The sequence below is a fragment of the Paenarthrobacter sp. E2MeOHC11 genome, assembly GCF_058744955.1.
Genome location: NZ_CP196673.1, coordinates 288,358 through 346,028, shown reverse-complemented (window position 1 = coordinate 346,028; position 57,671 = coordinate 288,358). Strand labels below are relative to the sequence as shown.

General features: G+C 62.5%; 44 protein-coding genes and 3 rRNA genes (1 of these 47 running past the window's edge). 36 read left to right on the top strand and 11 right to left on the bottom strand.

The features are described 5' to 3' along the window. From infC to ACSSVG_RS01540, 5 genes are all read left to right on the top strand, one after another. Nucleotides 1-122, top strand: the 3' end of a protein-coding gene (gene infC, locus ACSSVG_RS01560) for a translation initiation factor IF-3 (protein WP_253467643.1). It extends 955 nt beyond the left edge of the window; only the last 122 of its 1,077 coding nucleotides appear in the window; its start codon lies beyond the left edge, outside the window; its stop codon occupies nucleotides 120-122. A gap of 117 nt (nucleotides 123-239) precedes the next feature. Continuing rightward, nucleotides 240-434, top strand: coding sequence for a 50S ribosomal protein L35 (gene rpmI / locus ACSSVG_RS01555; RefSeq protein ID WP_011774324.1), 195 nt, complete (start codon nucleotides 240-242; stop codon nucleotides 432-434). 119 nt (nucleotides 435-553) lie between these two features. After that, the gene (rplT, locus tag ACSSVG_RS01550) at nucleotides 554-1,228 is read left to right on the top strand and encodes a 50S ribosomal protein L20, sunset domain variant (RefSeq protein WP_026547339.1); all 675 of its coding nucleotides are present in this window, start codon (nucleotides 554-556) and stop codon (nucleotides 1,226-1,228) included. A 26-nt stretch (nucleotides 1,229-1,254) separates the two neighbouring features. Beyond that, on the top strand, nucleotides 1,255-2,166 hold the full coding sequence (locus ACSSVG_RS01545; RefSeq protein ID WP_231339180.1) for a TrmH family RNA methyltransferase: 912 nt from the start codon (nucleotides 1,255-1,257) through the stop codon (nucleotides 2,164-2,166). Nucleotides 2,167-2,266: 100 nt separating this feature from the next. Continuing rightward, complete coding sequence (locus ACSSVG_RS01540; protein WP_253467646.1) at nucleotides 2,267-3,193, top strand: cation diffusion facilitator family transporter; 927 nt, start codon at nucleotides 2,267-2,269, stop codon at nucleotides 3,191-3,193. Between the two features lie 93 nt (nucleotides 3,194-3,286). Here the strand turns inward: ACSSVG_RS01540 and ACSSVG_RS01535 are convergent, their stop codons facing one another. Further along, complete coding sequence (locus ACSSVG_RS01535; RefSeq protein WP_492416935.1) at nucleotides 3,287-4,495, bottom strand: MFS transporter; 1,209 nt, start codon at nucleotides 4,493-4,495, stop codon at nucleotides 3,287-3,289. 136 nt (nucleotides 4,496-4,631) lie between these two features. Between ACSSVG_RS01535 and ACSSVG_RS01530 the strand changes: the two genes are divergently transcribed. After that, on the top strand, nucleotides 4,632-5,066 hold the full coding sequence (locus ACSSVG_RS01530) for a (deoxy)nucleoside triphosphate pyrophosphohydrolase (protein WP_492416933.1): 435 nt from the start codon (nucleotides 4,632-4,634) through the stop codon (nucleotides 5,064-5,066). Nucleotides 5,067-5,171: 105 nt separating this feature from the next. On the opposite strand, the gene ACSSVG_RS01525 is transcribed toward ACSSVG_RS01530, so the two are convergent. Then, entirely contained in the window at nucleotides 5,172-6,263 is a 1,092-nt protein-coding gene (locus tag ACSSVG_RS01525) for an Rv2578c family radical SAM protein (protein ID WP_492416931.1), read from the bottom strand. 92 nt (nucleotides 6,264-6,355) lie between these two features. Between ACSSVG_RS01525 and pcp the strand changes: the two genes are divergently transcribed. Then, nucleotides 6,356-6,997: a pyroglutamyl-peptidase I gene (gene pcp / locus ACSSVG_RS01520; protein WP_492416929.1), complete on the top strand. Its 642-nt coding sequence runs from the start codon at nucleotides 6,356-6,358 to the stop codon at nucleotides 6,995-6,997. On the opposite strand, the gene ACSSVG_RS01515 is transcribed toward pcp, so the two are convergent. Continuing rightward, nucleotides 6,994-7,623 (bottom strand): SIMPL domain-containing protein, encoded by a 630-nt coding sequence (locus tag ACSSVG_RS01515; RefSeq protein WP_492416927.1) that lies wholly within the window; start codon nucleotides 7,621-7,623, stop codon nucleotides 6,994-6,996. The two genes, pcp and ACSSVG_RS01515, sit on opposite strands and share 4 nt — an antisense overlap. Then, entirely contained in the window at nucleotides 7,620-8,069 is a 450-nt protein-coding gene (locus ACSSVG_RS01510) for a hypothetical protein (RefSeq protein ID WP_231339186.1), read from the bottom strand. The genes ACSSVG_RS01515 and ACSSVG_RS01510 overlap by 4 nt, the downstream gene beginning before the upstream one ends. Before the next feature lie 103 nt (nucleotides 8,070-8,172). On the opposite strand from ACSSVG_RS01510, the gene ACSSVG_RS01505 reads away from it, so the two are divergent. The 4 genes from ACSSVG_RS01505 to ACSSVG_RS01490 all read left to right on the top strand — a co-directional run bounded on the left by ACSSVG_RS01505 (nucleotide 8,173) and on the right by ACSSVG_RS01490 (nucleotide 13,934). Continuing rightward, entirely contained in the window at nucleotides 8,173-9,102 is a 930-nt protein-coding gene (locus tag ACSSVG_RS01505) for an LppM family (lipo)protein (protein WP_492416925.1), read from the top strand. Between the two features lie 174 nt (nucleotides 9,103-9,276). Beyond that, entirely contained in the window at nucleotides 9,277-10,338 is a 1,062-nt protein-coding gene (gene pheS / locus ACSSVG_RS01500) for a phenylalanine--tRNA ligase subunit alpha (protein ID WP_159707253.1), read from the top strand. A 2-nt stretch (nucleotides 10,339-10,340) separates the two neighbouring features. Then, nucleotides 10,341-12,884: a phenylalanine--tRNA ligase subunit beta gene (pheT, locus tag ACSSVG_RS01495; protein ID WP_492416923.1), complete on the top strand. Its 2,544-nt coding sequence runs from the start codon at nucleotides 10,341-10,343 to the stop codon at nucleotides 12,882-12,884. A 183-nt stretch (nucleotides 12,885-13,067) separates the two neighbouring features. Next, nucleotides 13,068-13,934, top strand: a complete 867-nt coding sequence (locus tag ACSSVG_RS01490; protein ID WP_231339190.1) for a trypsin-like serine peptidase — start codon at nucleotides 13,068-13,070, stop codon at nucleotides 13,932-13,934. A 412-nt stretch (nucleotides 13,935-14,346) separates the two neighbouring features. Here ACSSVG_RS01490 and ACSSVG_RS01485 read toward each other — a convergent pair whose 3' ends face one another. Next, entirely contained in the window at nucleotides 14,347-15,078 is a 732-nt protein-coding gene (locus ACSSVG_RS01485) for a hypothetical protein (protein WP_253467659.1), read from the bottom strand. An 87-nt stretch (nucleotides 15,079-15,165) separates the two neighbouring features. Continuing rightward, entirely contained in the window at nucleotides 15,166-15,906 is a 741-nt protein-coding gene (locus ACSSVG_RS01480) for a matrixin family metalloprotease (RefSeq protein ID WP_231339192.1), read from the bottom strand. 660 nt (nucleotides 15,907-16,566) lie between these two features. Between ACSSVG_RS01480 and ACSSVG_RS01475 the strand changes: the two genes are divergently transcribed. Next, nucleotides 16,567-17,208 carry a 4'-phosphopantetheinyl transferase family protein gene (locus ACSSVG_RS01475; protein ID WP_492416921.1) on the top strand — a complete coding sequence of 214 codons (642 nt, stop codon included), beginning with the start codon at nucleotides 16,567-16,569 and terminating at the stop codon, nucleotides 17,206-17,208. On the opposite strand, the gene ACSSVG_RS01470 is transcribed toward ACSSVG_RS01475, so the two are convergent. The 4 genes from ACSSVG_RS01470 to ACSSVG_RS01455 form a co-directional block, all read right to left on the bottom strand. Continuing rightward, complete coding sequence (locus tag ACSSVG_RS01470; RefSeq protein ID WP_492416919.1) at nucleotides 17,205-18,548, bottom strand: M1 family metallopeptidase; 1,344 nt, start codon at nucleotides 18,546-18,548, stop codon at nucleotides 17,205-17,207. The genes ACSSVG_RS01475 and ACSSVG_RS01470 overlap by 4 nt on opposite strands. A 12-nt stretch (nucleotides 18,549-18,560) precedes the next feature. Continuing rightward, complete coding sequence (locus ACSSVG_RS01465) at nucleotides 18,561-22,517, bottom strand: Pls/PosA family non-ribosomal peptide synthetase (RefSeq protein ID WP_492416917.1); 3,957 nt, start codon at nucleotides 22,515-22,517, stop codon at nucleotides 18,561-18,563. Nucleotides 22,518-22,635: 118 nt separating this feature from the next. Beyond that, nucleotides 22,636-23,601, bottom strand: a complete 966-nt coding sequence (locus ACSSVG_RS01460; RefSeq protein ID WP_492416915.1) for a quinone oxidoreductase family protein — start codon at nucleotides 23,599-23,601, stop codon at nucleotides 22,636-22,638. A gap of 86 nt (nucleotides 23,602-23,687) precedes the next feature. Beyond that, nucleotides 23,688-24,776 carry a fatty acid desaturase family protein gene (locus tag ACSSVG_RS01455; RefSeq protein ID WP_231339198.1) on the bottom strand — a complete coding sequence of 363 codons (1,089 nt, stop codon included), beginning with the start codon at nucleotides 24,774-24,776 and terminating at the stop codon, nucleotides 23,688-23,690. Between the two features lie 167 nt (nucleotides 24,777-24,943). On the opposite strand from ACSSVG_RS01455, the gene argC reads away from it, so the two are divergent. The 9 genes from argC to ACSSVG_RS01410 all read left to right on the top strand — a co-directional run bounded on the left by argC (nucleotide 24,944) and on the right by ACSSVG_RS01410 (nucleotide 34,533). After that, nucleotides 24,944-25,975 (top strand): N-acetyl-gamma-glutamyl-phosphate reductase, encoded by a 1,032-nt coding sequence (gene argC, locus ACSSVG_RS01450; RefSeq protein ID WP_231339201.1) that lies wholly within the window; start codon nucleotides 24,944-24,946, stop codon nucleotides 25,973-25,975. After that, complete coding sequence (gene argJ, locus ACSSVG_RS01445) at nucleotides 25,972-27,138, top strand: bifunctional glutamate N-acetyltransferase/amino-acid acetyltransferase ArgJ (protein ID WP_231339207.1); 1,167 nt, start codon at nucleotides 25,972-25,974, stop codon at nucleotides 27,136-27,138. Before argC ends, argJ begins: the two co-directional genes overlap by 4 nt. Before the next feature lie 10 nt (nucleotides 27,139-27,148). Continuing rightward, a complete protein-coding gene (gene argB / locus ACSSVG_RS01440) occupies nucleotides 27,149-28,093 on the top strand; it encodes an acetylglutamate kinase (RefSeq protein WP_231339208.1) in 945 nt (314 codons plus the stop codon). After that, the gene (locus tag ACSSVG_RS01435) at nucleotides 28,090-29,481 is read left to right on the top strand and encodes an acetylornithine transaminase (RefSeq protein WP_492416912.1); all 1,392 of its coding nucleotides are present in this window, start codon (nucleotides 28,090-28,092) and stop codon (nucleotides 29,479-29,481) included. The genes argB and ACSSVG_RS01435 overlap by 4 nt, the downstream gene beginning before the upstream one ends. Then, a complete protein-coding gene (gene argF / locus ACSSVG_RS01430) occupies nucleotides 29,478-30,482 on the top strand; it encodes an ornithine carbamoyltransferase (protein WP_492416910.1) in 1,005 nt (334 codons plus the stop codon). The genes ACSSVG_RS01435 and argF overlap by 4 nt, the downstream gene beginning before the upstream one ends. Further along, nucleotides 30,482-31,021 (top strand): arginine repressor, encoded by a 540-nt coding sequence (locus ACSSVG_RS01425; RefSeq protein WP_159707225.1) that lies wholly within the window; start codon nucleotides 30,482-30,484, stop codon nucleotides 31,019-31,021. The genes argF and ACSSVG_RS01425 overlap by 1 nt, the downstream gene beginning before the upstream one ends. Before the next feature lie 67 nt (nucleotides 31,022-31,088). Beyond that, complete coding sequence (locus tag ACSSVG_RS01420; RefSeq protein ID WP_159734867.1) at nucleotides 31,089-32,294, top strand: argininosuccinate synthase; 1,206 nt, start codon at nucleotides 31,089-31,091, stop codon at nucleotides 32,292-32,294. Next, nucleotides 32,294-33,709 (top strand): argininosuccinate lyase, encoded by a 1,416-nt coding sequence (gene argH, locus ACSSVG_RS01415; RefSeq protein WP_492416908.1) that lies wholly within the window; start codon nucleotides 32,294-32,296, stop codon nucleotides 33,707-33,709. Before ACSSVG_RS01420 ends, argH begins: the two co-directional genes overlap by 1 nt. 86 nt (nucleotides 33,710-33,795) lie before the next feature. Beyond that, nucleotides 33,796-34,533, top strand: a complete 738-nt coding sequence (locus ACSSVG_RS01410; RefSeq protein WP_231339222.1) for a maleylpyruvate isomerase family mycothiol-dependent enzyme — start codon at nucleotides 33,796-33,798, stop codon at nucleotides 34,531-34,533. 171 nt (nucleotides 34,534-34,704) lie between these two features. Here the strand turns inward: ACSSVG_RS01410 and ACSSVG_RS01405 are convergent, their stop codons facing one another. After that, the gene (locus tag ACSSVG_RS01405) at nucleotides 34,705-36,195 is read right to left on the bottom strand and encodes a DNA-3-methyladenine glycosylase 2 family protein (RefSeq protein ID WP_231339224.1); all 1,491 of its coding nucleotides are present in this window, start codon (nucleotides 36,193-36,195) and stop codon (nucleotides 34,705-34,707) included. Between the two features lie 95 nt (nucleotides 36,196-36,290). On the opposite strand from ACSSVG_RS01405, the gene ACSSVG_RS01400 reads away from it, so the two are divergent. The 15 genes from ACSSVG_RS01400 to xerD all read left to right on the top strand — a co-directional run bounded on the left by ACSSVG_RS01400 (nucleotide 36,291) and on the right by xerD (nucleotide 57,652). Further along, nucleotides 36,291-36,953 (top strand): DNA-3-methyladenine glycosylase, encoded by a 663-nt coding sequence (locus ACSSVG_RS01400; RefSeq protein WP_492419108.1) that lies wholly within the window; start codon nucleotides 36,291-36,293, stop codon nucleotides 36,951-36,953. Nucleotides 36,954-37,085: 132 nt separating this feature from the next. Beyond that, nucleotides 37,086-39,314 (top strand): HelD family protein, encoded by a 2,229-nt coding sequence (locus ACSSVG_RS01395; RefSeq protein WP_492416905.1) that lies wholly within the window; start codon nucleotides 37,086-37,088, stop codon nucleotides 39,312-39,314. A gap of 37 nt (nucleotides 39,315-39,351) precedes the next feature. Next, nucleotides 39,352-40,662 carry a tyrosine--tRNA ligase gene (gene tyrS / locus ACSSVG_RS01390; protein ID WP_492416903.1) on the top strand — a complete coding sequence of 437 codons (1,311 nt, stop codon included), beginning with the start codon at nucleotides 39,352-39,354 and terminating at the stop codon, nucleotides 40,660-40,662. 683 nt (nucleotides 40,663-41,345) lie between these two features. Beyond that, nucleotides 41,346-42,865, top strand: a 16S ribosomal RNA gene (locus ACSSVG_RS01385). 550 nt (nucleotides 42,866-43,415) lie between these two features. After that, a 23S ribosomal RNA gene (locus ACSSVG_RS01380) occupies nucleotides 43,416-46,560 on the top strand. Between the two features lie 143 nt (nucleotides 46,561-46,703). Further along, a 5S ribosomal RNA gene (gene rrf / locus ACSSVG_RS01375) occupies nucleotides 46,704-46,820 on the top strand. The 16S, 23S and 5S rRNA genes sit together here, the layout of an rRNA operon. Before the next feature lie 348 nt (nucleotides 46,821-47,168). After that, on the top strand, nucleotides 47,169-49,193 hold the full coding sequence (locus tag ACSSVG_RS01370) for a hypothetical protein (RefSeq protein WP_492416902.1): 2,025 nt from the start codon (nucleotides 47,169-47,171) through the stop codon (nucleotides 49,191-49,193). Further along, nucleotides 49,186-50,172, top strand: a complete 987-nt coding sequence (locus tag ACSSVG_RS01365; protein ID WP_492416900.1) for an HAD-IIA family hydrolase — start codon at nucleotides 49,186-49,188, stop codon at nucleotides 50,170-50,172. Before ACSSVG_RS01370 ends, ACSSVG_RS01365 begins: the two co-directional genes overlap by 8 nt. 26 nt (nucleotides 50,173-50,198) lie before the next feature. Continuing rightward, on the top strand, nucleotides 50,199-50,510 hold the full coding sequence (locus ACSSVG_RS01360) for a hypothetical protein (protein WP_492416899.1): 312 nt from the start codon (nucleotides 50,199-50,201) through the stop codon (nucleotides 50,508-50,510). A 3-nt stretch (nucleotides 50,511-50,513) separates the two neighbouring features. Continuing rightward, on the top strand, nucleotides 50,514-51,326 hold the full coding sequence (locus ACSSVG_RS01355; RefSeq protein WP_231343198.1) for a TlyA family RNA methyltransferase: 813 nt from the start codon (nucleotides 50,514-50,516) through the stop codon (nucleotides 51,324-51,326). Between the two features lie 13 nt (nucleotides 51,327-51,339). Continuing rightward, complete coding sequence (locus ACSSVG_RS01350) at nucleotides 51,340-52,371, top strand: NAD kinase (RefSeq protein WP_231343197.1); 1,032 nt, start codon at nucleotides 51,340-51,342, stop codon at nucleotides 52,369-52,371. Nucleotides 52,372-52,374: 3 nt separating this feature from the next. After that, the gene (gene recN, locus ACSSVG_RS01345) at nucleotides 52,375-54,114 is read left to right on the top strand and encodes a DNA repair protein RecN (RefSeq protein ID WP_231343196.1); all 1,740 of its coding nucleotides are present in this window, start codon (nucleotides 52,375-52,377) and stop codon (nucleotides 54,112-54,114) included. 140 nt (nucleotides 54,115-54,254) lie between these two features. Next, the gene (pyrG, locus tag ACSSVG_RS01340; protein WP_231343193.1) at nucleotides 54,255-56,000 is read left to right on the top strand and encodes a CTP synthase; all 1,746 of its coding nucleotides are present in this window, start codon (nucleotides 54,255-54,257) and stop codon (nucleotides 55,998-56,000) included. 27 nt (nucleotides 56,001-56,027) lie between these two features. Further along, a complete protein-coding gene (locus ACSSVG_RS01335) occupies nucleotides 56,028-56,690 on the top strand; it encodes an NUDIX domain-containing protein (RefSeq protein ID WP_492416896.1) in 663 nt (220 codons plus the stop codon). Nucleotides 56,691-56,692: 2 nt separating this feature from the next. Next, nucleotides 56,693-57,652: a site-specific tyrosine recombinase XerD gene (xerD, locus tag ACSSVG_RS01330; protein ID WP_231343204.1), complete on the top strand. Its 960-nt coding sequence runs from the start codon at nucleotides 56,693-56,695 to the stop codon at nucleotides 57,650-57,652. Nucleotides 57,653-57,671: the final 19 nt, after the last annotated feature.

Sequence of the window (57,671 nt, the reverse complement as noted above, 5' to 3'; positions counted from 1 at the left end):
CTCCGAAGCCCGCAGTTCCTGCGGCTCCGAGGCCCGTAGCCAAGCCGGCAGCTCCCAAGCCGGCAGCCCGGCCCGCGGCCCCCAAGGCCGCGCCGAAGCCTGCATCACGCAAGACCAACTAGTTCAACGCCGCGGAGGCACTGCCTCCACCGGCAAGCAACCAGCACGCCGGCCCTCGTAGGCCGGCTGCGCGAAAGAATCGCGGACTCGTCCGTGGATACGTAAGGAGATCGGTTCCCATGCCGAAGATGAAGACCCACAGCGGTGCTAAGAAGCGCTTCAAGCTGACCGGTACCGGCAAGCTGAAGCGTCAGCAGGCCAACCGCCGTCACTACCTGGAGCACAAGTCCTCCAGGCTGACCCGTCGCCTCGCCGGCGACAAGCTCGTCTTCAAGGGCGATGCCAAGGTCATCAAGAAGATGCTCGGCGTCTAAGTTCCAAGTTCTTTGGTTGCTGCCATCCGGCAGTGGCCGACTACACCAAAAGCCTTCTCAGGCCGGCCGGGTTTCCGGCAGTAGCAGCTTGGGATAAAGATTTCTGAAGGAGTACGCACGTGGCACGTGTGAAGCGGGCGGTAAACGCCCACAAGAAGCGCCGGGTTGTCCTCGAACGCGCCAAGGGTTACCGCGGTCAGCGTTCGCGCCTGTACCGCAAGGCCAAAGAGCAGCTGCTGCACTCGTTTGTGTACAGCTACGGCGACCGCCGCAAGAAGAAGGGCGACTTCCGTCGCCTCTGGATCCAGCGAATCAACGCTGCATCCCGCGCCAACGGCCTCACCTACAACCGTCTGATCCAGGGCCTGAAGGCCGCTGAGGTTGAGGTTGACCGCCGCATGCTGGCAGAGCTGGCTGTCTCTGACGCCAACGCTTTCGCCGCTCTGGTGAACGTTGCCAAGGCTGCACTCCCGGCTGACACGTCCGCTCCGGCCGCCAAGGCTGAGGCTGCTCCGAAGGCTGCAAAGGTTGCTCCGGCAGCCGCTACGGCAACGGCTGTCAAGGCTGTCGTTTCCGAGAAGCCGGCAATCGACGGCGCAGTTGCTGCCGATGGCGACGAGGCTCCGGAAGGCTACGCCATCAAGGGCAACGCCGAGTCCAAGAAGTACCACGTTCCGGGTTCCACCTGGTACAACACCACCGCTGCTGAATACTGGTTCTCCACCGTTGAGGCTGCAAAGGCTGCCGGTTTCGAGCCGGCCGGCGGCGAAGCCCGCCAGCAGATCAAGAACTAGTCGCAACTGCCACTAAAGTTCTTTATATGAACGAAACCGGGCGCCCGCAAGACTTTCCGATGACCAACCCCCGAGCTGATCGGGTGAGGGACGTCGCCAAGCTTGCCGGGCGCCCGGCGCGTTTAAAGCGCGGACGCTTCCTGGCGGAGGGTCCGCAGGCGGTGCGCGAGGCGTTGAGCCTGCACCGTGAGCGCACCGCGGCGGGTGGTCCCGCCGTCGTGCATGAAGTCTTTGCCAGCGAAGCTTGCCTTGACCGTCTTCCCGAACTTGCCGACCTCGCGCAGGGAACGCCGCTCCGTCTGGCCAGCGACGAAGTGCTGGCCGCCATGGCGGACACGGTCAATCCGCAGGGGATTGTGGCCGTGTGCAGTTTTGTGGACGTGAGCCTGGAATCAGTGCTCGACGCCGCTCCGCGCTTGATCGCGGTCATGTGCCAGGTGCGGGACCCCGGCAACGCCGGCACCGTCCTGCGCGCAGCTGACGCTGCCGGAGCCGATGCCGTGGTCTTGACCGGCTCGAGCGTAGACATCTACAACCCGAAGGCGGTTCGTTCGACCGCTGGGTCCCTCTTCCACCTCCCGGTAGTACTTGGTGCCGACGTTGAGGACTTGGTGGAGCGCTGCAGGCAGCGCGGTATCGGCGTTCTGGCCGCGGACGGTTATGGGACGGTCAACCTGGACAGGCTCCAGGACGAGAATGCTGCCCGTAGGCTCGGGAATGATTCCGTGGCCTCTGAGTACGCGCTGGAGGCGCCCACAGTGTGGCTGTTCGGCAATGAGGCCCAGGGGTTGTCCGACGCCGAACTGTCACTTGCTGATCATCGTGTCGCTGTTCCGGTCTACGGAGCGGCTGAGAGCCTGAATCTGGGCACGGCGGCCACTGTGTGCCTCTACGCCAGTGCACGTTCCCAGCAGGGCGCCAGAGTGGGGAATGCGTAAACAGCGCGCCGCCGGGTACGGTATTGCTTGCAAGATCAGACGATGACGACTCTTCTTGGCCCATTCCATACTTTCCCAAACCCGAAGAGGTGAAGCTTTCGTGGCTGCAGGTGGCGGTACCAAAGCGATTGTGGCGGCCCTCGCCGCGAATTTGACCATCGCTGTATTGAAGTTCATTGCATTCTTCCTGACGGCGTCATCGTCCATGCTTGCTGAAGCCATCCACTCGGTGGCCGACTCCGGCAACCAGATCCTGCTGCTGGTAGGCGGCAAACGCGCCAAGCGCGCCGCCAGCCCGGAGCACCCGTTCGGCTATGGCCGCGAGCGGTATATCTACGCGTTCATCGTCTCGATCGTGCTGTTCAGCGTCGGTGGCCTGTTCGCGCTGTACGAGGCCTGGGAAAAGTTCCAGCACCCGCACGGCATTGAAGGTGCCTTCTGGTGGGTCCCACTGGCGGTCCTGGTCGGCGCCATTATTGCCGAGTCCTTCTCGTTCCGCACGGCGATCATCGAGTCGAACCATGTCCGTGGCCAGCAGTCATGGGTAAAGTTCATCCGTAACGCCAAGCAGCCCGAACTTCCGGTGATCCTCCTGGAAGACTTTGGTGCGCTCCTCGGCCTGGTGTTCGCCCTCTTCGGCGTCAGCATGACTCTTATCACCGGCGACGGCGTGTGGGATGCCCTCGGTACAGCCATGATCGGCCTCCTGCTGGTTGCCATCGCTGTGGTTCTTGCCCTGGAAACCAAGTCGTTGCTGCTGGGGGAGTCCGCCACCAAGGAGGATGTCCAGAGCATCACCACCGCCTTGGAGGCCGACGGCACCCGGATCATCCACCTCAAGACCCTGCACCTTGGGCCGGAGGAGCTGCTGGTGGCTGCGAAGATCTCAATGGAGGCGTCCGAAACGGGCGAGGAGATCGCCAAGGGAATCGACGACGCCGAGCAGAGGATCCGGGCAGCTGTTCCGATAGCGCGGGTCATCTACCTCGAACCGGACATCGAACGGGTCCAGGCCCCGCAGGTTTAGGCTGACCGCTTTACAGAGTTAACGCAGATGGGCTCCGCTTTCGCGGAGCCCATCTGCGTTAACGCTTGGTTCGAGTCGCTGCTGATGTCCTTATCAGGTGGCAAGTGGTCGTTTGCGTTCCAGCAGGCCGCTCAACAGGGCCACTCCAAGGCCCAGGATGGCCAGCACCGCGCCCACGAGGGCAGGCGCCACGTAACCCCAGCCCCAGGCGATGACAGTGCCACCGAGGAAGGCGCCGAGGGCGTTGGCGATGTTCAGGGCTGAGTGGTTCAGTGAAGACGCCAAGGAGGCGGCACCCGGGGCAGCGTCCAAGAGGCGGGTTTGCAACGCAGGGGTCAGCATCGATCCGACTCCTCCAACAACGAAGGCCATGATGAAAGCCGCCCAGGCCCAATGCGCAGCTATGGCGTAGACCACCAGGGCGACGGCGATTCCCGGCATGACCCAGTAGATGGTGCCCATGACGGATTTGTCGGCGATGCGCCCGCCGATGATGTTGCCCACCACCATGCCGAGTCCGTAGAGGGCCACCACTGCAGGGATGAGGCTTTCGGGAATACCCGCCACGGACGTCATGGTGTGGGCGATGTAGGTGTAGACGGCAAAGAACCCGCCGAATCCGATGATGCCGATCAGCAAGGCAAGCCATACTTGAAGACGCTTAAGCGCTCCGAGTTCCCGCCGGATGCTGGCATCGGGGTGGGCCGCTTGGAAGGGAACGAACTTCCACACCATGGCAACGGTCAGCAGCCCGATGGCGCCGACAATGATGAAGAGCAGCCGCCACCCGAATGTCTGCCCAACCCAGGTGGCCAAGGGCACGCCAATGACGTTGGAGACGGTCAGTCCTGCCATCACCATGGAGATCGCCCAACCCCGCTTGGTTGGGGCCACAAGGCCGGCCGCGATCACGGCTGCTACCCCGAAGAAGGCTCCGTGCGGAAGGCCCGATGCGAAGCGGGAGAGCAGCATGAAGCCGTAGTCGGGGGCGATGAAGGATGTCAGGTTGGCCAGCGAGAGGAACAGCATGAGACCCAACGCAAGGTGCTTCTTGGGGAGCTTCGCCCCGAAAGCGGCGAAGATCGGCGCGCCGATGACCACGCCGAGGGCGTAGGCCGAGATGAGGTTTCCGGCCTCGGGGGTGCTGATGCCGAGCCCGTCCTCGATTTCCTTCAGCAGCCCCATCATGGCGAACTCGGTGGTACCAATGGCAAACCCACCCATGGCCAACGCCAGGATGGCCAGGCCAAGGTGGCGCTTTCCTGTTGTGGCGGTGGCGGGTGGGGACACGGTGGTAGTCATAAGCCTGCTTCTTGAGGGTGCCTTGTGAGCTTGGGGAATGCGGAGAAAAATCCGATAACAAGTTTAGTCCCGCGGCTCGTCATTGGCGTCGCAGTGTGACGATGCCCATCATTCCGGGCGCCAATAGACTGGTCCGGTGACTGCATTGATAAATGTCGTTGGCGCTGCTGTTGTCGACTCCCTTGAAGCCCCCACTCGCCTTTTGGCTGCGCGCCGCTCAGCACCGCCCCAATTTGCCGGTATGTGGGAATTCCCTGGCGGCAAGGTGGAAGCCGGGGAGACTGCGGAGGCGGCCCTGCACCGCGAACTCGCAGAAGAACTGGGTATAGAGGTTCGGCTGGGGCCTGAGTTGGAGTCTGGCCACCCGGGCGGGTGGGTCCTTAACGACCGTGCAGCCATGCGTGTTTGGTTCGCCGAAACCACCGCTGGCGAGCCCGCTCCGTTGGAAGATCACGACGAACTGCGGTGGGTCTCAGTATTGGCCAGTGATGAAGCTCTCAGCCTTCCCTGGATTCCGGCGGACTTCCCGATTGTCCGGGCCTTGTTGGAACGGGTAGTCGCGCCAGCCTAAGAGCGGAGCAGGCAAGTGCTGCCCTGTCTTGTCCGGGTTCGTCTTGTCCGGGTTCGTCTTGTCCGGGTTCGTCTTGTCCGGGTCGACTCTGCGCGGCCGCGGCCCTCAGAAGAGCGGCTGCTGTCCGGGCAGGGGAGCACTGCCGACCGCAGGGGTGGCTGCGGATGCCTGGGCAGGGCGGGCATTGCGGTGGCTGAATCCTGAGGTCCTGGTGTAGCCGTACTTCGCTTTGAAGTGACTGATACGGCTGGTCAGCCAGGTGCTGTATTCCTTGGAGACGTAGGAGCCTTGGCCGTAGAGGCGGCGGTACTTGCCCACGAGTTCGGGGTGCTGGGTTGCCAGCCACTGCATGTACCACTCCCGCGTCCCTGGCTTGAGGTACAGTGCGCCGGCCGTGACGCCCGTAGCGCCGGCTTTCGCAAGTTCGCTGAACAACGAATCAAGGGCCTCATCCGAGTCTGTCAGCCACGGCAGGATGGGCATCGCCATGACGCCGCAGCCGAGGCCGGCATCCCGGAGCCGGGAGATGAGTTTGAGCCGGGCCCTCGGAGAAGGGGTGCCGGGTTCGACCAGTTCGGCAAGATCCTCATTGGTCATGGCCAGCGAGATTCCGAGGTCCACAGGGACCATGGTCGCAGCGTGCTTGAGCAGGGGAATGTCCCGGGCCAGAAGGGTCCCCTTGGTCAGGATGGAGAACGGGGTACCGGAATCGGCCAGTGCCTGGATGATTCCGGGCATGAGCGCGTAGCGGCCCTCGGCCCGTTGGTACGGGTCTGTGTTGGTTCCCAGCGCCACCTGATGCCGTTCCCAGGACGGTTTGGCAAGTTCCTTGCGGAGCACTTCGGCTGCGTTGATCTTGACCACCACTTGCGAGTCGAAGTCCCGCCCGGCGTCGAACTCCAAGTACGTGTGGCTCTTGCGGGCGAAGCAGTAGACGCAGGCATGGCTGCATCCGCGGTACGGATTTACGGTCCATTCGAAAGGCATGGTGGAGCCCGAAGGCACCTTGTTGAGCACTGACTTTGCGGTGACCTCATGGAAGGTGACTCCGGAGAATTCGGGTGTCGAGATGGAACGCACAAGCCCGGACAGCGGCAACAGGGCGTCCACGGCCGGGGCAGGGCCGGGAGCCGGATTGCTGCTGGTTCCGGACGCCGGTCCACGCGTTGGTGAAAGTGCTTGTGCGTCCCATCTCATGAACTCCATTCGAATGTATGTTCGAATGATTGTCAAGGACCCCATGGGGAGATTGCCGAAGCGTGCAGTCGGGCGTTGCTAAGGTTGGGCCCATGATCCTGCTGACTGGCTTTGAACCGTTCGGGAATGAGGACATCAATCCTTCCTGGCTCGCCGTGCGCCGTGCACGGGACATCCTTAGGGCCGAAGGCCTCGACGTCGAAGCCCTGGAGTTGCCGTGCGTCTTTGGTGAGTCGGCAGTTACCCTTGGGCAGGCCATAGGCACCTTCAACCCGGACCTTGTGATCTGTGCAGGCTGGGCCGGCGGCCGTTCACGGATATCCCTGGAACGTGTGGCCATCAACATCGATGACGCGCGGATCCCCGACAACAAAGGCCGGAAACCTGTTGATGAGGAAGTGGTCCCCGGCGGCCCGGTAGCGTACTTCGCGACACTGCCCATTAAGGCTGCACTGCGGGACCTCCGGATCGCGGGAATCAAGGCCGAGGTCTCGCAGTCTGCCGGAACGTACGTGTGCAACCACATCTTCTACGCCTTGATGCATTTCCTCGCGTCACGGCCATCGGTTCGCGGCGGGTTCGTGCATGTTCCGTGCCTGCCAGAGCAGGTGTCAACGGAAGGTGACACGCCATCCATGCCGTTGGAATCCATGGCGGAGGGTCTCGCCGTCGTCGTCCGGACAGCCCTACGGACCCAGGCTGACGCTAAATTGAGTGCCGGCGCCATCCACTAGAGAAGTTCCCATTCCACCGTGACGCTGGCCGATACGGAGGACTCTCCTGCCTCAACGGGCTGGGCTTCAGCGGAGAAGGACGCCCTGACCATCCCGCCCAGGGGGATGGGGGTGCCATGCACAGGCTCCTGGGAAATGGACTTCACCTGCCCCAACCGCGCAGAGGCCAGTGATGCGTACTGTTCGGCACGCGCAAGGGCGTCCTGCCACGCCCCTTCCTGCGCCTGGGCCGTGACCTGCGTTGCATCGGCGAAGCCTTGCTCGATGCTGTTGATCCTGATGTCGTCTCCACCGGCCGCAACTGCGGCCGCTATAGCCGCTGGAGCATCCGCATGCGAACGAATTCCCACGTGCAGGGTGGTCGAGGCCACATAGGCCGTCACCTTTTGGCCCTGCCCTTCCACCCAGACCAGATCGGCGCGCAGGTTCAGGCCGCTGGTCCTCAGGTCGACGTCGGTGACGCCTGCCAATCGCAGACTGGCAGCGACAGCGCCGGCCGCCTTTCCGGCGTCGTCGTAGGCTTTCGCTGCTGTGTCCCGGCGCGTCTCCACGCCGAGCATCAACGTGACCAGGTCCGGAACAGCCTTGGCGCTCGCGGTCCCGGTAACAGTGATGGTTCGTTTCATGAGGCCTCGATTCCGTTGCCGGCAGGTCGGTCCCGCCGATGGTGGTCAATGTCAATGTATCCGCCTGCCGCGAGCCCTGCCTGGCGCTCAAAGAAGTTGCCCGACGCCGGATTGCCGCTGCGGAGCATTGACCAGCCGGCGGCGACTCCATAGAGGGCAAGGAACGGCAAGCCCAGGCAGTACGCGTATTGGGTGCTGTGGCGTTCCTCGTGCCCCAGCAGTACAGCGTTGCTGCCAGCTACCCCGTGGGGTGCGCGGTAGATGACGACGTTCCCCAGCGTGAAAGCTCCTGCGTGGGGGAGTTTCCAGTCGTACCCGGCGGCGATCAGAAGTCCGCGGGGCCCTCGGGACACCGTAGTCCGGGCGGCGGTGGCGACACCGAGCCCCAGCAGCGTGGACAGGTTCAGGACGTTTGCGACCTGCCGTAGGCGTTGCGCGGGAGTCATGAAGCAATGCTAGACCCCTCGCCTATGGCACGGCGCGGGCGGCGAGGATACGCTGATCGGGCACCCGCCGGTGCAGGGGAATGAATATGGGGGAAGAGGATCAATGAACGCGAAACGCGCCTTGGGCGTCGTCGGTGTCCTGCTTGCGGTGATGGTTGCACTGACCGGTTGCGTCAAGCTCAACATGTCCGTGAAGGTCAACAATGAAAAGAGCGTGGACTACGAGGTTGTCTACGCCATCCAGAAATCCGTGCTGGGCGAGAAGTCCTTCGACGAGTTCATGGAGTCCAATGGCAGTGGCAGCCAGCAGATGGATATCCCCGACGGTGCCACGGTGGTGGACTACGAAGACGAAAAATACAAAGGCAAGCGGATCACCGCGGCCAACCTTGACCCGTCCAAGCTCGCTGAGTCTTCCAGTTCGGAGAACCCCTTCGAGCTGAAGAAGGAAGGGGACTTCTATGTCCTCTCCATGGGCGGAGTGACCGGCGCCGACAGCAGCGACCCCCAGGCTTCCAGCATGGCCAAGTCCATGTTTGACGAAGCCTCCGTCAAGTTCACGTTCCCGGGCAAGGTAGTGGAGGCAAAGGGCGCCACCGTCGATGGCAACACGGCAACGTTCGACATGCTCTCCATTAACGAGACGGTGGTCCAGGCCAAAGCTGAAGCCAACGCGGGCGTGCCGATGTGGATCATCTGGACGCTGGTGGCTTTGCTGGTCATCGCAGCAGCATTAGTGCTGCTGTTCGTGCTGTTGCGCAGGAAGTCCGCGCAACCGGCGCTCGCCGGCGCAGCACCGTATGGACAGCAGAGCAATGCACCCCAACCGGGGCAGGAAACTTACCAGCATCCAGTTCAACAGGATTCCTACCCCCAGCCGCCCTCCCAGGCACCCCGGCAAGATTGGGCCGGGCAGGGTTACACGCCGGGCGCGCCGCCAGCGCAAGGGCCGCATCCGCCCCAGCAGCCCGTTCAGAACCACGACGACGGCCAGTCGCCGCCGCCGCCCACCGCACCGCCGTCGGGCGCCTAGGGGATTGCCGCCGTCGAAAGTTTCGCATAGCGGGACGTGTTCCGGTGGGTTAAATCCCGTCCGTGACGTTCAACTAGACTGAAGAGTAGTGCCTGCCGTCCGCGGCGAGCACTGCCCTTTCGTTTTGCAGGCCTGCCTTGCCGGCCGCTCCCAACTCGTAGCTAAGAACAGTAGATGACTGACACTTTGCCAGGCGCTGCCATCCCGAATCCGCTGGATGAAGCCGCCATCAACGCCGCCGTCGAGGACGCCATTGCCGCAATTTCGGCTGCATCCTCCCTCGAAGAACTCAAGGCTGTCCGCCTCGCCCACACCGGCGAGAAGTCGCCGCTGAGCCTGGCCAACCGTGAAATCGGTGGGCTCGCCAAGGAACACAAGGCTGCGGCCGGCAAGCTCATGGGATCCTCCCGTGGCCGCGTCAACCAGGCGCTCGCAGCCCGCACCGAGGTCCTCGAGGCCGAGAATGACGCCCGTATCCTGGTGGAAGAAACCGTGGATGTGACGGCCGCGCCGCGTCGTCGCCGTGCAGGCGCCCGCCACCCGCTGTCGACTTTGCAGGACCGGGTTTCGGACATCTTTGTTGGCATGGGCTGGGAAATTGCCGAAGGGCCCGAAGTTGAGTCCGAGTGGTTCAACTTCGATGCTTTGAACTTCAAGCCGGACCACCCGGCCCGCGAAATGCAGGACACATTCTTCGTGGAGCCCCCCGAGGCGCACCTGCTCATGCGTACCCACACCTCGCCCGTGCAGGTCCGCTCCATGCTGGAACGTGAAGTTCCCATCTATGTGCTGTGCCCAGGCAAGGTGTTCCGCACCGATGAACTCGATGCCACGCACACGCCTGTCTTCCACCAGTTCGAGGGACTGGCGATCGACAAGGACCTGAGCATGGCGGATCTCCGCGGCACGCTGGAGCACTTCGCCCGGCAGATGTTCGGCGACGAAGCCTCCATCCGCCTGCGCCCCAACTACTTCCCGTTCACGGAGCCTTCCGCCGAACTGGACATCTGGCACCCCGGTGCCAAGGGTGGTCCGCGCTGGATCGAGTGGGGCGGCTGCGGCATGGTCAACCCCAACGTCCTCCGGGCAGCCGGTATCGATCCGGACATCTATTCAGGTTTTGCCTTCGGTATGGGTATTGAGCGCACGCTCATGTTCCGCAACGAGGTCGGCGATATGCGCGACATGATCGAAGGCGACGTACGTTTCAGCGAGCACTTCGGGATGGAGATCTAACAGTGCGTATCCCACTTTCCTGGCTGCGTGAATTCGCGCAGGTACCGGCCGATGCAACGGCCGAAGACGTCATGGCTGACCTGGTCAAGGTTGGCTTTGAAGAAGAAGATGTCCACCGTCCCACGGACGAATTGACGGGTCCTGTTGTGGTGGGCCAGGTTCTGAGCCTGGTCAAGGAACCGCAGACCAACGGCAAGACCATCAACTGGTGCCAGGTCCGCGTGGTCCCTGAAGGCCAGGAGCAGATGCTCACAGGCGAGGGCATTGATCCTTCAGGCGTGCAGGGCATCATCTGCGGTGCCCACAATTTTGTTGAGGGTGACAAAGTGGTTGTCACCCTGCCGGGAGCTGTCCTGCCCGGTAACTTCCAGATCTCGGCGCGCAAGACCTACGGTCACCTTTCCGCGGGCATGATCGCTTCGGTCCGTGAACTGGGCATCGGCGATGACCACGATGGCATCCTTGTCCTGTCCCGCATCGGCCTGGACCCGGAGATCGGCACTGACGCGATGGAGCTCCTGGGTCTCTATGACCAGGCAGCCGAAATCAACGTCACGCCGGACCGCGGGTACGCGTTCTCCATCCGCGGTGTAGCCCGCGAGTACGCCCACGCCACCGGAACCTCGTTCGTGGATCCGGCGTCGAAGGTCAACGCGCCGGACTCCCTTCACGGCGGCTACGGCGTCAAGCTCAACGACGACGCCCCCATCTACGGCAAGCCAGGCTGCGACCGTTTCGTGGCCCGCACGGTCCGGGGCGTGGATGCTTCACGTCCCACGCCGCCGTGGATGTCAGCCCGCCTTCGCCTGGCCGGCGTTCGCTCCATCTCGCTGCCCGTGGACATCTCCAACTACGTGATGCTTGAGCTCGGCCAGCCGAACCACTGCTACGACCTCGACAAGCTCGCGGGCGACATCGTGGTACGCCGTGCAGTGGCGGGGGAGAAGATCACCACCCTTGATGACAAAGAGCGCACGCTCGACGTCGAGGACCTGCTGATCACCGATGACTCCGGCGCTATCGGCATCGCCGGGGTGATGGGCGGTGCGCACACTGAGGTGTCCGACGCCACCACGAACATCCTGGTGGAAGCCGCGCACTTCGATGAAGTGTCGATTGCCCGCTCGCGCCGTCGTCACAAGCTGCCATCCGAGGCATCCAAGCGCTTCGAGCGCGGGGTGGACTGGCACGTAGCCAACATTGCTGCCCAGCGCGTCGTGGACCTCTTGGTGGAGCTCGCCGGTGGCACTGCAGATGAGGCCGGAACCGACGTCGGAACCGCTCCTGACGCCGTCACCATTGACCTGCCGGCAGAGTTCGCCGCAGCCCGTATCGGCATCGATTTCACCGAAGAGCAGATCACCACTTCCCTTGGGGACCTTGGCGCTGTGGTTGAAAAAACCGCCGCCGGTTACAGGGTCACGGCTCCCAGCTGGCGCAATGACCTCGAAACCAAGGAAGACCTGTCCGAGGAAATCGCGCGCCTCGTCGGTTACGACAACATCCCCTCGACTCTTCCGGTGGCCCCTCCGGGCCGTGGCTTGAGCCGCAACCAGCAGCAGAAGCGCCGCGTCGTCCAAGCTCTGGCGGATGCGGGGCTCACCGAGGTGCTGTCCTACCCGTTCGTCTCCAAGGCAGCCAACGACACCTTCGGTGTGGCCGCTGAAGGTGCGGCCCGGCCGGCGTTGAAGCTGGCCAACCCCATCAGCGAGGAACAAGGATTCCTCCGCACGTCCATCCTGCCGGGCCTGATCGAGGTCGCCCGCCGCAACCACTCGCGCGGTTTCCGTGACCTGGCACTATATGAGGCCGGCTCGGTCTTCCTTCCGGGCGAGACGCTGGGCACGGATTCCATTCCGCCGCTTGGCGTGAAGCCCTCGGATGAGGTTCTTGACGCACTGTACGACGGCGTCCCGCACCAGCCGCTGCACATCGCCGCTGTTCTGACCGGACATGATTCACCGGCCGCAGCGACGCACGCGCCGCGGGCCTGGGACTGGGCAGACGCTTTGGATGTTGCCCGTCTGATGGCCGACGTCCTGGGTGTTGAGCTGGTTGTCAGCCAGGGCAGCCACCAAGCGTTCCACCCTGGTCGTGCAGCGCAACTCGCGCTGCGCAACGGCGATGTCGTCGGCTACGCCGGAGAGCTTCACCCCAAGCTCCTGGCTGCGCACGACATGCCGGCACGCTCCGTGGCACTTGAGGTCAACGTGGAGGCACTGTTCGAAGCTGCCGCTGACGTGATCGTGGCCAAGCACATCTCCGGATTCCCCGTAGCGACGCAGGACGTTGCCTTGGTTGTCCCGCAGGATGTGCCGGCAGACCAGGTCCTCTCGGCACTGCGTGAAGGTGCCGGCGAACTCCTCGAAGACGTCGCGTTGTTCGATGTCTACGCGGGTCCCGGCATCGACGAAGGCAAGAAGTCATTGGCGTTCGGCCTTCGCTTCCGTGCTGACGACCGCACGCTGACGGCGGATGAGGCTTCTGAAGCCCGTGCCGCAGCTGTTGCTGTTGCGGCCGAGCGCTTCGGAGCAGTCCAGCGCTAAGCGCCCTGTTCGAGTAAATCCCCGGGACCTGATGGTTCCGGGGATTTTCTTTTTATTGAGATTGAGCTCCCAGCATCTTGACAGACTATTCACATGTGTATGACAGTTTTGTCATGCACATGTGAAGCATGTGTATCACATCCCTCGCACGGTTCATTGAGAGCCGTCCCTTGAAAGGTACCCATGAAGAAGCAGAACGTTGCTTTGCTTGTCGGGGCTGCAGTTATGGCTTTGACGTCCTCGCTTGGTGGAGCCGCAACAGCGTCAGAGCCGACGCCGCAAGTAGCCTCCGCCGAGGTCCAACCTGTATCGCACACAGTGGACCCGTCGCAGACGTCCGGTTCCGCCGCGTCAGCATTGGCAGACAGATACACGATTGCCGCACCGTCCAAGAACGGCGGCGCCTCCACGGACTCAGTCATCGGTGCGGATGGTCGCGTCCGCATCACTAACACCACCGCTGCACCCAACCGCTCCATCGTGCAGATTGAGTTCAACGGCGGCTACATCTGCTCCGGTGCCCTGATTTCCGATGACACCGTGCTGACTGCCGGGCACTGCGTGCATGAGGGTGGCACGGGATCGACAGCTGACTACTCCTGGGGCGTCAAAGTGGCGCCGGGGCGCAATGGATCAACCGATCCCTACGGTACGTGCGGCGCCACACAACTCCTGACGGACCAGCGCTGGATCGACTCGGCGAACACCAACGCCGACTGGGGCGTCATCAAACTCGACTGCACCATCGGCAACACCACGGGCTGGCTTAACTACACCGGTACCACCGCCAGCCTGAATGGCACCAGCACAACGGTGCGCGGCTACCCGGGGGACAAAGCGTTCGGCACCATGTGGTCCATGACCGGCCCCATTGAGAGCACCACCACCGAGAAGGTCTACTACAAGATGGATACCTATGGTGGCCAGAGTGGTGCCCCCGTCTACAACAGCTCCAACACCATCATGGCCATCCACACCAACGGCGGCAGCTCCAACTCGGGTACCCGCATCACACCCACGCTGGCGAACTACCTGACGTCGGTGAAGTAGCCCAGTTGAGTTAACCCACCAACAAGTGTTCCCCACAGCGTCTTCAGGGCTGCGGGGAACACTTGTCAAAGTTTGCCAAGGCTGCAGCTTGCTGGGGCGAAAGTTACAGAGGTGGATGAATGCCTGGAGTACATCGCCGACGAGAAAGCGTCCGAGGAGGATTGGAAGTTACTGGGGGAGCCGTTCCTGAGGGCCCTGCATAAAGCCCAGACAGGGAATCCATAAAGGTTGGCCCGCAACAGAGAACGACGGAGTGAAGCATACAAGGCCGGCGGCGCTGGCACTGCATTCGTCAGCGTAGCCACGGACAGGATTGACTGCTCGTTGGGGCTACGGCAATGGAGATACCCCCAGCCTTTGTGTGTCTGAGGGTATCTCTTTATGGAAGAACGGCCTTCGACAGCCTCCTCACCTACGGAAGTTTCACGAAACTGTCGAGGCGCTCCCATTCATGGGTTTCGTTGTTCAGTACGGTGGTTTGGGCGCCGTTGCCTCTAACCTCCCTGAGCCCGTACTGGTAACCCTGCACTGAATATTCTGACAATTGGCCATCCTGGCCCGTTTGTGGCATGAGTAGGGCGACATACTCTTTACCGGCCTCGACGTCGACGTCGTCGGTGATCTTTGCCCTGATGAACTTTGCATCGGTAGGCTTCGTGCCGCCGTTTAGTTTCAGGATCTTTTCCTGCTGGGCCTTGTTGAGACTGTTCCAGTATTCGTCGTAAGTTACAGTTCCGCCAACCCGCGAATAGTTCACCTGCGCGCCCGGGACAATGTCGCCCTTGTAGGCCTCTCGGACAGTCATTTTCCCCACGGTCTGAGGAAACACATACTGATTGGTGATGGGGCTGAATGTACGTCCACCGCTGATTGACTCGACGTGAATTCGCGCGACGATAGGATACTTGTTGAACCCGTAGAGGGGGTCCGTTGGTTCCCAAATAAAATCAACATCGGTCCCGGCAAGTCGAATCTGGTCGGCTGGAATATTGGCATAGGCGTCGTTGGAGCTTTGTGGAACCGACTGCTGACCGAGCTGACCGGACTCCGTGTTTGTGGAGTTGGGCATGCCCGCTGCGCATGCCGGCAGGTTACCTAGCAGCAGCACTGCCAGGATCATGATGGGTGCTTTTAGTTTGTTCATGGTGTAGGTGTTCCCCCTTGCATTCTGTAGCTGGAGAGGCGTGAGCTGCTGGCCCGCCAGGGGCGAAGCATTGGTCCTGGAGTGGAATCAGTACAGGATGTTGATGGCATCGTTATCTACCCCTGTCACTCGTTGGGCGACACGTCCATAGGCTGTCTGGCACATGATGCTGAAAGGAATGTTGTTGTAGTGGGCAAGTCCGAAAGCGTGACCCATTTCGTGGATGGTAGTCCCGAGAGCTGATTCGTTGCTGGTGCTGGCCAAGCTATACACGGAGTTGTTTATGTGTACCTCTGCATACGTCCAATTGGACGACTCGGGGTAGATTGTGCCGCCGGTGGCGGAGAAAAAGGAGGTCCAGGCTAAGACGTTCATACCTCCACCAAAGTAGGCATCATTGTGTTGATGAAAGTCCATGGTGGAGCCAATATTGCTACCGACGAAGCTGATGTAGATGGGATTACTCCACCCGGGATACATCCAGTTATTTGCTGCACCTTTGATGAGGTGTTCCCAATTGCCGACTCCGGAGGAGTAGTTGAGCCACGCCGTGACGTTGCCAACACCGTTTTGATAGCGGTGGCCGAATGTTGGTGTTGCTGCGTGGGCGCTGGTGGCCGGCAGCATGATCATGATCATTACGACCAAAATTGCCAGCAAGGAATTTCCAGCTCTTACAAATCTTCGGGTGAATTCCAATTTGCCTAAGTGGAAAAGTTCATCCAGGGCTAAGCGTGACTTTTGATTGAGATTCTGCGGGATTTGGTGCATTTGGCCAAGATCGTATTGGGAATCTTTATTGGCAGCGGTAGGGCGGTTTTTCATCATCGGGTCCCCCTGTACATTTAGAACATCATTGTTCCATGTTGCGCACAAGGGTCATCCCTTATGCAATCCGAAGCTACAAGCTCCGGAAGATAGTCGCTTCATCTTTTAGGCTGAGAATGTAGAGCCAACCAGCCCATTTAGTTTCGTTTAGCTGCAGAGTACAGGAGGCGAACCTCCTTGTCAGGAATAAAGTCCAGATTCAAACGGAAACTTCAAAAAGGCATATAAATCAAGGGGTGTTTTAAGACTCAAAATAGATAGTGCAGAAACATTCCTATTCTCGCGTCACGATTCTAGGTTCGATGTCACTTAAGCAAAATCGCGATGAGTATGACCAGGGCCGGCTTTAGGGCTAACGATCGAGCATGTCCGGGAATTTATGACGGCGCCTGCATGAGCGATCGCTCAGGGGAGATGACTAGCACGGAAGGCTGCTGATTGTTCAGCAGGTCGTCGGGTCGCTGGTTCCGAAGGCTGGGCATCGCACGTGTTCGGCATTTCGAATTCCTCGTCGCAGAATGCCCTGCAACGTTTCGTGAGGGAGCCCGATTTGGGCATAGACACGGGGAGATGGCAGAGTCGTTTGAAGCCTGGCTGACGGGGAAAATCCACCCATAGCTGTTGCAACATGTCGCTGGGAACATAGCCGTGAGAGGGGGCATGATGCAAAGCCCAGTGATTGATCTGCGCAGGCTCGATGATGTGCCTGGTGCGGGCATCGACCTCAAAAAGCTCGGGGAACCTGCCCAGGAACGCGCACTCCGTTTCACCAGTGCCAAGGACCGTGAAGAATTCGTCGCTGGCCGCGTGGCCTTGCAGCACTTCGCCGCCTCGCTGCTCTACGTGGATCCTGCCCGGCTCGTCCCCGACTATCACTGCCCGCAGTGCGGCCCCGGCCAGGATCACGGCCGCCCCGGTTTCCTGCTCGACGGCGGTCCCGCGCCACTGTCGCTCAGCGCGTCCCGGGCGTCGGGCTGGCTGCTGTTGGCCGGCGTCGTACGTCCAGCGGAGGGTCTGCGGCTGGGTGTGGACCTTGAAGTGGTCAGCCGGGTTGGCTTCGACGGCTTCGACGACGTCGCCTTGACCGCAGCCGAGAAGGAATTCCTGGTCTCCATCCCGGTGCAGGATCGAGCCATGCAGCGCGCCCGGCTCTGGGCGCGTAAGGAAGCATGGCTGAAGATGACCGGCGAGGGCCTGCGGCGTAACCCGGCTGAGCTGGACGTGTTGGACCTGCCCGGCCTGCGGGATGTCACCGATGCGGAGCTGCCTGAAGGATTAGTCGCCGCTCTGGCCGTTGGCTAGCGCGCTGAAGGCAGCGGCGGAAGCGCAGCCTCGTAGAGCCATGGCCGGAGAATCGACGCAGCATCAAAGCCTGGAATGAACGAATCCGCCGCCTCAATGAACGCGTCCGTGGACACCGAGCTGTGCCGGTTGGTGGCCGTCCAGTGCTGAAGGAAACCAAAGAAGGCCTCGTCCCCAGCTGCCATTCGCACCGCATGAACGGCCAGCGCACCGCGCTTGTAGACACGGTCATCGAACATCAGCTCCGGGCCGGGATCGCCCACCAGCAGATCCTGCGGCCCGGCGTCGAGCCTCTTCCATGCAGCCGTTGCCCGCGCAGCAACAGTCATGGTCCGGGATTCTTCGGACCACAGCCACTCCGCGTAGCAGGCGAAACCTTCGTGGAGCCAGATATCTTTCCAGCTGCTCACGGTCAGCGAGTTCCCAAACCACTGGTGGGACAGTTCGTGGGCGATCAGGCGCTGGGAATCCCAGGAGTCGCGCATATGGTTTCGGCCAAAGATGGAGACGGTCTGGGCTTCCAGGGGGATTTCCAACTCGTCCTCCGTGACAACCGATGTGTAGTCGGTGAACGGGTAGGGGCCGAAGCAGTCCTCGAAGGTCCGCATCATATCCGGCTGGCGTCGCAGGCCTTGAAGAGCATCCACCGCCATTTCGGGGGTGACCGCGACGAACTGCGGCACCCGGTGATGGGTGTCGTCCACGTGCAGGGGAACCTTGGCGTAGCGGCCGATCTGCACCGTAGCGAGGTAGGTGGCCATGGGTTCAGCCTGTTCGTAAACCCACGTCTCACGGCTCGACTTGCGGGAGTGGGACACCAACGTGCCATTGCACACAGGACGGTAGTTGTCGTCTGTGGTGACGGAGATGAGGAAGCTGGACTTGTAGCGGGGATGGTCATTGCAGGGGAACCATGAGGCCGCGCCGTTGGGCTGGCCGGCGACCAATACGCCGTCGTTCAATTCTTCCCAACCGACATCGCCCCAGAGGCCGCGGCGGGGCTGGGGGTTGCCGTCGTAGCGGATCTCAAGCGAGAACTGCTGGCCAGGCTTCAACGGGGACGCCGGAGTGAGAACCAGGTGTTCTGCCCTGTGGCTGAACTTCTGGAGCTTCTTGCCGTCCAGTTGAACTTTGCTGGCCCGCAGGCCCACCAAGTCAAGGACAACCTGCGCCAGAGGTTCCAAGGCTGTGCATCGCAGGACCGCCCTGCCGACCAGCCTGTTGCTGCCCAGCCTGACGTCGAGGTCCAACTCGTACCGGTCCACGCGGTAGCTGGTGCTGCCGTGGTCCAACGTGTAGGGGTCGGCTTCGGTCATGGGGGTGGGGATTGGTACGGTCATGATCCGTCCAATCTACTTGAGGCGCGGCGCTTGTGCAGACGGGCCCACCCACGGGCTCACCGGGTTACCCATCCAGTACGTTCCGGCCGGGACTGTCTCACCGCGCATGACCAACGACGCCGGCCCAACAGTTCCGCCGTTGCCGATGCTGGCTGCGGGGAGGATGACGCCGTGCGGACCCATGGTGGCTCCGTTACCCAGCGTCACGGTGTCCAGGCTCATCACACGGTCGTGGAACAGGTGCGTTTGCACTACGCAGCCGCGGTTGACGGTGGAGTTCTCGCCGAGGGTCACGAGGTCGGCTTCGGGCAGCCAATAGCTTTCGCACCACGTTCCGCGGCCGATCTTGGCGCCGAGACCGCGCAACCACCACACGAGAGCGGGAGTACCGGCGGCAGAGCGGGCGAACCACGGGGCGCTGACCATCTCGATAAAGGTGTCCACTACCTCATTGCGCCAAATGAACGAGCTCCATAGGGGGTGTTCGCCTGAACGGATGGTTCCCACCAGGACCCATTTGGCAACAATGGCGCTGAGCGCTGCTACTGCTCCTGCTGCCAGCATCACCACGCCACCAAGCACCGCCGCAATCCAGTAGCCCCACCCTCGCGCAATCCAGTCCAGGACCAACATCACCCAGACGGCGATGGTGACGGTGAGGATGACCGGCACCAAGCGGCACAGTTCCCACAAAGCCCGTGCAACCTTGAGTTTGAGGGGCGGCCGGAAGGTTCGGGTTTGGTCCGCGTCGACGGCGGTGCGGCGCAACCTGACCGGCGGGCTACCAAGCCACGAGGTTCCGGATTTTGCCTTGGCGGGGGTGGCGGACAGCACGGCGACGAGGGAGTTCTTGGGAACGTTGCGTCCCGCCGCTGTCATGCCCGAGTTGCCCAGGAAAGAGCGTTTTCCGATCTTGGCCGGGCCGATCTTCATCCAACCGCCACCGAGCTCGTAGGAGGCCACCATGGTGTCGTCGGCCAGGAAAGCCCCGTCGCCGATGGTGGTCATCTTGGGAACGAGCAGCACCGTGGAGGCCTCTACGTTCTTGCCAACCTTGGCTCCGAGGAGGCGCAGCCACATGGGCGTGAACAGACTGGCATAGACAGGGAAGAGCAGGTCCCGTGCCATGTCCAGGAGGCGTTCGGTGGCCCAAACCTGCCAACCGATTCGGCTGCGAACCCGGTAGTAGCCCTCCTTGAGGCCCAAACCGAGGAGGCGGGCCACGACCAGGATGAGTACCAGGTTGCCGAAGAACCACACCAAGGCGGCAAGCGGGACGGCCAGCGCAATCTGCGGAAGCGCAGTTTCCAGGGATTCGTGTCCCTGGATGAACGCCAGGACCACCAGGGCGCCCGCGAATGCGGAGATGTAGGGGATCAGGGCCAGCAAAGCCGAAGCGCTGGCAAAGGCGGAGAACCAGAGCCGGTCAACCACTGGCCGCCTGGTGATTGTTTCCGGCCATTCGTGCTTGGCTTTTCCGCGGCGCTCAGCAGGGGAGCCGGCCACAAGGTGTCCTGCTTTCACTTTGCCCAGTACTGCCGATCCTGCATCGACGTGGGCACCCGCGCCGATGGTGGCCCCCGGCATCAACGTGCTTCGAGCACCGACGACTGCACCGGCTCCCACATGGATCTGGCCGATGTGGACGGAGTCACCGTCAACCCACCAGCCCGAAAGGTCCACTTCGGGCTCGATGTTCGCTCCGCTGCCCAAGGACAGGAGACCGGTGACCGGGGGAAGCGAGTGCAGGTGGACGTCCTTGCCGATCTTGGCCCCGAGGGCCCGTGCGTAGTAAGGGACGAAAGGCGCGCTGGCCAGGCCGATGGCGCCCGACAGGTCTTGTATTTGTTCGGCCAGCCACAGTCGCAGATGGGTCTTCCCTGAACGCGGGTAGGTGCCGGGTTGGATCCTGCCCAGCAGCACCTTGGCTGCAACCACTGAGATCGCCATCCGGCCGAGGGGACTGACGAAAATCAGCCATGACGCCGCGATCCACCACCACGAGACGACGGGTGCGGCGGCAAAGCCGGCGAAGTCTGCCAGCAGCCTGTTGGCGGCCATGAGGTAGGTGAGCCAGCGCATGCCCACCAGGATGTGCAAGGGCACGCCCATCAGGACTTGGAAGATCTGCGACTTCAAGGCCGTAGGACGGACGGTCCGCTCAGCAGCCGGACCCGGCGCGCCGCCGTCGGGGAGTGATTGCCGGGCGGTATCGATCAAGGCGCCGACGCGCGGCGTGGCATAGATGTCCGCCACGGTGATGGTGGGGTAACGGACACGAAGGGCAGAAACGAGTTGGGCCGCCGCCAAGGATCCGCCGCCGTAAGCGAAGAAATCGGCGTCGAGGGAGCTCACAGGGCTCCCCAGCACGGACTCCCATTGCTCCACCACCCAACGGGCGTCATCGGGCAGGTTCAGCGGGGCGTTCCCGGCCTCGGTTGCGCCGGCACCGGCCAATGGCCAGGGCAAGGCATGGCGGTCCACTTTTCCGCTGGTCTTGGTGGGGAGCGAATCCACGACGGTCAGCAACGGAATCAAGGCTGCCGGGAGGCTCTCGCCCAGCAGACGGCGGGCCTCGTCCATGGACAAGTCATGGCCGTCAACGGGGGCCAGGTATCCAACAAGGATCTGGTTGCCGGCGGCTGTGGTCTGCACGGCCGCTGTTGCGCCGGCGACACCAGGCAAAGACTGCAGTGCCGCATCCACCTCGCCCAGTTCGATCCGGCGTCCACCGAGTTTGACCTGTTCGTCGGCGCGGCCCATGAAAATCAGGCCTTCGGCTTCGAAGCGCACCAGGTCACCCGAGCGGTAGGCGCGGTCCCATCCGAGGGTTGTCATGGACGCGTACTTCTCGGCATCCTTGGCCGGATCGAGGTAGCGGGCCAGCCCCACACCGCCGATGATCAGTTCGCCGATCCCGCCTTCGGCGACCGGAACCCCTTGCGAATCGACGACGGCGAGGTCCCAGCCGTCCAGCGGCAGCCCGATCCGCACGGGGCCGGGTCCGCCCAGCGGAGCGGCGCAGGCCACGACAGTGGCCTCCGTGGGTCCGTACGTGTTCCACACTTCGCGACCGTCCACGGCGAGCCGCTCGGCCAATTCGGGCGGGCATGCTTCGCCGCCGAAGATCAGCAGGCGGACGTTTTCCAATGCCTCGGCCGGCCATAGGGCAGCAAGGGTGGGCACGGTGGACACCACAGTGATGCCGTGGTTGATCAACCAAGGCCCGAGGTCCATACCGGTTCGAACCAACGATCGTGGTGCCGGGACCAGACAGGCACCATGGCGCCAGGCCAGCCACATTTCTTCGCAGGAAGCATCGAAGGCCACCGAGAGGCCTGCCAAAACACGGTCCTGGGGGCCGATGGGTTCAGCCTGGAGGAAGATCCGGGCTTCTGCATCAACAAATGCCGCAGAGGAGCGGTGTTTGACGGCAACGCCCTTGGGAGTCCCGGTAGATCCGGAAGTGAAGATGATCCAGGAGTCATCATCCAGCCCGGGCTTGGTGGGGGTGGAAACAGGCTCCCGTGCTGCACCGAATGGTTTGACGTCCAGGCCCGCACCGATGACAGCGCCAACGTTGGCTTCGCCGAACACCAGGCGCGCCCGCTCGTCGGGATCGTCGGCATCCACCGGAACATAGGCCGCCCCGGCCATGAGGATGCCCAGGATGGCAATGTAGAGCTCGTTGGTCCCGGACGGGATGCGTACGCCGATTTTGTCACCGCGGCCCAGGCCTGCGGCGTTCAACGTCGCCGCAAACTTACGGACAGCCTTGAGCAGTTCGGTGTAGCTCAAGGACTTGTGGCCATCATCCAACGCCGAAGCCTCGGGGAATGAGGCGCTGGTCTCTTCCAGGATGTCTACGAGGGTCCGCTCGGCGGGTGCTGCGGCGCCGCCCGGCAACTGGGGGCGGTGGGTGGTCAAGGCAGGCGTCTGCCCGGCCCCCACGGGATGTTCTGTGCTCACGGGCCCAGCTTTTCGCAGAAAGGTGAACAAAAGGTGTCGGACGTTTCCTGTACTTCACATTTTGTTGCGTTGCTGTTCGCCTGAAGGTCGCCGGATGTTGGGGAGCCGGGCATGGCTGCTACGGCACCAGCAGGACTTTGCCCGTGGTGAGGCGGCCTTCCAAGTCCCGGTGGGCCTGGGCTGCCTCTGCCAGGGGGTACGTCGCTCCGACCCTGACAGCGAGAGTGCCGTTGGCGGCGGCGTCGAAAATCTCCGCTGAGCGCCAGCGGCGCTCGTGGGTGTTTTGCACGAAATGGGCCATCGTGGGCCTGGTGAGAGTGAGGGAACCCGCGGCGTTCAGGCGCTGGGGATCGAAGGGTGGCACCGGTCCGGAGGCTGCGCCGAAGAGCACCATGGCGCCACGGATGCGCAGGCTCTTCAGGGAATCGTCAAAGGTGTCCTTGCCGACGCCGTCGTACACCACGTTGACGCCGTCACCGTCGGTAAGTTCGCGGACCTTGTCAGCAAATCCGTCGTAGCGGAGTACCTCGTCGGCGCCGGCCAGGGTGGACAGTTGGGCTTTTTCGTCCGAGGACACGGTGGTGATCACACGGGCTCCGCGGGCCTTCAGTAGTTGCGTCAACAGCAGACCAACGCCACCTGCGCCTGCGTGAAGCAGAACGGTGTGGCCGGGCTCCACGCGGAAGGAGGAGTTCATCAGATAGTGGGCTGTAATTCCCTGCAGCGGCAAGGCTGCGGCTGTGTGATCGTCGACGCCGGCGGGAACCGGGAGTGCCTTGCTTGCGTCCACGATGGCGTACTCGGCGTAGGTCCGGGACCCCTCGGCGGTGGCAATCCGATCGCCAACGGAAATGTCCTCCACCCCGTCGCCAACGGCCTCGACGGTGCCGGCTGCTTCGGCGCCCGGGGTGAAGGGGTATTCCACCTTGTAGGCCCCGCTGCGTTGATAAGTCTCAATGAAGTTGACCCCGGCAGCTGCGACCTTGATCAGCAGCTGGCCGGGGCCAGGTGTTGGTGGTTCCACGGATGCATACTCAAGGACGTCAGGTCCTCCGGGCTGCCGTGCAACGATGGCGTGCGTCATGGTGGCTCCTCACTCCGGGGCGGTGGTTTCCGGTGCCCGGTTTCAGATTCCATCCTAGGGAGGTTGGGGCCTCCCGTGTCGAACGCCTAGAAGCGTCCGTGCGTCGACGCCACCGGGCAGTCGAAGCCGCGTCCGGCGGCGAGGCCCACTTCGTTGAGGTAGCTGACCACGATCCCGTAGGACTGCATCAGCGTCGTTTCCGTGTAGGGGATTGAGTGCTTGGCGCAGAATTCACGCACGATTTTCGTGGCCTTGTACAAATGGGGGCGGGCCATGTCCGGGAACAAGTGGTGCTCCACCTGACGGTTGAGCCCACCGAGGAGGAAGTCCATGAAGATGCCACCGGAGATATTGCGCGAGGTCAGGATCTGGCGGTTGAGGAAGTCAACACGGCTGTCCTTGGGGAGGACCGGCATGCCCTTGTGATTGGGCGCGAACGAGGCTCCCATGTAGAAGCCATAGACCATGATTTGCACGCCAAGGAACGCGAATGCCATTCCGATGGGGAGGAAGGTGAAGGCGAGCACTGGAAGAGCCGCGAGCCTTGCCACGAGGATGGGCGTCTCCACCCAGCGGTGGCGTACCTTCTGCTTGCCGAAGACAAAGCGAAGCGAATCGAACTGCAGGCTCAGGCCCAGCAGCGTCAGGAGCGGGAAGAAGAACCAGCCCTGCTTCTTGGTGAGGAACGCCAGGCGTCCCTTGCGCTCGGCAGCCGCGTCCTCGTAGAACACCAGGGCGTTGTTCCGGATATCCGGGTCTTTGGAAATGACATTGGGGTGGTTGTGGTGGGCGCCATGCTTTTGCTCCCACCAGGAGTAGCTGATCCCGGCGACGCCGGTGGCCAGGAGGCGGGCTGACCAGTCGTTGGCGCGGCGTGAGGCGAAGATCTGCTTGTGCCCGGCCTCGTGCGCCAGGAAGCTCAGTTGTGTGCAGAGAATGCCCACAGCTGCGGCGATCAGGAGTTGGTACCAGGATTCGCCGATCAAGGCGAAGCCGAGCCAAGTGCCGGCCATGAGGAGTGCCAGGGCCACGAAGACCCAGATGTAGAAGCCGCTCCGGCGTTCGAGGAGTCCTGCGGCTTTAACGCTCTTGAGGAGCTCTGAATAGCTTTGGACGACGGGATTGGGTTGAATAGCGCGAGCTTTGGGGCGCTCAGCGGTGGACGTGGGTGACATGAATGTGCCCCGTATCGCTAACGGGCAACGCTGCAGCCGACGTTCGGACTGCACGGTCTGGATCACCCTCCACTAAGCATACGCGCAATGGTCTAAATAATGAGACGCATCACAAATGCATGCATAAATATCGGACAGCATGAATATTCTTGCTGTACAGTGGAGCTATGACTATTTCTGTTGCCGTCTCCGGTGCCAGCGGCTATGCCGGAGGAGAAGTGCTGCGCTTGCTTGCGGGCCATCCGAACGTCACCATCGGTGCGATCACTGCGCACAGCAATGCCGGTTCAAGACTAGGGGAGTTGCAGCCGCATCTCCATGGTTTGGCCAGCAGGATTCTTGAAGACACCACCGTGGAAAACCTGTCCGGCCACGATGTCGTGTTCCTGGCCCTGCCGCACGGAGCTTCCGCTGAGATCGCGGCCCAGCTGCCGGAAGGCACGGTAGTCATCGACGCCGGCGCGGACCACCGCCTCCAGGATGCCGCGGCGTGGGAAAAGTTCTACGGTTCGGCACACGCGGGAACGTGGCCTTACGGCCTGCCGGAATTGCCAGGCCAGCGCGAGGCCCTCAAGGGTGCCACCCGCATCGCCGTCCCCGGCTGCTACCCGACGTCGGCCCTGCTGGCCTTGACGCCCGGGTTCGCCAACAACCTCCTCCTGACGGACGACGTCGTGATTGTCTCCGCCTCGGGTACCTCCGGTGCCGGCAAAGCAGCCAAGGTCAACCTTATTGGGGCTGAAGTCATGGGTTCCATGAGTCCCTACGGCGTAGGTGGCGGACACCGCCACACTCCTGAAATCGAACAAGGGCTGTCCAACGCTGCTGGCGAGCCGGTGACGGTGTCCTTCACGCCTACCCTGGTTCCCATGAGCCGGGGCATCCTCACCACGGCCACAGCGAAAGTTGGCCACGGCGTCACTGAAGCCGAGCTTCGCCAGGCCTGGGCAGATGCTTACGACGACGAACCGTTCGTGCACCTTCTTCCAGAAGGCCAGTGGCCCACCACCAAATCGGTGCAGGCTTCCAACCACGCCGTGATGCAGTTGGCCTTCGACCAGCACACGGGCCGCGTGATCGTGACCTGCGCTATCGACAACCTCACCAAGGGGACCGCAGGCGGAGCCGTGCAGTCCATGAACATTGCCCTCGGCCTGGACGAAACCGCCGGCCTGAACCTGCAGGGAGTTGCACCGTGACCATTACCGCACCCAAGGGATTCCGCGCCGCAGGCATCAAGGCCGGCATCAAGGCCTCCGGCAACCCGGATTTTGCCCTCGTGGTCAACGACGGTCCGTCCAAGGCCGCCGCCGCAGTCTTCACCTCCAACCGGGTAGCCGCTGCCCCGGTTCATTGGTCCCGCCAAGTGGTCAGTGATGGCCGTGTAGACGCAGTGGTCCTGAACTCCGGTGGCGCCAACGCCTGCACCGGGCCGCAAGGGTTCCAGAACACGCACGCCACGGCTGAGAAAGTGGCCGAAGTGCTGGGTGTCTCAGCTTCCGACGTCGTGGTTTGTTCCACCGGCCTGATCGGCGAGCAGCTGCCGATGGACAAGATCCTTCCGGGCGTGGATGCCGCTTTCGCTGAACTGTCTGAGGACGGTGGTTCGGCAGCCGCCACCGCCATCATGACCACGGACAGTGTGTCCAAAGAAGCAGTCTTCACAGGTTTGGACGCCGAAGGAAAACAGTTCACCGTGGGAGGCATCGCCAAGGGTGCCGGCATGTTGGCGCCGGGTCTGGCAACCATGCTGGTGGTCCTGACGACGGATGCCCAGGTGCCGGCAGATGAGCTCGACGTCGTCCTTCGCGACGCCACCCGGGTCACCTTTGACCGCGCAGACTCTGACGGTTGCATGTCCACCAATGACACCGTTGTGCTGCTGTCATCGGGAGCCTCTGAGGCCTTGCCGTCCACCGAGCAGTTGGGCGCAGCCGTGACGCAGGTCTGTGCTGAACTGGCTCGCAAGTTGATCGGAGACGCCGAGGGCGCCAGCCACGACATTGCGATCCGTACCTTCAACGCAGCCAGCGAACGCGACGCCGAAATCGTCAGCCGCAGTGTTGCCCGGTCCAACCTCTTCAAAGCTGCCATCTTCGGTAAGGATCCCAACTGGGGCCGCGTGCTCTCAGCTGTGGGAACCACTGATGCAGTGTTCGAGGCGGACCAACTCAACGTCGCCATGAACGGTGTGCAGATCTGCCGCAACGGCGCTATCGGTGATGACCGCAACCTGGTGGACCTGGAGCCTCGCGAAGTGTTGGTTGAAATCGACCTTCAGGCCGGCGACGCCGAGGCGACCATCTGGACCAACGACCTCACGCACGACTACGTGCATGAGAACAGCGCCTACTCGAGCTGAGCTTATGACAATGACTGCGCATACCCGCGAAACCACGTCCATGAGCGACGCCCAGGACAAAGCCGGCACGCTGATCGAGGCGTTGCCTTGGATCCAGCGTTTTGCCGGCACCACCATGGTGATCAAGTACGGCGGCAACGCCATGGTTAACGATGACCTTCGTCGCGCCTTCGCCGAAGACATCGTGTTCCTCCACCACGTGGGCATCCACCCCGTGGTGGTCCACGGCGGTGGCCCCCAGATCAACTCCATGCTCGGCCGGCTCGGCATCGAGTCCGAGTTCAAGGGTGGTCTCCGTGTCACCACTCCCGAGGCCATGGACGTAGTCCGCATGGTCCTCACGGGCCAGGTGGGCCGTGAACTGGTGGGGCTGATCAACTCACATGGTCCCTACGCCGTGGGCATGTCCGGTGAGGATGGCGGGCTGCTGCGCGCCGTTCGGACGGGCACTGTTGTTGACGGCGAAGAAGTGGACCTCGGCCTGGTGGGCGAGGTAGTTGGCGTCGACCCTGCCGGTATCAAGGACATTCTCGACGCCGGTCGTATCCCCGTGATTTCGACCGTCGCCCCGGAGATCGTGGACGGCGGAAATGGCACCGGCCAAACCACTGGGCAGGTCCTGAACGTCAACGCAGACACGGCGGCCGCAGCAGTAGCTTCGGCATTGGGTGCCACCAAGCTGGTCATCCTGACCGACGTCGAGGGCCTCTACGCCAACTGGCCGGACAAATCGTCGCTGATCTCATCGCTGACAGCCTCGGAACTCCGCGACATGCTGCCCAAGCTCGAATCGGGCATGATCCCCAAAATGGCTGCGTGCCTCAAAGCCATCGATGAAGGCGTAGAACGCGCACATATCGTGGACGGCCGCCTGCCGCACTCGATGCTGCTGGAAACCTTTACGACCGCGGGCATTGGCACGCAAGTAGTACCCGACGAGGAAGTGAACGCATGAGCGAAACTGTTGGCCGCAACCCGACCGGCGATGGACCCCCCGCCCGTCCCCAGCCGCTCCCCGTCCTCGCAAGCTCGGACGGGGACCCCGGCGGCAGTGGGCCCATCGCGGTGCCCGACCACACCCGGGGGTCCATCGCCGGATCGGATGCCAAAGCTTCCGTCATTACTGGAGTGAGTAATGGCGCCGACTGGCTTGCCCGTTACTCGTCCTCGCTGATGGGTGTTTTTGGTACCCCGCAGCGTGTCCTGGTCCGTGGTGCTGGGTGCCTCGTGTGGGATGCCGATGGCAAGGAGTACTTGGACCTTCTCGGCGGCATCGCAGTGAACGCCCTGGGCCACGCCCACCCTTTCGTCACCTCGGTGATTTCCAGCCAGTTGGCTACGCTCGGGCATGTTTCGAACTTCTTCACCAGCCCCACGCAGATCGCACTGGCCGAGAAACTTCTGGCCATCAGCAAGGCCCCGGCCGGTTCCAAGGTCTTCTTTGCCAACTCCGGCACCGAGGCGAACGAGGCAGCCTTCAAGCTGGCCCGCAGGAACAACCCGGACGGGAAGCGGACCAAGATCATCGCCCTCGAGGGCGCCTTCCATGGCCGCACCATGGGCGCCTTGGCACTCACGGCGAAGGAAGCATACCGTGCGCCATTCGAGCCGTTGCCCGGTGGTGTGGTCCACATTCCGTTCGGTGACATCGATGCCCTGCGTGCCGCCGTCGACGATTCCACAGCAGCCGTTTTCCTGGAGCCGATCCAGGGCGAAGCAGGCGTCCGGCCCCTGAGCACCGAGTACCTGCAGGCCGCCCGCGAGGCAACCACCAAGGCCGGTGCGCTGTTGATCCTCGACGAAGTCCAGACCGGCATCGGCCGCACCGGAAAGTGGCTGGCCAGCGAAGCCGCAGGAATTGTGCCCGATGCCGTCACGCTCGCCAAGGGCCTAGGCGGCGGCTTCCCCGTGGGTGCGCTGGTCACCTTCGGAAGTACGACGTCGGCCCTGCTCACCGCAGGGCAGCACGGCACCACCTTCGGCGGAAACCCGGTAGCTACGGCCGCCGCGCTGGCCACGCTGCACGCCATCGAAAGCCAAGGTGTCCTGCAGAACGTGCTGAACCTCGGAGCGCATCTGCGCGAGGGACTGTCTGCCGTCGATGCTGTCACTGAAGTCCGCGGCGAGGGCCTGCTGATTGGCTTCGATGTGAACGCCGACGTCGCGCCGGCCATGGTGACCGCAGCTTTGGATGCAGGCTTCATCATCAACAGTCCGGGCCCGCGGACCATCCGCCTCGCCCCTCCGCTGATCCTGACCACCGAACAGGCCGACCGATTCCTGTCAGCCCTGCCCGCCTTGATCGCCACGGCTACCGCCCAAACCGCTAAGGACGCACAGTGAGCACGTCAACCACCCGCCACTTCCTCAAGGACACGGACCTGAGCCCAGCCGAGCAGGCTGAGGTCCTGGAACTCGCGGTCCGGATGAAGGCAGCGCCATACAGCGTGCAACCCTTCGCCGCAGAGGGCAACGGCCGCAAGACCGTAGCAGTGATCTTTGACAAGACCTCCACCCGCACGCGTGTTTCCTTTGCCACCGGCATCGCGGACATGGGCGGCAACGCACTGATCATCAACCCGGGTGAAGCGCAGATCGGCCACAAGGAATCCGTGGAGGACACGGCCAAGGTCCTGGAGCGCATGGTGTCCACCATTGTGTGGCGGACCGGTGCGCACTCCGGGCTGGTAGCCATGGCGGAAAATTCCAAGGTCCCCGTGATCAATGCCTTGTGCGACGATTACCACCCGTGCCAGCTGTTGGCCGACCTCCTGGCCGTCAAGGAACATAAGGGTGACCTGGCTGGATTGAGCATGGCTTACTTGGGCGATGCGGCGAACAACATGGCCAACTCCTACCTGTTGGCCGGTGTCACTGCGGGTATGCACGTTCGCATCTCCGGGCCGGAGGGCTACCTGCCTTCCGCGGAGATTGTTGCCGCTGCACAGGAACGCGCTGCAGGGACCGGCGGCTCGGTGCTGATCACCAGCGATGCCGCCGAGGCCCTCAAAGGTGCGGACGTCGTGGCCACCGACACGTGGGTCTCCATGGGCCAGGAATCCGAAAAGGAAGCCAGGATGCAACTCTTCCGCGAGTACTCCGTGGACGAGGCCGCCATGGCGCAGGCTGCGCCGGACGCGGTCGTGCTTCACTGCCTTCCCGCGTACCGCGGCTACGAGATTTCGGCCGGCGTCATTGATGGCCCGCAGTCAATCGTGTGGGACGAGGCAGAGAACCGGCTCCACGCCCAGAAGGCACTCATGGCATGGCTGATGCACCGTTCCGGGCTGGCCTTCGTAGACGGGCTTTCCCCCGTTGAGGGCACTGGGGAGAGCACGTTCTAGTGTCCGCCAATCCGTCCGTGCCGGGCGCCAGCCCTGCCACCAAGACTGCCCGGCAGGCGCGCATCACCGCGATCCTGACGGGTGAGTCCGTGCGCTCCCAGGCAGAGCTTGCAGCCCTGCTGGCGGACGACGGCGTTCAGGTCACCCAAGCCACCCTGTCCCGCGACCTTGTGGAACTCGGCGCAGTCCGGGTCCGTGGCAAGGAAGGCGCGTTGGTTTATGCCGTTCCGGGGGAGGGCGGGGACCGCAACGCCAAGAGCGGGGTCACGCAGGAAATCCTGGACGCACGGTTGACCAGGCTTTGCGGCGAACTTCTGGTCACCGCGGAGGCGTCGGGCAACATCGTTGTCCTCCGCACCCCGCCTGGAGCCGCCAACTTCCTGGCGCTGGCCGTGGACCACTCGGTGATGCCCTCTGTATTAGGTACGATCGCAGGCGACGACACTTTGCTGTTGGTCGCCCGGGATCCCGATGGCGGGGCGGAACTGGCGGCCCGTTTTCTGCGCATGGCCGAAGAAGCCGGGCCGGCCAACCAATAGATCTTCCAGCATTGATTCACACCAGCATTGATTCGAATGAACCAAGCAACAACAAAGGAGCACTCTCGTGACTGAGCGCATTGTTCTGGCCTACTCCGGTGGCCTTGATACGTCCGTAGCCATCGGCTGGATCGGTGAAGCCACCGGTGCCGAGGTCATCGCTGTGGCCGTCGACGTCGGACAGGGCGGCGAGTCCCTGGAGACCATCCGCCAGCGCGCCCTTGGCTGCGGCGCCGTCGAGGCTTATGTGGCCGACGCCCGCGACGAGTTCGCCAACGAGTACGCGATGCCCACACTGAAGGCCAACGCCCTCTACCAGGGCCACTACCCGCTGGTTTCGGCCATCTCCCGTCCCGTCATCGTCAAGCACCTCGTCAAGGCTGCCCGCGAATTCGGCGCCACCACAGTCGCTCACGGCTGCACCGGCAAGGGCAACGACCAGGTCCGCTTCGAAGTTGGCATCCAGACCCTCGGCCCGGACCTGAAGTGCATCGCACCCGTCCGCGACCTCGCCCTGACCCGTGACAAGGCCATTGCCTTCGCCGAGGAAAAGGGACTGCCGATCGAGACCACCAAGAAGAACCCGTACTCGATCGACCAAAACGTCTGGGGACGCGCCGTCGAAACCGGCTACCTTGAGGACATCTGGAACGCACCCACCAAGGACATCTACGACTACACCGCTACGCCGGAATTCCCGCCGGCACCGGACGAGGTCACCATTTCCTTCCAGGCCGGCGTGCCGGTAGCGATCGACGGCGTCAAAGTCACCCCGCTGCAGGCCATCCAGGAACTGAACCGCCGTGCAGGCGCCCAGGGCGTTGGCCGCATCGACGTCGTCGAGGACCGCCTGGTCGGCATCAAGTCCCGTGAAATCTACGAAGCCCCGGGTGCCATGGCGCTGATTACCGCGCACAAGCACCTCGAGGACATCACCATCGAACGCGAGCAGGCCCGCTTCAAGGCCACCGTTGGCCAGCGCTGGTCCGAGCTGGTCTACGACGGCCAGTGGTTCTCCCCGCTCAAGCGCTCCCTGGACGCCTTCATTGAGGACACCCAGCAGTACGTTTCCGGTGACATCCGCATGGTCCTCCACGGTGGCCAGGCGATCGTCAACGGTCGTCGCTCCGAGACCTCGCTGTACGACTTCGACCTCGCTACCTACGACACCGGCGATACCTTCGACCAGTCCATGGCACGCGGCTTCATCGAGCTGTGGGGCATGTCCTCCAAGGTTGCCTCTGGCCGCGACCTGCGCGTCGCAGGCGAGTAATGACGTCCGCAACAAACGAAGGCGCACTGTGGGGCGGCCGGTTCGCCGGCGGTCCCGCGGATGCGCTGGCCGCACTGAGCAAGTCCACCCACTTTGACTGGCGGCTTGCCCGCTATGACATCGCCGGTTCCAAGGCACACGCCCGCGTGCTGGCCAAGGCCGGACTGCTGGACAACGCCGAACTTGAAGGCATGCTCGCCGCCCTCACCCAGCTGGACGAGGACGTCGCCAGCGGCGCGTACCTTCCGGCCGAGAGCGACGAGGACGTGCATGGTTCGCTGGAACGCGGCCTCATTGAGCGCGCCGGAACCCAGTTGGGCGGCAAGCTCCGTGCGGGCCGTTCCCGCAACGACCAGGTGGCCACCCTTGGCCGCATGTTCCTGCGTGACCATGCCCGGATCATTGCAGGCGGTGTCCTTGCCACCATCGACGCCCTCGTTGAGCAGGCCAAGGCCCACCATGGCGTAGCCATGCCCGGCCGCACGCATCTGCAGCATGCCCAGCCGGTGTTGCTGAGCCACCATCTTTTGGCGCATGCCTGGGCTTTGCTTCGCGACGTGCAGCGTCTCCAGGACTGGGACAAGCGTGCCGGCGTTTCGCCGTATGGTTCGGGTGCGTTGGCGGGGTCATCCCTGGGCCTGGACCCCGAGGCCGTTGCCGCGGACCTCGGCTTCTTCTCGGCCGTCCACAACTCGATCGATGGCACCGCCTCCCGCGATGTCTTCGCCGAGTTCGCCTGGGTGTGTTCCATGATTGGCGTGGACCTGTCCCGGATCTCCGAGGAAGTCATCTTCTGGGCAACCAAGGAATTCTCCTTCGTCACGCTGCATGATTCGTACTCCACGGGGTCCTCGATCATGCCTCAGAAGAAGAACCCGGACGTTGCGGAGCTCGCCCGTGGCAAGGCAGGGCGCCTCATCGGCAACCTGACAGGCCTCCTGGCGACGCTCAAGGGTCTGCCGCTCGCGTATAACCGCGACCTGCAGGAGGACAAGGAACCGGTCTTCGATGCTGCCGACACCTTGGAGCTGCTGCTTCCGGCCGTGTCCGGCATGATTGCCACGCTCAAATTCAACACCGAGCGCATGGAATCACTGGCCCCGCAGGGTTTCGCACTGGCCACGGACATCGCGGAATGGCTTGTCCGCCAGGGCGTCCCCTTCCGCGAGGCCCACGAGCTCTCGGGTGCTGCCGTTAAGCAGGCCGAAGGCCGTGGCGTGGAGTTGTGGGACCTGACGGACGAGGAATACGCAGCAATCTCGGAGCACCTGACTCCAGAGGTCCGCAGCGTACTGAGCACGGAAGGTTCGCTCAACAGCCGTAATTCGCAGGGCGGAACGGCACCGGCCGCCGTCGAACGCCAACTGGCGGCCTTGGAAGCGGAACTGGACGCAGCGCGCTCCTACGTCAGCTAGAACGCCAAGCGGGGCGGCATTTCGCAGCGATGCCTTTCGGGCAGAGCATTGCCAGGTGCCGTCCCGCTGTGCGTTAACATGGCGCTATGACTCAGATCACCCCCGACGCGCTGCCCGCAGAGCTTCACAAAGCCGCCGGCACCGTCACCCGCCTCCTCGCCAAACTGGACGACTCATCCGTCGCTGAACCGTCGGAGCTTCCTGGCTGGACCCGGGGCCACGTCCTTGCCCACCTTGCCGGAATCTCCAACGCGATGGGCCGTCAACTTGAGTACGCGCGCCGCGGCGAGACAGTGGAACTGTACGACGGCGGCATGGACGGGCGTACCAAAGCAATTGAACTTGCCGCTGGACACAGCCTCGCGCAGCACACAGAGTCCCTCACCTCTGCGTTGGGGTCTGCTGTTTCCGCATTTGACGCTTTGGGACCTGACGATTGGCAAGCGCGCATCGCCTACAGGGACGGAACAGTGTTCGACGGCGGCCTCGCCTTGTGGCGCGAACTCACAATCCACGCCTCGGACCTGGGCCTGGGGTTCGGTCCGGAGACCTGGAGCCGACCGTTCTGCGAACACCTCATCGGGTTCCTCGCGGCACGCGTTCCCGAGTCGCGCAAGTTCGTCCTGCAGCCCACCGGCCTGCCCCCGCGGAGCATCGGCAGCGGCGGCACTTCGGTTGCCATCACGGGCATGCTCACGGACATCGCCGCGTGGCTTGCAGGCCGCGAGCCCAGCCTGGGAAGCCTCAGGGCTACGGCCGCTGCCGACGGAGTCGAGCTTCCGGATCTTCTCCCGTGGCCGGCTGCCCTGCCCGCCAACCGCTAAGCACCCAGACGCTGTCTCACGGATTTCCCTTTTTGGGGCGGCCCCCTCTCACGGATTTCCCTTTTTGGGGCGGCCCTCTCTCACGGATTTCCCTTTTTGGGGCGGCCCTCTCTCAAGGCCCCTTGGAGAGAGGGACGGCCGGAAGGGGGCGGTTGGTGACAGGGGCAGCCCCTACGAGATTTTGGGCCGTGCCGCTGCCCGCCATAAATGCATGGTCGCGTACGAGCGCCACGGGCTGACTTCCCGGAAATCCGCGCTGAGACCGGCCCCGGCGGGCAGGACCTTCAATCCGTTTCGCACCGCGGCATCATTGGCCAGGAAAACATCCGGAGAGCCGAGGACCCGCATTGCCACGTAGCCCACTGTCCAGGGCCCAATGCCGGGCAACGGGAGCAGCTTGCGTTCAAGGCCGGCAGGGTCGTCGCCGTAACCGAAGTCCAGTGCTCCTGTGGCCATCGCTTCGGCCGCAGCCACTATGGAATCGATCCTGCGTTGTGGTCCCCTGAGTAGTGCCCGGCCGTGCTCGGCGATCTCAACCGCCGTCGGAAACAAAGTCTCCAAGCCTGGGGCGCCGGCCCCGGCCGGGGAACCTGCGGCGGACAATTGCGTGAGTGCTGTTCGCGCCGCCGCCACGGTGATCTGCTGGCCGATCATGGCCCTCATTAGCAGTTCCTGGGGATCCATGGCTCCCGGGACACGAATTCCGGGGATGGCCTCCACACTGATAGCCAGCCGGGGGTCTGAGGCCAATGCGTCGTCAATGGCCTGCGGATCGGCGTCGAGGTCGAACAGTCGGCGCACCCGACTCAGCAGCGCGGGGAGATCGTGCAGGTCCACAGCCGTGGCCGTGAGCTGCAATGGTTTACCCACTGCCGAGGGGCTGTACTTCACCGAGAACGAAGCACTGCCCCCCGCGAGCCGGATGGTCCGGGCGTAGGTCCGGCTGCCGTCGGCCCCTGTTCCTGCCAGTTCGACTCCCGGGACCGCGCGAACGGCCAGGAAGTCGAAGATTCCCGGATCGAACGGTTCCCTGTAGGGCAGGGTCAGCGTCAGGGCCGCGGGAGCCGACTCGCAGGGAGCCGCAGAACCCCGGCGAACTCCGGATTTCACCCCGGTGGCGCGCAACGCCGTCGGGGTCATCGCGAACACCTCGCCGATGGTGTCATTGAATTGCCGCACGCTGTTGAACCCTGATGCGAAGGCTACATCCGCCAAGAGCATGGTGGTGGAGACCAAAAGGGTCCTGGCCGTCTGTGCCCTGCTTGCACGGGCCAAGGAGAGGGGACCGGCACCCAACTCGGTGCTGAGGATGCGGTTGAGCTGCCGTGCGGAGTAGCCCAATCTGTGGGCCAGTCCGTCAACGCCTTCACGGGTGATGACGCCGTCGTTGATCAGCCGCATTGCCCGGCCGGCGATGTCCGAGCGGATGTTCCAGGCGGGCGTTCCGGGGACAGCTTCGGGGAGGCACCTCTTGCAGGCCCGATACCCGGCTTCATGGGCAGCGGCGGAGGTTTCGTAAAAAGTGACGTTCTCAGCTTTGGGCGTCCGGGCAGGGCATGAGGGCCTGCAGTAGATTCCGGTGGAGCTCACGGCCGTAAAGAACTGGCCATCGAACCGGGTGTCGCGGGCGTCGATTGCCCTGTAGCGCTGCCAGAAGTCCATGGCTTCATCCTGCCAGCCCGCCAGTGACCCCTGCTAGCGGGAATCGGACATGGCCGTGGAGTGGGTCTTGCTAGGGTCTGGGCATGGGTTCGTTCATGGAAGACGGAATCAGCCACCCCGATGAAGTACGCAGTTTCCTCACAAGCGACGCGCGCGTCATCGCTCCGCTGATCCTGGGCTCCGTCCTGACATACCACTCCGATGCCGGTCCGGTCTCGGTCAGACTCACCGAGGTCGAGGCCTACATGGGTCCGCGTGGTTCGGAGCATCCCGACCCCGGATCCCATACATTCGGGGGTCCCACCGCCCGGAACGCGCCTATGTTCGGCCCGCCCGGTTACCTTTACGTCTACTTCACGTATGGGATGCACTATTGTGCCAACATCGTGTGCGGACCGGAGGGCTTCCCGTCTGCGCTGCTGCTGAGGGCTGGAGAAATTGTGGAGGGGGAGCAGCTTGCCGCCGTTCGCAGGCCTGCCTCCAAAACGCACAAAGACCTCGCCAGCGGCCCTGCCAGGCTCGCCTCCGCACTGGGACTCACGACGGCGGACACCGGCCGCGACGCCCTCGCGGAACCGTTCAGTCTGTGGTTACCCAAGACGCCGGCGCCGGCGGCGGCCGTGGCCAGCGGACCACGGGTTGGGGTGGCCGGGCCGGGCGGCACCACTGAATATCCGTGGAGATTTTGGATTGAAGACGACCCAACGGTGTCCCGGTACAAGGCGGCCCGGCCGCGAAACCGCACCGCCGCAGGGTGATTTGCCGCGAAAGCAACGCAGCCGGCAACGAACTTTATGTGACGTAGTCCGCTTGATGACTTGTACCCCGCACGTTTACCAAAATCGCTGTAGAATGGTAGGTCTGTCTTTTGCGATAGGGGTTACGGTTCGATGCACGATGCTGATTTGGTCCACGAGCAGGAATATGTAGCTGGGCTGTACGCCCGGCTCGATGAGCTGCGCGCAGAAAAGCGCGCCCAGCTGGCGCAGGTGCGCAGGGCCGGCGCGGTGGGAACCATGCAGAACGTCTCAGAACGTGACGCATTCGCGGCACTGTACGAAGACCGCCTGGCCCAACTCGACGCCGTCGACGATCGCTTGGTCTTTGGCCGTCTGGACCTTGATTCCGGGGAAGCCCAGTACATCGGCCGCATAGGCCTGTCCACGGCCGACCTCCAGCGGCTGATGGTTGACTGGCGTGCGCCCGAGGCCGGCCACTTCTACCAGGCCACCGCGTTCGACCGCCAAGGCGTGCGCCGCCGTCGTCACCTGATCCTGCAGGGACGCGACGTCAAAGCCATTGAGGACGATGTCCTGGACGCCGGGATGCTCGCCGACAACGACTCCCTTCAGGGCGAAGGCGCGTTGCTGGCTGCGCTGAACTCCAAGCGCACCGGTCGCATGTCCGACATCGTCGGAACCATCCAATCCGAGCAGGACCGGATCATCCGTTCCTCCATCTCGGGTGCGCTCGTGGTCCAGGGCGGTCCCGGAACCGGCAAGACCGCTGTGGCCCTGCACCGTGCGGCCTACCTGCTGTATACCCACCGCGATCGCCTCAAGAGTGCCGGCGTTCTCCTCGTTGGACCGTCGTCGTCCTTCATGCACTACATCGAACGTGTGCTGCCCTCGCTCGGTGAAACAGGCGTGGTCATGGCAAGCCTGGGGCGCCTCATGCCCGGAATCCACGCCGTACCGGAGGAAGACGCCGACGTCGCCGCTCTCAAGGGCAAGCTGGATATGGCCAAGGTGGTGGCCAACGCCGTCGCGAACCGCCAGCGGACACCGGCCGAGGACCGCATCCTCGAAGTTGATTCCCGCAAGCTGACACTGACCGTCCGTCAGGTTCGCCGTGCCCGTGAGAAGGCCCGCGCTACCGGCAAGCCGCACAACGAAGCCCGCCTGACGTTCGTCAAGATCCTGTTGCGAGAACTCACGGAACAGCTGACGGACCTTGTGGAGGAATCGAACATCGGCAACAACGCCGATCGCGCCTACTTGGCCGAAGACGTCAGGTCTGCACGGGACGTGCGCATCATGCTTAATCTTTGCTGGATGCCGATGACCCCGGAAAAGCTCATCTCCGAGCTCTTCAGCAAGCCGGCCATCCTTGAAGCTTGCACGCCGCACCTCACGCCCGGACAACGTGCGCTGCTGCAGCGCCCTGTAGACGCTCCGTGGACGGAAGCCGACGTCCCGCTGTTGGATGAGGCTGCCGAACTGCTGGGTGAGCTGGATCCGGCCGCGGGCAGGGGACTGGCCCAGCAGGAAGCGGATCGCGCCCGCGACGTCGCCAATGCAAAGCAGACTCTGGCGAACATGGAAGCAATGGGCGTCGACGTTCTCGTGTCGGCTGAGGAGCTCGCTGACCAGAATCAGGAACGTGAAGGACGCCTGACGGCGGCCGAGCGTGCCACCAGCGACCGTTCATGGGCCTTTGGCCACATCGTGGTTGACGAGGCCCAGGAACTATCACCCATGCAGTGGCGGCTCCTGGTGCGGCGCTGCCCGCTGAAGTCCTTCACCATCGTGGGTGACATTGCCCAAACCAGTGCCGCCGCTGGTGCGAATTCGTGGCAAAGCGCCTTGGCGCCGTCGTTCGGTGACCGCTGGTCGCTCGAAGAACTCACCGTCAACTACCGCACGCCGTCCCAGATCGCAGAAGCCGCGGTCCGCATGGCCAACCGTGCCGGCCTCGTTGTCTCGGCGCCCAAGGCCGTACGCGAAGGTAAATGGTCACCCATCGTGGACCATGTGGAGGCAGATGGCATTGTGAAGCGCCTGGTTGAAATCCTGCCGGAAGAAGTCGAAGCGATCGACGGCGGCCTGCTGGCTGTCATCGCCGACGGACCGTTGCTGCCGCAGGCCACGGCGGCACTGCGGGAGGTCTACGGCCGCCGGATCGGCGCCGGGGCCGGCAGCTACGAGCAAGACATCGTGGTGATCAGCCCCAAGGAAGCCAAGGGCTTGGAATTCGATGGCGTTGTGGTCCTGGAACCGGCGGCAATGTTGAACCACGACCATGGCAAGGTGGGCGATCTCTACGTTGCCATGACCCGGGCAACGCAGCGGCTGCGCCTCATTGCTGCCGCGCCCGTACCTGCCGGCATCGAGCGCTAGGAAAAACGGGCCCTGCAATCCTGCTAACTTAGATCTCGTGTCACACGTAAACAACCTCGAGTCCCAGCACAACGATCCCGCCTTTGCCAACGTCTGGCAGGAGCTCAAATGGCGCGGCCTTGTCCACGTTTCCACTGATGAAACGGAACTGGAAAAGCTGCTCGCCGGGGACCCGATCACGTATTACTGTGGCTTCGATCCCACCGCGCCCTCGCTGCATCTGGGCAACCTTGTGCAGTTGCTGGTGATGCGCCGCCTGCAGTTGGCCGGTCACAAACCTTTGGGCCTGGTGGGTGGATCCACCGGCCTCATCGGCGACCCGCGTCCGACGGCGGAACGCACCTTGAACACTAAGGACACCGTTGCGGAGTGGGTCGGCTACCTTCAAGGCCAGGTGCGTCGCTTCCTTAGTTTCGACGGCGAAAATTCCGCCCGCATGGTCAACAACCTGGACTGGACGGCGCCGCTGAGCGCAATCGACTTCCTGCGTGAAATCGGTAAGCACTTCCGCGTGGGCACGATGCTCCGCAAGGATGCCGTCGCCTCGCGCCTGAGCTCGGACGAAGGCATCAGCTACACCGAGTTCAGCTACCAGATCCTGCAGGGAATGGACTACCTCCAGCTCTTCCGCGACTACGGCTGCGCCCTGCAGACGGGCGGCTCGGACCAGTGGGGCAACCTCACCAGCGGCACTGAACTCATCCGCAAGGTGGAGGGCAAGAGCGTGCACGCCATGGGTACGCCGCTCATCACCAACTCCGACGGCACCAAGTTCGGTAAGAGCGAGGGCAACGCCATCTGGCTGGACCCGGACATGTGCAGCCCGTACACGTTCTACCAATTCTGGCTGAACACTGCTGACGCGGACGTGGTGGACCGACTCAAGGTCTTCACGTTCCTCTCGCGCGCTGAAATTGAGGCGCTTGGACAAGCCGTGGCGGAACGTCCATTTGCCCGTGAAGGCCAGAAGAAGCTCGCTTTCGAAGTGACTTCCCTGGTCCACGGTGTCGACGCTACCGAGAAGGTCATTGCCGCTTCAGCCGCGCTCTTCGGAAACGGCGATCTTACGGTTCTGGACGAACGCACACTCGAAGCCGCTACGGCGGAACTTCCTTCGGCAAAGATCGGCACCGACGGACTGGGGATCATCGACCTCCTGGTTGCCTCGGGTCTGTCCGACAGCAAGTCCGCTGCCCGTCGGACTGTGGGGGAGGGCGGCGCGTACGTGAACAACACCAAGGTCTCCGATCCCGACGCCGTCATTGCCCAGGATCAACTGCTGCATGGACGCTACCTGCTCCTTCGACGTGGCAAGAAAAATCTGGCCACCATTGAGGTTTCGGCCTAGGAATCCTGAAGTAGTCAGGGCCGGCAACCGTTATGGTTGCCGGCCCTTTCTGCGTCTGACCATGTTGTGCGCCGCGCGGTGGGCGTAAGCCGACGCCCGCTCACCTAATCGCCGTTTTTGGTCGACGCTCGCTCACCGGGGGCTGTGCTTGTGTGATGGGCTTCACTGAAACCTGTGGCTGCTGTTTTGGGCTGGTTGGCGTCTTTTTGGGGTTGTTTTCCTTGTGTTTGCGGGGTTTTTGGGTGGTGTTGGGGTGGATTTGGTGTGGGGGTGGGGCGCGTGTAAAGTTATTCGAGTCGCCGCCGCTGTTGCGGATTGATGGTGACAATCTCCCTTCAAATTGCCGGTTTCGGTGGTGCTTTGGTGCGCTGCTGGTTGGTGTGGGAGGCCCGGGTTCTGGTTTGCTTTGTGCGGCTGGTTCGGGTAAGTTTGAAAAGTTGCTCCGGAGCGATCCTGGACCCTGTGGGGTGTGGGTGGTGCCGGTTGTGTCTGTTGTTTGAGAACTCAATAGTGTGCCAAGTTTGTTGATACCGATTGTTTTATTGATTGGTTGAAATTTATGCCAGTTCTGTCATGCACCCCCGTGTGTGGTGGGCTGGTTTTCAGCTGGTTTCGAATTTTGTGCAGCCGTGTTCGCCGTTATTTCCGGTGGGTGTGGTTGTGTCTGTTTGATTTGTTTTACTTCAACGGAGAGTTTGATCCTGGCTCAGGATGAACGCTGGCGGCGTGCTTAACACATGCAAGTCGAACGATGATCCCAGCTTGCTGGGGGATTAGTGGCGAACGGGTGAGTAACACGTGAGTAACCTGCCCTTGACTCTGGGATAAGCCTGGGAAACTGGGTCTAATACCGGATATGACTCCTCATCGCATGGTGGGGGGTGGAAAGCTTTTGTGGTTTTGGATGGACTCGCGGCCTATCAGCTTGTTGGTGGGGTAATGGCCTACCAAGGCGACGACGGGTAGCCGGCCTGAGAGGGTGACCGGCCACACTGGGACTGAGACACGGCCCAGACTCCTACGGGAGGCAGCAGTGGGGAATATTGCACAATGGGCGCAAGCCTGATGCAGCGACGCCGCGTGAGGGATGACGGCCTTCGGGTTGTAAACCTCTTTCAGTAGGGAAGAAGCGAAAGTGACGGTACCTGCAGAAGAAGCGCCGGCTAACTACGTGCCAGCAGCCGCGGTAATACGTAGGGCGCAAGCGTTATCCGGAATTATTGGGCGTAAAGAGCTCGTAGGCGGTTTGTCGCGTCTGCTGTGAAAGACCGGGGCTCAACTCCGGTTCTGCAGTGGGTACGGGCAGACTAGAGTGATGTAGGGGAGACTGGAATTCCTGGTGTAGCGGTGAAATGCGCAGATATCAGGAGGAACACCGATGGCGAAGGCAGGTCTCTGGGCATTAACTGACGCTGAGGAGCGAAAGCATGGGGAGCGAACAGGATTAGATACCCTGGTAGTCCATGCCGTAAACGTTGGGCACTAGGTGTGGGGGACATTCCACGTTTTCCGCGCCGTAGCTAACGCATTAAGTGCCCCGCCTGGGGAGTACGGCCGCAAGGCTAAAACTCAAAGGAATTGACGGGGGCCCGCACAAGCGGCGGAGCATGCGGATTAATTCGATGCAACGCGAAGAACCTTACCAAGGCTTGACATGAACCGGTAATACCTGGAAACAGGTGCCCCGCTTGCGGTCGGTTTACAGGTGGTGCATGGTTGTCGTCAGCTCGTGTCGTGAGATGTTGGGTTAAGTCCCGCAACGAGCGCAACCCTCGTTCTATGTTGCCAGCGCGTTATGGCGGGGACTCATAGGAGACTGCCGGGGTCAACTCGGAGGAAGGTGGGGACGACGTCAAATCATCATGCCCCTTATGTCTTGGGCTTCACGCATGCTACAATGGCCGGTACAAAGGGTTGCGATACTGTGAGGTGGAGCTAATCCCAAAAAGCCGGTCTCAGTTCGGATTGGGGTCTGCAACTCGACCCCATGAAGTCGGAGTCGCTAGTAATCGCAGATCAGCAACGCTGCGGTGAATACGTTCCCGGGCCTTGTACACACCGCCCGTCAAGTCACGAAAGTTGGTAACACCCGAAGCCGGTGGCCTAACCCTTGTGGGGGGAGCCGTCGAAGGTGGGACCGGCGATTGGGACTAAGTCGTAACAAGGTAGCCGTACCGGAAGGTGCGGCTGGATCACCTCCTTTCTAAGGAGCTGCTTGCAACTGGTTGCTGTGCCTGCATGGGTGTGGTGGTGGTTGTCAGTGTTGCCCATTGCGCAGGCGTCTGTTCTGCGGTGGGTGCTCATGGGTGGAATATCAACGAATCAAACTTGTTTGGCATGGCCTTTACCGGTTGTGTCCTGGTGCCAGTACGGCGACCTGTGCCTCTTTGGGGTGTGGTGTTGTTTGGAACGTGGCCGGGGCGTGCGGTTTGTGGGGGTTGTGTTTGGCGCACTGTTGGGTCCTGAGGCAACAGGACCTTTTTGCAGCAATGCAGGGGGGCACTTCTGGTGTTTCTTTTGTTCCTGCTTCCGGTACTGCTGGTCACTGTTTTCAGCCCTGTGTGGGTTGTGGTGGGTGGTGGTCTGGTTGATGGGGTTGTTGTTTGAGAACTACATAGTGGACGCGAGCATCTAGAGCACGCACGTGGCTGATCCTTTTGGGGGTTGGTGTGTGTGTTCTTACAGCAATTTCTTATGAATGAACCTGGCCCTTGTGGTCGTGGTTCTCTCGAGTAAGTTTTTGATCTTTGTGTGGTCAAGTTTTTAAGGGCACACGGTGGATGCCTTGGCATTAGGAGCCGAAGAAGGACGTAGGAATCTGCGATAAGCCTGGGGGAGTTGATAACCGAGCGTTGATCCCAGGATGTCCGAATGGGGAAACCCCGCACAACGCTGTCATGGTGATTGTGTGACCCGCATCTGAACACATAGGGTGCGTGGGGGGAACGCGGGGAAGTGAAACATCTCAGTACCCGCAGGAAGAGAAAACAAGAGTGATTCCGTTAGTAGTGGCGAGCGAACGCGGATGAGGCTAAACCGTTCCATGTGTGATAGCCGGCGGGCGTTGCATGGGCGGGGTTGTGGGACTTTCCGTTTTGGTTCTGCCGGACCAATGGGGTGAGAGCATGAGCATAGGTGAACGGTCTTGAAAGGCCGGCCAGAGAGGGTGTGAGCCCCGTAACCGTAATGTTGTGTGCCGCCTGGAGAGGATCCCAAGTAGCACGGGGCCCGAGAAATCCCGTGCGAATCTGTCAGGACCACCTGATAAGCCTAAATACTTCCTAATGACCGATAGCGGACCAGTACCGTGAGGGAAAGGTGAAAAGTACCCCGGGAGGGGAGTGAAACAGTACCTGAAACCGTGTGCTTACAATCCGTCGGAGCCAGTCTGATTCTGGTGACGGCGTGCCTTTTGAAGAATGAGCCTGCGAGTTAGTGTTACGTCGCGAGGTTAACCCGTGTGGGGTAGCCGTAGCGAAAGCGAGTCTGAATAGGGCGAGTGTAGTGGCGTGATCTAGACCCGAAGCGGAGTGATCTACCCATGGCCAGGTTGAAGCGACGGTAAGACGTCGTGGAGGACCGAACCCACTTCAGTTGAAAATGGAGGGGATGAGCTGTGGGTAGGGGTGAAAGGCCAATCAAACTCCGTGATAGCTGGTTCTCCCCGAAATGCATTTAGGTGCAGCGTTGCGTGTTTCTTGCCGGAGGTAGAGCTACTGGATGGCCGATGGGCCCTACAAGGTTACTGACGTCAGCCAAACTCCGAATGCCGGTAAGTGAGAGCGCAGCAGTGAGACTGTGGGGGATAAGCTTCATAGTCGAGAGGGAAACAGCCCAGACCACCAACTAAGGCCCCTAAGCGTGTGCTAAGTGGGAAAGGATGTGGAGTTGCGAAGACAACCAGGAGGTTGGCTTAGAAGCAGCCATCCTTGAAAGAGTGCGTAATAGCTCACTGGTCAAGTGATTCCGCGCCGACAATGTAGCGGGGCTCAAGTACACCGCCGAAGTTGTGGATTTCACACATTGCCCTAGCCTTCGTGGTTCAGGGGTGTGGAGTGGTAGGGGAGCGTCGTGTGGGCAGTGAAGTCGCGGTGGAAACCAGCGGTGGAGCCTACACGAGTGAGAATGCAGGCATGAGTAGCGAAAGACGGGTGAGAAACCCGTCCGCCGAATGATCAAGGGTTCCAGGGTCAAGCTAATCTGCCCTGGGTAAGTCGGGACCTAAGGCGAGGCCGACAGGCGTAGTCGATGGACAACGGGTTGATATTCCCGTACCGGCGAAAAACCGCCCATGCCAAGCGGGGGATACTAACCGCCCGGAGCCTGCCCGCTCACCCTTGTGGTGTTGTGGGTTTTGGCCGAGCGCGGGACCTGATCCCGGGAGGTAAGCGTATTAACAGGTGTGACGCAGGAAGGTAGCCGGGCCGGGCGATGGTTGCCCCGGTCTAAGGATGTAGGGTCAGGGATAGGCAAATCCGTTCCTGTGTGTTTCGAGCACAATCCTGAGATCTGATGGGACTCCCGTTTGGGGGGATCCGGTGATCCTATGCTGCCAAGAAAAGCATCGACGCGAGGTTTTAGCCGCCCGTACCCCAAACCGACACAGGTGATCAGGTAGAGAATACCAAGGCGATCGAGAGAATTATGGTTAAGGAACTCGGCAAAATGCCCCCGTAACTTCGGGAGAAGGGGGGCCTGCCCCGTGATGGAGACTTGCTCTCCGTGAGCGGGTGTGGGCCGCAGAGACCAGGGGGAAGCGACTGTTTACTAAAAACACAGGTCCGTGCGAAGTCGCAAGACGATGTATACGGACTGACTCCTGCCCGGTGCTGGAAGGTTAAGAGGACCGGTTAGCCACTTGTGGCGAAGCTGAGAATTTAAGCCCCAGTAAACGGCGGTGGTAACTATAACCATCCTAAGGTAGCGAAATTCCTTGTCGGGTAAGTTCCGACCTGCACGAATGGAGTAACGACTTCCCCGCTGTCTCAACCATAAACTCGGCGAAATTGCAGTACGAGTAAAGATGCTCGTTACGCGCAGCAGGACGGAAAGACCCCGAGACCTTTACTATAGTTTGGTATTGGTGTTCGGAGTGGCTTGTGTAGGATAGGTGGGAGACGTTGAAACCCGGACGCCAGTTCGGGTGGAGTCATCGTTGAAATACCACTCTGGTCACTTTGGACATCTAACTTCGGCCCGTGATCCGGGTCAGGGACAGTGCCTGATGGGTAGTTTAACTGGGGCGGTTGCCTCCTAAAAAGTAACGGAGGCGCCCAAAGGTTCCCTCAGCCTGGTTGGCAATCAGGTGTCGAGTGTAAGTGCACAAGGGAGCTTGACTGTGAGAGAGACATCTCAAGCAGGGACGAAAGTCGGGACTAGTGATCCGGCGGTACATTGTGGAATGGCCGTCGCTCAACGGATAAAAGGTACCTCGGGGATAACAGGCTGATCTTGCCCAAGAGTCCATATCGACGGCATGGTTTGGCACCTCGATGTCGGCTCGTCGCATCCTGGGGCTGGAGTAGGTCCCAAGGGTTGGGCTGTTCGCCCATTAAAGCGGTACGCGAGCTGGGTTTAGAACGTCGTGAGACAGTTCGGTCCCTATCCGCTGCGCGCGCAGGAAATTTGAGAAGGGCTGTCCTTAGTACGAGAGGACCGGGACGGACGAACCTCTGGTGTGTCAGTTGTACTGCCAAGTGCATCGCTGATTAGCTACGTTCGGATGGGATAACCGCTGAAAGCATCTAAGCGGGAAGCTCGCTTCAAGATGAGATTTCCATACACATTTATGTGTGAGAGGCCCCCAGCCAGACCACTGGGTTGATAGGCCGGATGTGGAAGCGAGGACTAAAGACTCGTGAAGCTGACCGGTACTAATAGGCCAACAACTTACACCACACAACACACTGCACGCGTCCACTATGTGGTTCCCGAACAACAACCCGCTTGTTCCAGGAACAAAAACACAACAAAATAACAACACCACAGTTGTAACCACACTTCCCACCCACCCCACCCGGGGTACGGACGGGTAACAAAGTTACGGCGGTCATAGCGTGGGGGAAACGCCCGGTCCCATTCCGAACCCGGAAGCTAAGACCCACAGCGCCGATGGTACTGCACCCGGGAGGGTGTGGGAGAGTAGGACACCGCCGGACAACCATTAAGAAGAGCCCCGACCACGACGGTCGGGGCTCTTCACATTTAACCACCAACACACCCCAACACAGCGTCCACTACATGGCTTCGTGAATTTAACCAGCAGAGTAGACACCCGGTACGAGGTGACCAACCAGGAGCAACCGCGAGTGCAAGGGGGCCTGTGAGACTTGCCACGGGGCACCTCTAAGAGCCCCCTTACGTTCGGCGGCCGTGGTCGCGTCGAATAGAATTGCATAAGACATACGAGTCGGTAGCTGAGCGCTGCCGGCGGCGTGACAACGAAATAAGGGTTATGAGCGACTACGCACGCGCCAGTGGTCGGCTCGCAACAGGAGGAATCCACCATGGCTGAGCACAACGGCGGCAATCGCGGCGGTAATCGCGGAAACTTCGGCGGGAACCGGGATGATCGCGGTTCGTACCGCCCCAACAACAACTCAGGCGGCGATCCCCGTGGGTTCCGTTCCAGGGAGAACCGGGACGGCAATGATCGTCCGGCCCGTGATGGCGAGCGTCGCTCGTTCAGCAATGACCGTGGTGATCGTAAGCCGTTCGGTGATCGTCCGGCCCGTGATGGCGAACGCGGCTCCTTCAGCAATGACCGTGGTGATCGTAAGCCCTTCGGTGACCGCAGCGATCGTCCGGCCCGGGACGGCGAACGTCGCCCGTTCAACAATGACCGCGGTGATCGTAAGCCCTTCGGTGATCGTCCGGCCCGGGACGGCGAACGCCGTCCGTTCAGCAATGACCGTGGTGATCGTAAGCCCTTCGGTGACCGCAGCGATCGTCCGGCCCGGGACGGCGAACGTCGCTCCTTCGGCGGCGACCGTGATCGTAAGCCCTTCGGTGACCGCAATGACCGTCCGGCCCGCGATGGCGAACGCCGCCCGTTCAACAATGACCGCGGTGATCGCAAGCCGTTTGGTGATCGTCCCGAACGTGGTCCGCGGAACTTCGATGGTCCCCGTCGTGATGGCGATGATCGCCGGCCGTTCAACAATGACCGTGGTGATCGTAAGCCCTTCGGTGACCGCAATGACCGTCCGGCCCGGGACGGCGAACGCCGCTCCTTCGGCGGCGACCGCGACCGTAAGCCCTTCGGTGACCGCAATGACCGTCCTGCCCGCGATGGCGAACGCCGCCCGTTCAACAATGACCGCGGTGATCGCAAGCCGTTTGGCGACCGTCCCGAACGTGGTCCGCGGAACTTCGATGGTCCCCGTCGTGATGGCGATGATCGCCGCCCGTTCAACAATGACCGCGGCGACCGTAAGCCCTTCGGTGACCGCAATGACCGTCCGGCCCGGGACGGCGAACGTCGCTCCTTCGGCGGCGACCGCGACCGTAACGACCGCGGCAACTCCTGGGAAGACCGTCCGGCCCGCGTTCCGAACGCCAAGGACATCCGCAGCTCCAACCGTCCCGACCGCGAACGCTCTCCCGAGATTGACGAGGACGTTACGGGCAAGGAACTAGATCGTGCCACGGGTCACCAGATCAAGACCCTCGAGGAGCAGAGCGCAGGCTGGGTGGCCAAGCACCTTGTGATGGCCGGCCGCTTGATCGACATTGAGCCCGAGCTGGCCTTCCAGCACGCATTGGCCGCAAGCCGTCGCGGCGGGCGCCTTTCGGTTGTTCGTGAAGCGGTGGGCCTGACGGCCTACGCCGCGGGCCACTATGGCGAGGCGCTGCGTGAGTTCCGTACGTACCGCCGCATCAGTGGCTCCAACGTGCACTTGCCTGTGATGGCTGACTGCGAGCGTGGCCTCGGACGTCCGGACCGTGCACTGGATATGGTTCGTTCTCCTGAAGCCCAGGACCTTGATGCTCCGGGCAAGGTGGAGCTCGCCATGGTCGCTTCCGGTGCCCGCACAGATCTCAAGCAGTTTGATGCTGCTGTCACCGAATTGGAGATCCCCCAGCTGGACATCAACCGGGCCTTCTCCTACAGCCCGCGTTTGTTCCGCGCCTACGCTGAAGCCCTCAGCGCGGTGGGTCGTACCGAGGAAGCGGACAAGTGGGCCCGCCAGGCGCTCGTGGCAGAGAATGCCTTGGGCGTTGGCGACTTCGCTGAGCCGGAGATCCTCGACCTTGGCTGGGACGAGCAGGAAGAAGCAGCTGCGCGTAAGCCGCGCTTCGAAAAGCGGGCCCCGGAGGCCGACGTCGTAAAGCCTGAAACGGAAACGGTCATCGCGGAAGCCGCGGCGGCCGACGTTGAGCACGATGAGGTTGAACTTGACGACGCCGAGTCGGACTACTTCGAGTCGGATGACGCGGAGTCGGACATCGACTCAGCTGAGGAAGAAGCTGAGGAAGCAGCCAAGGAAGAAGACACCGAGAACGAGGGCAACGACTCCCAGCATGGCTGATTCACTGATCTCATCCTTTGATGCTGTCCTTTCAGACCTGGATGGTGTGGTTTATGCAGGACCGCATGCCATCCCTGGGGCCGTGGAGTCATTGCAGCGTCTCGAAGCCGTGGGCGTTGGCCTGGGTTATGTGACTAACAATGCCTCCCGGACACCGGCCCAGGTCGCGGCGCACCTGCGTGAGTTGGGTGCGCCGGCGGAGGACCATCAGGTGGTCAGTTCCTCCCAGGCAGCAGGGGAGCTTCTGGCTTCCATGCTGCCTGCGGGGGCGCATGTGCTCATCACGGGCAGCGCGGCCTTGGCCCATGAGATCGAATTGGTTGGCCTTAAGCCGGTTCACAGTGCTGCCGAGTCCCCTGTGGCCGTAGTCCAGGGCTTCAATCCGGAAATTGGTTGGAAGGATCTCGCGGAGGCATCGTATGTGGTGGCCGGGGGAGCCATGTGGTTTGCCACCAACACGGACATGTCCATTCCGCAGGCCCGCGGTATGGCGCCGGGGAATGGCACGCTGGTGGCCGCGGTGGCAGCGGCCACGGGAAAGACCCCCTTGGTGGCAGGTAAGCCGGAGGCTCCGCTGTTCCATGCCGCCGCAAAGCGGCTCAACTCCACCCGGCCCCTGGTGGTCGGAGACCGCCTCGACACCGACATCCTGGGCGGTAACCGCGCTGGATTTGCGACGGCGGCCGTCCTCACCGGCGTGGACACCACCCGCACCATTCTGGCGGCGCGGACCGACGAACGTCCCGACTATCTCCTCGCGGACCTTGGGGGCCTTTACGCGCCCTACCCCGAGGTCGTCAGCGACGGCGGAACGTTCCGTTGCGGTGCGGCCTCAGCGGTTGCCGGGGATGGCACAGTCACGGTAACCGGTGACGAGGACGACCTTGACGCTTGGCGCGCGGCCTGCGCGGCCTGGTGGGCGGCAGTTCCCACCACGGCCGTAGCTCAGGCGCCGCAGCTGGACTGGCAAACTCAGTAGACTGGCAAACTCACTAGACTGGTGCGATGACCGAGCCCAACAACCTTCCGGAACCGGAACCGGAAAGCCTCAGCGGCCAAGAGGGCCCGGAAGGCCACATGCTTGACAGCCCCGAACCGGAACGCCCCGAGGTTCAATGGCCGGACGCCGCGACTCCCACGGGAGACCCGCTGGTGGACAAGGCCTTGGGGCTCTTGGGCCTTGTGCCAGCGACTCCTGTGGCAGACCACGGTGACCTTTACTCAGGAATTCATGACTCCCTGCTGGAGGCCCTGGACGCCGAGCCCGGACTTCCGGCGTCCCCCAAAAGCATCCCCCGCCCGGAAGGCGACAGCTAAGGCATGGCACGTCTCGATCAGGAACTCGTCACCCGTGGGCTGGCGAGGTCCCGTACCCATGCCGCAAAGCTCATCAGCGACGGAAAGGTCAGTTCGGCAGGAACTGTCCTCGCGAAGGCCTCCATCCAAGTAAATGCTGACACTGAATTGGACGTGGAAGCCCATCTGGAGGACATCTACGTCAGCCGCGCCGGGCACAAGCTGGACGGCGCGCTGAAGGCGTTTCCCGCCGTCGTGGTTTCCGGAAAGCGGTGCCTCGACGCCGGTGCCTCCACAGGTGGCTTTACCGATGTCCTGCTCCGGCAGGGAGCGGCAAGTGTGGTGGCGGTGGACGTCGGGCACGGCCAGTTGGTGCCGCACCTCCGTGATGACGTCCGTGTGGACGTCCACGAGGGCCTTAACGTCAGGTACATGACTCCCGAGCAGATTGGTGGTCCGGCGCAGCTGACGGTTGCTGATCTGTCCTTCATTTCTTTGACCCTCGTGGTGGCGCCGCTGGCTTACTGCACTGAACCCGGCGGCGACCTTGTCCTGATGGTCAAGCCGCAGTTCGAAGTGGGCAAGGAGCGGCTGAGCCGAACCGGGGTGGTCTCATCCGAGAATGAACGACGGCGGGCCGTTGCCCAGGTTGCGCGGGCTGCGGTGGACGCGGGGCTGGATCTGATGGACCTCGCGGCCAGTCCGCTTCCGGGCCAGGACGGAAATGTTGAGTACTTCCTGTGGATGAAGCGCAGGATGTCCGCTGTGTTGCCTAAGATCGAAGAGCGTGACGGGGACGTTGCTGCGTTGATCAAGAAACTCTGGCCGAACCACTAGAAAGCAGAACCCGATGAGCAGGCGTGTACTTGTCCTTGCCCACACAGGGCGGGAGGAATCGCTCCGTGCAGCGTGGGATGCCTGTACGCAACTGCATTCGTCAGGCTTGGTGCCCGTGCTGCAAAAGTCCGAGCTCGCCGATATTGAGCGGTTTTTCGGTGCGTTGGATACGCCTATTGAGATTCTCAACGACCACGTCAACCTGGAGGACGTGGAGTTGGTCATGGTCCTGGGCGGCGACGGAACCATCCTGCGGGCCGCAGAGTTGGTCCGAGAAGTGGACGTCCCGCTGCTGGGTGTGAACCTGGGACACGTTGGCTTCCTGGCCGAGAGTGAACGCGCCGACCTCGCCCAGACCGTCGAGTGGATTGCCAGCCGTCAGTACACGGTGGAAGAGCGCATGACCATCGACGTCCAGGTCTGGGTCAAGGGCCAGAAGATTTGGCACACGTGGGCGCTGAACGAGGCAGCCATTGAGAAGGCCAACCGCGAACGCATGTTGGAAGTCGTCACGGAAGTGGATGAACGTCCGTTGACGTCCTTCGGATGTGATGGCGTTGTCCTGGCAACCCCCACGGGTTCCACTGCCTATGCCTTCTCTTCCGGCGGGCCAGTGGTATGGCCTGAGGTGGAAGCCTTAGTCATCGTTCCCATCAGTGCCCATGCGCTGTTCGCCAAGCCCTTGGTGGTGTCGCCGAGGTCAAAGCTGGCCGTGGAAATCATGAGCAGGACCGACGCCTTGGGCGTCCTCTGGTGCGATGGGCGGCGTTCCGTGGATCTCCCTCCGGGTGCCCGCGTTGAAGTCACGCGCTCCGCGACTCCGGTGCGGCTCGCGCGCACACACAAGACGCCGTTCTCAGCCCGGCTTGTCCGCAAGTTCGAGCTGCCCATCCACGGCTGGCGTGGCCCGGCTCCCCGGAGCGGCGAAGTCCACACCGGTCCCATCCCCGTCATCCGTACCCTTTCACCGGCTCCGTTGCCCAGTCCGCGGGATGTAGATGGTCCCCGGGACGGTGACCTTCCCGACTCCACGAATGCGAAGTGAACCATGCTTGAAGAACTCCGAATCCGTGACCTTGGCGTCATAACGGACGCCGCCCTGCCGCTGGGGCCTGGCCTCAGCGTCGTGACCGGCGAAACCGGCGCGGGCAAGACCATGGTGGTGACCGCCGTCGGGCTTCTTCTGGGTGCCCGATCGGATGCCGGCGCCGTCCGTAGCGGCGCCAAGTCCGCATCCGCCGAAGCTGTGCTGAAGCTGGACCCCGCGCACAGCGCTGTGGAGCGTGCCAAGGAGGCCGGCGGCGAAGCGGAAGAGTTCGACGGCGTGGCTGAGCTCCTGCTGGCCCGCACCGTGGGTGCCGATGGTCGCAGCCGGGCATACGTTGGCGGGCGCGCGGCACCTGTGGGCGTGTTGGCCGAACTGGGGGAGAGCCTGGTGGTGGTCCATGGCCAGTCGGACCAGATCCGTCTCAAGAGCGCCACTGCGCAGCGGCATGCCCTGGACAGGTTTGCCGGGGCACCCCTGGCGAAGGTGCTGGGGGAGTACCAGGAACTGTACAACCACTGGAAAGCCATCCAGGCAGAACTTGAAACGCTCCGCAGCGAAGCCCGCGAACGCTTGCGGGAAGCTGAGTCTTTGGACGCGGCCCTGAAGGAAATTGACGAAGTGGATCCTCAGCCTGGTGAGGACGACACGCTGAAGGCCGAGGCAGTGAAGCTGGCCAACGTGGAAGAACTCCGGTTGGCGGCAGCGGCCGCCCATGAGTCCCTCATCGCCGAGGAATTCGGGGATGCAGGGGATGCAACGTCCATGGTGGATGCGGCGAAACGGACTTTGGAACACGTAGCCGACCACGACGAAGAACTGCGATCCGCTGCTGCCCGGCTTGCCGAGGTGGGATTCCTGCTCAACGACATCGCGGCCGAGCTCTCAAGCTACCAAGCCGCCTTGGACACCGAAGGCCCTGAGCGGCTCTCCGAAATCGAGGAACGCCGGGCCGCCCTGGCCAAGCTGATCCGCAAATATGCCCCGAGTATCGACGAAGTGCTCGAATGGGCGGCTACTGCGAGGACGCGCCTGGACGAGTTGCAGGATGACTCCAGCCGGATCGAGTCCCTGGATGCTGAAGTGGCCTCTGCGGAGGCAACTCTCCGCAAGCAGGCATCGGCCATCAGCAAGGCCCGCCTCAAAGCGGCCAAGGACCTCTCAGCCCGGGTGAGCGCGGAGCTGAAGGCCTTGGCGATGGCGGACGCCACGTTGGTCATCGAGGTCGATGGCAGCGGCGCACTGGGCCCGTGGGGCTCCGACGAGATCGCTTTCCTCCTCCAGCCGCACTCAGGCGCCCCGGCACGTCCGTTGGGCAAGGGAGCCTCCGGGGGTGAACTGTCCAGGGTCATGTTGGCCATCGAGGTAGTGCTCGCCGCAGTCGATCCTGTTCCGACGTTCGTCTTCGATGAGGTGGACGCAGGCGTGGGTGGGCGTGCCGCCGTCGAAATCGGACGCCGGCTCGCCATGCTGGCCCGCCACGTCCAGGTCCTGGTGGTAACGCACCTGCCCCAGGTAGCTGCCTTCGCCGATCAACACATCCGCGTGACAAAAACGTCCGTGCGGGGCGCCGACGGGAAGACGACCACAGGTTTCACCTCCAGTGACGTCCAGCTGCTGAGCGATGACGAACGCGTCAAGGAACTGGCACGCATGCTGGCCGGGCAAGAGGACTCTGAGTCCGCGCAGGCGCACGCCCAGGAATTGTTGGACGACGCGAAGCTCCTGCCACAGCGCGCTTAGCTTTGGAACGAGGCTCCGAGGGGAGTGCGAGCACTATCACATCCGGATACTTAATCCCGCCCGGCTCTTGCTTGGAATGCGGTGGTGAGCAACTATTGACCATTTGGGGAATCCGAACAGACGCTTGGAAGGCGTAATTGATGATAAGCTCGAATTCCGTGGTGCAGCGATCAAATTCCCGTGTAAATTCCCGGTTCCCGGGCTCGTCCAAGACGACCAAACACATCTTCGTCACCGGTGGTGTGGCGTCCTCGCTCGGTAAGGGTCTGACGGCTTCAAGCCTCGGCCACCTGCTGCGGGCACGCGGTTTGTCTGTAACTATGCAGAAGCTCGATCCCTACCTGAACGTGGATCCGGGCACGATGAACCCCTTCCAGCACGGCGAAGTATTCGTGACGGATGACGGCGCCGAAACCGACCTCGACATCGGACATTACGAGCGCTTCCTCGATGAAAACCTTGAAGGTTCGGCCAACGTCACGACGGGCCAGATCTACTCCACCGTTATCGCCAAGGAACGTCGCGGCGAATACCTCGGAGACACCGTCCAGGTCATTCCGCACATCACCGATGAAATCAAGCGCCGCATGCGCCTGCCTGCCGAGGGCAAGAACGCTCCGGACGTCATCATCACCGAAATCGGCGGCACGGTGGGCGACATCGAGTCGCAGCCGTTCCTGGAGTCGGCCCGCCAGGTCCGCCAGGATGTTGGCCGCAACAACGTCTTCTTCCTGCACGTCTCGCTGGTCCCGTACATCGGTCCTTCCCAGGAACTGAAGACCAAGCCGACGCAGCACTCCGTGGCAGCGCTCCGCTCCATTGGTATCCAGCCTGAAGCGATCGTGATCCGCTCCGACCGCGAAGTGCCGGACGCCATGCGTGAGAAGATCGGCCGCATGTGCGACGTCGACATCGATGCCGTGGTTAACGCCGCCGACGCACCCAGCATTTACGACATCCCCAAGACCCTTCACTCACAGGGCCTGGATTCCTACATCGTCCGTGCGTTGGACCTGCCATTCAAGGACGTTGACTGGAGCAAGTGGGACAAGCTGCTTGAAGCCGTCCACAACCCCAAGCATGAGGTTGAGGTTGCACTGGTGGGCAAGTACATCGACCTTCCGGACGCTTACCTCTCGGTCACAGAGGCACTCCGCGCCGGCGGTTTCGCCAACGAAGCCAAGGTCAAGATCCGCTGGGTCCCCTCGGACGAGTGCGAAACCCTCGCAGGTGCGACCAAGGCCCTCGCCGGTGTAGACGCAATTTGCGTGCCCGGTGGCTTCGGCATCCGTGGCCTTGAGGGAAAGCTCGGCGCGTTGAAGTTCGCCCGTGAAACCAAGCTCCCGGTCCTGGGCCTGTGCCTTGGCCTGCAGTGCATGGTGATCGAGTACGCCCGCAACGTCGTTGGCCTCGAAGGTGCTTCCTCCAGCGAGTTCGAGCCCGATTCCAAGTACCCGGTCATTGCCACCATGGAAGAGCAGCTGGACATCGTGGACGGCAAGGGCGACCTCGGCGGCACCATGCGCCTGGGCCTGTATGAAGCCAAGCTGGACGAGGGTTCGGTCATTGCCGAGACCTACGGCACCACCACGGTCAGCGAACGCCACCGCCACCGCTACGAGGTCAACAACAAGTACCGCGAGCAGATCGCTGCCAAGGGCCTGGTGTTCTCCGGTACCTCTCCCGATGGCAAGCTGGTGGAGTACGTTGAGCTTCCCCGCGAAGTCCACCCGTTCTACGTGGCAACACAGGCGCACCCGGAGCTCAGCTCCCGCCCGACGCGTCCGCACCCGCTGTTCGCAGGCCTGGTCAAGGCTGCCCTGGAGCGTCGTGAAGGCGTAGCCGTGGACACCAAGTCCGATGCCCGCGCGGTAGCTGCCAAGTAAACGCAAGAACTAACGAAGGACGGCGCGATGCCCGGCATTTCTGAACCCCCCCGCACTTCAAGGCAGGTTTCGGATATGCCGAGCCCGCGCCGTCTTTTGTCTACCAACAAGGTTTACGAAGGCCGCATTTGGGACGTCGTCAGCGACTCGTTCCAGCTCAGCGAAGACACTGACACCCTGGTTCGCGACTACATCGACCATCCGGGCGCCGTAGCGGTGCTTCCCATGAACGTGGACGGCGAGATCCTGCTGTTGAAGCAGTATCGGCATCCCGTGGGCATGGACCTCTGGGAGATTCCGGCCGGCCTCCTTGATATCGAAGGCGAGGACTTCGTGGTGGGCGCGGCACGGGAGCTGGCAGAAGAAGCTGACCTCAACGCGGCCACGTGGAACGTCCTGGCGGACTTCTTCAACTCGCCGGGCTCGTCCAGTGAGGCCATCCGCATCTATTTGGCACGCGGACTCAGCGATGTCCCGGAAGCGGATCGGCACACCCGCACCGATGAAGAGGCGGAGATCGAGTTGCATTGGGTTCCCCTCGAAGACGCGGTACGGGCTGTGCTCGAGGGCCGCCTCCACAATCCCTCGGCGGTAGTCGGTATCTTGGCTACTGCTGCCGCGAAAGCTGATGGATTCACCAGCCTTCGTCCTGCCAACGCGCCGTGGCCGGCCCATCCGAGCCAGCGCTGAGCATGGCCGAAGCCGCCACGCGAACTCCTACCGGCATTGATCGCGCAGTAACGGACTACCTTCAGCATGTAGGTGTGGAGCGCGGCCTGGCCGCGAATACCCTGGCTGCGTACCGCCGTGACCTGGCCAGGTACTCGAATTTCCTGGCGACACAGGGAGTGGAGCGGCCCGGCAATATTACCCGGCATCACGTGACCGCTTTCGTTCAGGCACTGTCAGACGGCAGCGACGGTGCCGCTGTGCTGGGTGTGCGCTCTGCGGCACGAACAGTTGTGGCCGTCCGCGGACTTCACAAATTCTGGGCGCTGGAAGGAACCACGACGGCGGACCCCGCCAGCGATGTCCACCCGCCCATGCCTGGCAAGCGGCTTCCAAAAGCCATCAGCGTTGGCGAGGTCACGCGCATCCTGGAGGCGGCGGGCGCGGATACGCCTACCGGGCTCAGGGACCGCGCACTCCTTGAATTCCTGTACTCCACCGGAGCCCGCATCAGCGAGGCCGTCGGTTTGGACGTGGACGACGTTTCCCTCGAAGACGCCGGTGGCGATCCCGCCATCGTGCGGTTGTTCGGTAAGGGTTCCAAGGAGAGGCTGGTGCCCCTTGGCTCTTACGGAGCCCGCGCCGTCGGGGCCTATGTCGTCCGTGGCAGGCCGCTGCTGGCGTCCAAGGGCAAAGGCACGCCGGCGCTGTTCCTCAACGCCCGGGGTGGCCGGATCAGCAGGCAGAGCGCCTGGACCATCCTCAAGGTGGCGGCCGAAAAGGCCAACATCACCAAGGACGTCTCGCCGCACACCCTGAGGCACTCTTTCGCGACACACCTGCTTGAGGGTGGTGCGGATGTCAGGGTGGTGCAGGAGTTACTGGGTCACGCCTCGGTGACCACCACGCAGGTTTATACGTTGGTCACCGCGGATACGCTGCGCGAGGTTTATGCAGCGGCGCACCCCAGGGCGCTCGGATAACCAGGGCGCTCGGCCAGCC

Bases quoted from the DNA above. Each gene is read 5' to 3' on its own strand.
- ACSSVG_RS01470 (WP_492416919.1), bottom strand. From the start codon at position 18,548: ATGACCGTACCAATCCCCACCCCCATGACCGAAGCCGACCCCTACACG.
- pcp (WP_492416929.1), top strand. From the start codon at position 6,356: ATGATCCTGCTGACTGGCTTTGAACCGTTCGGGAATGAGGACATCAAT.
- ACSSVG_RS01355 (WP_231343198.1), top strand. From the start codon at position 50,514: ATGGCACGTCTCGATCAGGAACTCGTCACCCGTGGGCTGGCGAGGTCC.
- argC (WP_231339201.1), top strand. From the start codon at position 24,944: ATGACTATTTCTGTTGCCGTCTCCGGTGCCAGCGGCTATGCCGGAGGA.
- ACSSVG_RS01455 (WP_231339198.1), bottom strand. From the start codon at position 24,776: ATGTCACCCACGTCCACCGCTGAGCGCCCCAAAGCTCGCGCTATTCAA.
- ACSSVG_RS01335 (WP_492416896.1), top strand. From the start codon at position 56,028: ATGCCCGGCATTTCTGAACCCCCCCGCACTTCAAGGCAGGTTTCGGAT.
- ACSSVG_RS01510 (WP_231339186.1), bottom strand. From the start codon at position 8,069: ATGACTCCCGCGCAACGCCTACGGCAGGTCGCAAACGTCCTGAACCTG.
- ACSSVG_RS01400 (WP_492419108.1), top strand. From the start codon at position 36,291: ATGGAAGACGGAATCAGCCACCCCGATGAAGTACGCAGTTTCCTCACA.
- xerD (WP_231343204.1), top strand. From the start codon at position 56,693: ATGGCCGAAGCCGCCACGCGAACTCCTACCGGCATTGATCGCGCAGTA.
- recN (WP_231343196.1), top strand. From the start codon at position 52,375: ATGCTTGAAGAACTCCGAATCCGTGACCTTGGCGTCATAACGGACGCC.
- ACSSVG_RS01395 (WP_492416905.1), top strand. From the start codon at position 37,086: ATGCACGATGCTGATTTGGTCCACGAGCAGGAATATGTAGCTGGGCTG.
- ACSSVG_RS01350 (WP_231343197.1), top strand. From the start codon at position 51,340: ATGAGCAGGCGTGTACTTGTCCTTGCCCACACAGGGCGGGAGGAATCG.
- rpmI (WP_011774324.1), top strand. From the start codon at position 240: ATGCCGAAGATGAAGACCCACAGCGGTGCTAAGAAGCGCTTCAAGCTG.
- pheS (WP_159707253.1), top strand. From the start codon at position 9,277: ATGACTGACACTTTGCCAGGCGCTGCCATCCCGAATCCGCTGGATGAA.
- ACSSVG_RS01505 (WP_492416925.1), top strand. From the start codon at position 8,173: ATGAACGCGAAACGCGCCTTGGGCGTCGTCGGTGTCCTGCTTGCGGTG.
- ACSSVG_RS01365 (WP_492416900.1), top strand. From the start codon at position 49,186: ATGGCTGATTCACTGATCTCATCCTTTGATGCTGTCCTTTCAGACCTG.
- ACSSVG_RS01545 (WP_231339180.1), top strand. From the start codon at position 1,255: ATGAACGAAACCGGGCGCCCGCAAGACTTTCCGATGACCAACCCCCGA.
- argH (WP_492416908.1), top strand. From the start codon at position 32,294: ATGACGTCCGCAACAAACGAAGGCGCACTGTGGGGCGGCCGGTTCGCC.
- ACSSVG_RS01485 (WP_253467659.1), bottom strand. From the start codon at position 15,078: ATGAACAAACTAAAAGCACCCATCATGATCCTGGCAGTGCTGCTGCTA.
- ACSSVG_RS01525 (WP_492416931.1), bottom strand. From the start codon at position 6,263: ATGAGATGGGACGCACAAGCACTTTCACCAACGCGTGGACCGGCGTCC.
- ACSSVG_RS01490 (WP_231339190.1), top strand. From the start codon at position 13,068: ATGAAGAAGCAGAACGTTGCTTTGCTTGTCGGGGCTGCAGTTATGGCT.
- ACSSVG_RS01360 (WP_492416899.1), top strand. From the start codon at position 50,199: ATGACCGAGCCCAACAACCTTCCGGAACCGGAACCGGAAAGCCTCAGC.
- pyrG (WP_231343193.1), top strand. From the start codon at position 54,255: ATGATAAGCTCGAATTCCGTGGTGCAGCGATCAAATTCCCGTGTAAAT.
- argB (WP_231339208.1), top strand. From the start codon at position 27,149: ATGACTGCGCATACCCGCGAAACCACGTCCATGAGCGACGCCCAGGAC.
- ACSSVG_RS01405 (WP_231339224.1), bottom strand. From the start codon at position 36,195: ATGGACTTCTGGCAGCGCTACAGGGCAATCGACGCCCGCGACACCCGG.
- ACSSVG_RS01535 (WP_492416935.1), bottom strand. From the start codon at position 4,495: ATGACTACCACCGTGTCCCCACCCGCCACCGCCACAACAGGAAAGCGC.
- ACSSVG_RS01460 (WP_492416915.1), bottom strand. From the start codon at position 23,601: ATGACGCACGCCATCGTTGCACGGCAGCCCGGAGGACCTGACGTCCTT.
- ACSSVG_RS01370 (WP_492416902.1), top strand. From the start codon at position 47,169: ATGGCTGAGCACAACGGCGGCAATCGCGGCGGTAATCGCGGAAACTTC.
- ACSSVG_RS01515 (WP_492416927.1), bottom strand. From the start codon at position 7,623: ATGAAACGAACCATCACTGTTACCGGGACCGCGAGCGCCAAGGCTGTT.
- ACSSVG_RS01435 (WP_492416912.1), top strand. From the start codon at position 28,090: ATGAGCGAAACTGTTGGCCGCAACCCGACCGGCGATGGACCCCCCGCC.
- ACSSVG_RS01410 (WP_231339222.1), top strand. From the start codon at position 33,796: ATGACTCAGATCACCCCCGACGCGCTGCCCGCAGAGCTTCACAAAGCC.
- ACSSVG_RS01475 (WP_492416921.1), top strand. From the start codon at position 16,567: ATGATGCAAAGCCCAGTGATTGATCTGCGCAGGCTCGATGATGTGCCT.
- ACSSVG_RS01480 (WP_231339192.1), bottom strand. From the start codon at position 15,906: ATGATGAAAAACCGCCCTACCGCTGCCAATAAAGATTCCCAATACGAT.